This window comes from Cupriavidus sp. YAF13 (assembly GCF_052113425.1).
Lineage (GTDB): Bacteria > Pseudomonadota > Gammaproteobacteria > Burkholderiales > Burkholderiaceae > Cupriavidus.
The window spans coordinates 1-48,628 of the sequence record NZ_JBFRDD010000060.1 but is presented as its reverse complement, the minus strand read 5'-3'; the positions used below and the strand labels follow the sequence as shown (position 1 = coordinate 48,628).

Sequence of the window (48,628 nt, the reverse complement as noted above, 5' to 3'; positions counted from 1 at the left end):
GTCCAGCGCGAACCCGCTTTCTGGTCGCTTCGTCCATCTTCCTAGCCATGCAATCGACTCCCGATCAACGCCTTGATCAGATAACGCGTCAGACTCGAATCGGTTGTCATGATTTATACAAGTCTCAATAGTGCTCCGGGATCTCGCTGTGGGCTTGAATCTCCGGCCGCGTTTCCGCGACGGCTACCCGGTTGCGTCCGGATGATTTCGCCTTGTATAGCGCCTCGTCACTGGCATTGAAGAAAAACCGCAGGCTAGGGAAACGTGCACGGCCATCCGCACAAGCCACGCCCATACTGACCGTGAGTATCCGGTTAGCGCTTCCCGCATTCGGGATAACCAGATCCTGGACGGCCGACCGGATTTTCTCGGCAACCGCAATGGCTCCGTCCAAACCCGTGTTGGGTAGCAGTACAGCAAACTCCTCGCCACCGTAGCGGGCCGCATAGTCGCCCGGCCTACGGATGTTGCTGGCGATGCATCGGGCGACAGCAGCCAGCGCATCATCTCCGCCCGCGTGCCCGTAGCGGTCATTGAAGTTCTTGAAATGATCCACGTCGATCATCAGCAACGACAAGGGCTGCTGGCTGCGCCATGCCCGGCGCCATTCGATGTCCGCGGCCTCGTCCAGTGCCCGCCGGCTTCCGATGCCTGTCAGCCCGTCGGTGTTGACCATCAGCCGAAGGTGCTCTTCCATCGCTTGCCTGCGCTTGAACTGCCGGGAAATCAGGATGGAGAGGACAAGGATCACGAGGTCTAGCGTCAGGATCAGTCCGCCGAGCAGCCATGCCCTTTTTCGCCATTCCGCGTAAATATCGTCGGTCGACAGACCAATAACAACCACGAGCGGGAAACCGGCAACGTGGCGGAAATCGTATAATCGTTCGTTACCGTCCAGCGCGGCAATGCCGACAAACGATCCTTCCGGTGCCTGCACAAGCGGCGCGAAGGATGGGCTGGCGGCAATGCTGCGGCCGACAGTGGCAGGGTCATAAGGACGGCGCATCAACACGATGCCATCGTCACGCAGCAATGTGATGGAGCCCCCAGGGCCGAGCTTCGTCCCCTCGAAGAGCCTCTTGAAATAGTTGAGGCGCAGCGTGCCGACGACGATGCCGGCAAAGCTGCCGTCCGCATGCGACAACCGCCGGCTCAAGCCGATCGATTGGGCTTGCTCCGTCAAGCGAGGCTGGAACGGCTGGCTGATAAACAACCCGGCCGTTGCCGAATCGCGATGCACTTTGAAGTAGTCGCGGTCAGCGACATTGACGGGGCGGGGAGGGGTGGAGCGCGAATCGAGAACGAGATTGCCTTGCTCATCCGTCACCAACAGGGAACCCATGTCGGTCGCGTTCGTCGAGCGGTCAAACAGCACCAATTGGCGGATGGCGGGATTCAACCGGAGAATTTCCGGATCCTTGACGCCGTCGATCACGGAGTGCATCGATAGCTCAAAGATCTCCAGATTGCGGGCAATATCTCGCTCAAGGATGAGTGAGAGGTTGGAGGATGCTTCTTGCGCGCGCGCAAATGCGTCCTGGCGCATCTCAACGAGCGCTGCGGCTCCAATGGTGGCGATGGCCATGGCAAGGCCAACGCTGGCTGCCATGAAAAGGTTGGGGTACTTTAAAATCACTTATTTGTCGTAGGCCAAGGCCATCGGGATGTTTCTTGGGTCGTTGAACGGCCACCCGCGCGAGCGTAAATTGTACGCTAGCCGAAGAGGAGGCCGCGTCGGAAGGTCCGCCAAGTACGCGAGGTGCTGACTCAATAACTGGAGCCTGAAGCCCGTGGAAATGAGGGGCACTTAAGTCCTTGAAATGGAGAAACAGGTTGAGTGGTTATCACGCCGCATCAGGTACGGGCGAGCCATGGGCACGCAGGCGGTGATACCCCCACAGCGCCACCAGCGACACCAAGCCGCCCGCGCACAGCGCGACCGTGAATCCGGYCCGTGCGCCACCGTCATCCACTACATGGCCGGATGCCGCTGCGCCCAGCGCCACGCCGACATTGAGCCCCGCCAGCAGCCAGGTCATGCCTTCCGTCAGGCGGCGCTCGGGCACTAGGCGCTCGACCAGCGACATCGCCACGATCATGGTGGGCGCGAAGAACAGCCCCGCCACCAGCACGGCGGTCGCCAGCGCAGGAATGCTGCCGACCAGCCGCAGCGGCAGCGTGGTAGCGGCCGTCGCCAGCCCGCCCAGTAACAGCAAGCGGTGCAAGGGGGTTTGCAGCTTGAGTGCGCCAAACAGCAGTCCGGCCAAGCAGGAGCCCACGGCATAGGCCGACAGCACCAGGCTAGCCGCAGTCGGCCGGCCAAGTTGCTCGGCAAAGGCCACGCTGACGATATCCACGGTGCCGACGATGACGCCCATCGCCACCATCAGCAGCGTCAGCAAGCGCACGTTTGCCAGGTGGATCACCGATCCCGAGCGATCCATGGCAGCGTCCTGCGCCTCGACCGGTGGTTCGCTACCGCGCTGTGCGACCAGGGCGAACACACCCAGCATCAGCAACAGCGCCGCTGCCAACGGTCCGGCCTGGGGGAACACCGCTACGGACAGCCCGACCGACAGCGGAGGCCCAGCGATGAAGCTGACTTCATCGAGCACCGTTTCCAACGAATAGGCCGTCTGCAAGCATGGCTGGCCCCGGTAGATCGCTGTCCAGCGCGCGCGCACCATCGCTGACATGCTGGGCATGAAGCCGGCCAGTAAAGCGCCTACAAACAAAGTCCAGTCGGGTGCCAGCCACCAGGAACTGGCGAGCAAGAGCAGCACGCCGATGACGCTGATGGCCGTTGCCGCTGGCAGCACCCGGCTCTGCCCATGGCGATCCACCAGGCGAGATATCTGCGGCGACAGCAGCGCGTAGGTCAGCACGAAGGTGGCGGATATGGCTCCGGCCAGCGCGTAGCTGCCGCGCAGTTGCGACATCATGGTGATGATGCCAATGCCGGTCATCGGCAGCGGCATCCGCGCCAACAGGCCAGCCAAGGCAAAGCCCTTGGTGGCGGGCGCAGCAAAAAGTTCTCGGTAAGGGTTGTCCATCTCGTTCTCCAGGGTGCCTCCGCTTGCCAGCGTATGACGGTGCGGCGACAATACATACGCAGCGTATGAATAAGATCGTATATTCATACGCAATGTATGTAAACAATCATGCAGATCGTATGTAAGGAGAAGACGGATGGTTCGTCGCACCCGCGTCGAGATGGAGGAAACCCGCGCCACGTTGTTGGCGACCGCCCGCAAGGTCTTCAGCGAGCACGGCTACGCCGACACCTCAATGGATGACCTCACCGCGCAGGCGGGCTTGACCCGTGGCGCGCTCTATCACCACTTCGGCGACAAGAAGGGATTGCTGGCCGCTGTGGTGGAGCAGATCGACGCCGAGATGGATGCGCGTCTGCAAGTCATCTCCGACGCCGCCGAGAATGCTTGGGAAGGTTTCCGTAGCCGCTGCCGCGCCTATCTGGAAATGGCGCTGGAACCAGAAATCCAGCGCATCGTGCTGCGCGACGCCAGGGCGGTGCTGGGCGGCACGTCGCCCGAATCGCAACGCCATTGCGTCGAGTCAATGCAACGGCTGATCGACAACCTCATGCGGCAAGGCGTCGTGGACGAAGCCGACCCGCAGGCACTGGCATCGCTGATTTACGGCAGCTTGGCCGAAGCGGCGTTCTGGATCGCAGACGGCGAGGACGGCAGTGCGCGACTGGCGCGAGGTATGGTGGCTCTGGATTTGCTGCTGCGTGGGTTGTTAGCCGAGTAATAGCCTTACGAGACGCCGAGGCCACGTCGTCGCTCATTGGACAAGCGTGGCCGGCTAGAAATTCTGCTAAATATTCCGCATGGTACTAATCCGACATACCGATACCATGCCAGCATTCTCTAGCTGCAGTTCTCGCCGAAGCTTCTCGCACTCGTGCTGGCTAGTAAAGGAAAAATATTCACGCGCTGCCGGGTCACTCGACTCTGCCTTCGTGACGGTCAGATGCCAGAGGTCGGCAATGGAGCTTGATTGTTCATCGTCGGAGCTACCTGCGTGAATATCGACAGCATTTCGGTCATTGATAACGACCACGACAACAATCGCGATGCTCGCCGCAACCCACTGTGCAATGCGTCGCAATCTGAAAGAGATCCTTGTCATGCCGGCATGCAAGATGATGTTGGCGTTGTTGTGATCCTCATATGGTAGCGTTTTATCGTCGGCAAACAATCCCCTCGATCGGGGAGGCGGGTGACAGGAGGGGATAGGTTTGCCGAGGCTTGCCACATGCGATCGGCAAGACACTGGATGTGGTTGTGCAGATACCGCGCGTGGCGCGTATTTAGAGGCTGCGCCTAAACGCATTGACCCATCAACGTGAAGCGACCAATGCGACGGGGCACGGAGGAACTTTTATTCAGTCTTCGCGAGATAAACGCAATTTCGCCCAGCGCCTTTCGCTCTGTACAGCGCTGCATCGGCCGCCTCAACAAGCTCGTCCGGAAAGCGTTCTTGCCGAAGGGTTGCGCAGCCGGCGCTGACTGTGACATAGCCAACGGGAGTCGGAGCGTCGAGCTTTAACTGCGTCACCATCTGGAGCGCTTGCGCCGCGACTTCGGAAGCGCCACGACGGTCTGTATCCGGGAGAACTATTACAAATTCCTCTCCGCCGTAACGGCAGACAAGGTCCGACGGCCGGCGAACGACCCCGGCAAGCGCGGTCGCCACTGCGACAAGGCAAGCATCCCCTTTTAGGTGGCCCAGGGTGTCGTTGTACAGCTTGAAATGATCGACATCGATCATGATTAGCGACAGTGGCAAATTCTTACGCTTCGCACGGTCGAATTCCTTGCTGAAGTGCTCTTTGAAATAGCTCCGGTTATAGATCCCCGTCAACGCGTCATGGACAGATGTTTGCAGCAGGCTGGCATGGGCCGCAAATAGGCGCTGGTACAGAACGGTGACCTCCCACACTAGAACGCACACCAGGACACCCGGGGCAAACATGCTGAATATCCTGGCGAGATACCAGCCCACGCTGAACCTGGCGGCACTCAGCAGGTTCAAGCTGGTATCGATGAGGCAAGCGAGCAAGGCAATCGATAGCCATATGTCAAGTACGGCCCGCAAGCGGCCGCTCAGCAGCACGAAAGCAATGGCAACGACATTGAGCGACCATATCGCCAGCGCGGTTGCATTTTTCTCGTAGGCTCCGGAATCTCCCGCAGCGTTCAGGGCGGATGGCAGATCACCGTAGATGGCGAACCCACAGAGCACCACGCCAATCGCGGCGGGCCCACCGACCAGCCCCCATGCCCATAGGCTGACATGCTTGGGGCGGATCAGATCTTTCATGGACAAACTGCGCGCCGCCACTGCGAGAATCACAAAAAACGGAAAGCCGCCATGCCAGAAGACCCACATCCACGTGGCGCTATTTGGACCGGCGCCAAAGAGGCCCCCAGGGGTGAAAACGCCGGGAAACGTTAGCAGCTGCAAAGCCACCGCCAATGCGGTAAACGCGTATGCCCCACCCAGTGCGCCAAGGATAGGCTGCCGGGTCACCGTGAATTGTGCGCCGAGCAAAAAGCTGGCGATACAGGCGGTGGTGAATACCGTCAGCGCGCACATCGGCATGAAGGGGGGGACCGCTGGTAGCACCTGGGTTGCCCGCGGGACTGCGATCGCGAAGACGCAGAGGATAAGCAGCGCCGTGATACCGGCGAGCATTGCTTGTTTGCGCGTGGCCTGCCGTACCAGGAAGCTTTCCATCGTGTTCACCAGTCCTTAGCCGTCTTCCACAGCCCGCAGGGTCCCGGCATCGCGAAGCTACATGCCGTTGAGGCACTATCAACCTCGTACAAGCCCGTCATGCCGTGATATGGGTATTGCAGGGAGGATTCTGCGCCACTCTGCTGTCCTCCGGCAAGGGGGGAGTGGGATTCGCTCATTCGTCATTGTCGAGCGCCATTTTTGGCCCGAAAACAGGGAGACGACGCAATGCAGTCGCGGATGGTGGCGATTTCGCGGTCGAGCGTCACGGCATTATTCCGTCAACGTGCAACGATCGTCGGTCCATATCGCAATGGGCGGGATGCTGCTATGCGGAGTCGCCCATTCTTGAATGATCAACCGGCTGATCAACCGGGCTCTTAGAACCGATAACCCAGGCCGAGCACCATCACATCGGAATCGCGGCTATTGGTCGTGACGGTGCGGTGCCAGGAGAAGCGGGTAGTCCAGGACCGCCCGATGCGATAGCTCGCCGACATGGTGAATAGGCCGAGCGTGTGCGTGATGCCACCGCCCTCGTCCCGGTCGCGCGCCACATAGGGTCCCAGTCCGATCCCCAGCGTCAGATGGTCATTGAAGAACGGCCGCACCAGCCACGCCTGCGCTGCGACACCCTGCCGGCGTACAACCCGGGCATCGCCCTCGTTCAGATAGGTGGCAGTGAGGTCTATATAGGGCAGGATGCCGCGGCGGTATTCCACCGCGAAAGCGGTACCGCTGGGTGAATCGAAGTTGTTGATAATGGTGGTGCCGCCGAAGACCGTGAGCTCGTTGTTGGTGTTGCGGGTGTACGAAGGCGGTGGCACCACCGGACCATCCCTGCTCCCGCGATCGAGCTGATAGCCCACGCCGAACCCAAGGTGATGTCGCATGAACGGTACTCCGTGGTTGGGCGTGCCAGGCGGGTCTTGCCGCGGCGCAGCGGACGCTACACGTTCGCTTCACAAGTCTGTCTCCGGTGACGGCAGGAGCGGCATTTTCTCGCCAGCAGGCGAACATCATCCAAGTGGTTCACTTTCGCTTACATGGAATCGGAGAGTGAGGGCGCACGAGTTCACTTCCGCATCGAGGGCGTATGGGTGATGCCCACCAGCAGACCTTCCGGTCCCAGCAGCCGCGTGACGGTCTGACCCCAGGGTTCCGTTCGCATCGCAACCAGCAGTCTGTAGCCCTGCGACTTCAGTTCCGCGGTGCCTTTTTCGATATCCGCCACGTCAAATTCGATCCACGCTTGTGGCACGGGAAGATCGCCAGGCCATTGATCCGTGCCAAAACAGGACTCAGCCGCCTGCGCCAACGGCCACAGGGCAAAATGCTTCACCCCATCCAGCGCACCCGTATGCAGATAGCCGTTGGCCTCTTCTTGGAACGACAGTCCCAATGCCTCGGAATAGAGTTTCCGGCTTGCGGCCGGGTCGCGAACGATCGGGCCAAAACCGGCGACGAAGAGCACGTCGATGTTTTGTGGCGTTTTCATTGGCATATCTCCTATGTCTTATCTTAGCAGCCCGTGGCAAAAGGCCCGCGCCGTGTTGTCCGAAGAACTTGGAGGCCTGCCTAGGCGATGGTCCAGATAGGTTTCCGTTTACGTGCCGAACGGAGTGCGCTATTGTGCCCAAGAATTCCCTGCAGTGAATTCCCTTCATCCTTGAAGGGATGGCGACCTTGGTCATTGCGACTTATGTCATGTTCTGCCCGGCTGGTATCGTGAAGGCGGCCGGGAATAGGCTATGGAGGCCGCGATGGTCCGACTGTTAATGCTCCTGTTGGGGGTTGACTACCTGCGCAAGCGCTCTCGCGCTATTTTTTGCATAGGAGTGCTCTGGGTGGTCGCGGGCTCGGTGGTCTTCATCGACGCGTTAGACAATGCCGCGTACTTTCCGATCACCTTCTTTGCCTGGCTGTTCCTGGCTGAAGGCCTTGCAACGCTCGCGGTTGCGTGGACGGGTGTTGGCGGGCAGCGCTTGCTGCGGTACGTGAAGGGTTTCGCCGTGGTGGGCGCATCGATCCTGATTTTCGCGGGACATCATCATGGCAACTTGATCCTGTCGATGATCTTCGGCACGTTGTTCCTTGCCGATGGGCTACTGCAGTGCGTGTCCGCATGGGTGGTCCGTTACCGGCGCTGGAAGGCCGCCTTCGCGTGGGGCATTGCCGAGATGCTCGTCGCCGCCTTCTTTTATCAGCCGTTTCCGACCCACTACGCCGGGACGCTGCCGTACTGCCTCGGCCTGTTTCTGATCATCAGCGGCATGAACATGCTCTCGCTTTCTGCGCGTGCGCGGCGCCTTGCGCGCAACCCGGCGCTGCGCAGCTCGCGCAAGTCAGCGCTGCTGCCGGACGAGGACGCGCGCGGCGGCGCGCAGGTATCCGCGCAGGTATTCGATAAGACCGAGTGGGACGGTCCGCCGGCCGACGACGAACACGCGTTGACGATACACGTATGGACGCCTACCGGATCGTCGAAGGCGCCCGTGCAGTCTCGTCCGATCGTGGACCGATACATAGCCGCCATGGACGTCAACGGCGTGATCTCCACCGGCCATGCGGCGCTCGAATCGGCCGAGGGCATCTACATCAGTCTGTATCCGAGCGTCGAGATCGATCGATCGCCGGACGAGTTCGGACGCATCCTGCGTGCGACGCGCGATAACGATGTGCCCGGCGTGTTCCAGCCGGACTACGCGACCGAATCGAAGGCATGGTGCCCATCGACCGTGCGGGTGCGGATCCGGAACTACGATCCCGCGAAACTGCAGCAGTTCTGGAACCGCTACCGCCAGGACATCACCTACAACCTGACGCACCGGAACTGCTCAAGTTCAGTGTCGAACGCGCTCGAGGCGGCGATCGACGGCGCGAGCAGTCGCCTGCACGGCGATCGCGTCGGCTGGGGCAGCCTTCTGCGCGTGCTTGTCACCCCGGAACTGTGGGTCGCAGCGCAAATCAGAAAGCGCGCCGTCACGATGGCATGGACGCCGGGCTTGACGCTCGACTATGCGCGCGCGCTCAGCATGCTTGCCGATCCGCGGCCATTCGCCTGGAGGAGAGTCGCGCGCACCGCCATCGATACACTCTTCCAGCAGCGCAAGACATGGCGCGAACAGGATGCTCAAGCAACACGCTCCCGGAGGTGATGCCTGACTGTAGAGCAATGGCACTGGCTGTTTGCTGGCATAGACATTGACGGCATCGACATTGGCGCGGTGCGGCAGCATCCGGCACGGTAAGACTCGATTCTTGTCAGGCCAGATGGGTTTACTAAAATAGCTCATACAGAGGGCATGAGGCACCCGTTCCGTCGAGGATGGGACTCGTCAGCATCGTTAGTTGTGTTGGAGAACACAACAAGATCTGGAGTCATTTATGTACCAGCAAGCACATTCACTGGCGGTAATTTACCCGCTGGAGACGGGCGAGTGGTTGTTCGCAGCAATCACCGGGCATCAAGTTGTTCACTTCGGACCATTTGAGTCCAGAGATGAGGCAGATGAAATTCTCTCGGCAATGTATCCGGATATGCCAGCGGTAGAGTTGCCTGAACAGGCTAGGAAGCTCGACAGCGATGGCGTGACGATCTTAGGGTATGCCGCAGTGCAGCAGGTAGCGTTTCAAGAGGAAACCGGCAGATAGCCGGAGTGGCACAGTCCGCCAGCCACATCCGGGTGGCTTCTTCATTTGTGGCCGAATGGCAATACCTATTTCCATGTGTAACGTAGCCACGTCACTGCGGAACTCACTGTTTTTCTGGATGGTCCCTTCTGTAAAGGAGTAAAGGAGCAATTGCAGGGGCGCGTTGCCCGGGGGATATGTGTCGCGGCCTGCGCGAATACCAGCAGGAGACAGTGATGAAATCAATCCAAAGGATATGCCTTGCTAGTGTTGTCGGCTTGCTTGCCGCTTCGGCGGTTGGTGCTAGTTTGGCGGATGCAGGAACACTAGCAGCAACGGATGGTGCTCTGCCCATGAACAGCCCGCCCGGAATGCCGGGGCGTCCCGAATCCGGCAGCTTGGCGCCGCCTACCGAATTAGCGGCGAAGCTCAGTGACAACGCGATCACGACGAAAGTCAAAGCCGAGCTCCTTGCCACGAAGGGACTCCGATCCGCCGGGATTCGAGTGAGAACAGAAAACGGTGTTGTGCATCTCGATGGCAAAGTTCAAAACGATTCGGAGAAGCTGACAGCTTTGAACGCTATCCGTGCAGTGGAGGGCGTGCAATCCGTGGTGGACGGCCTGGAGGTCGAGAAATAGCCATCGCTGGCATCACGGCACATCTCGGCGCGCACGGGAAAAGCCATAGTGTCTCTTCGCGTCCGAGCTCCTCTGGAGACGGTAATTGTAGCGTAGGAGAGGTGGTTAGAATTCGCCATCGGACACTGTCCCACAGTTATCAGTACTCGCCTGGTTATTAATCACTTTTTGATGTATTCTGGGTGCGTGGATAAAGATAATTATTGTCTATAAGTTTGTGGCTGAAATAGAATTAAATAATTTAAAATAAAAAAGAACAATTTCAATGTTAGGTCGTCGAATTTGTATGGACAGAGTTGGAGATGTTCCATGCAAGCAATTCGTCATATATGGCGCCGCATGTTCCCTATGTGCAGTCCTACGCTCAAGCACAACGGCCTCTGCGCGCTTACGGCCGGCGCACTTGTTGCATTACTGGCGAGCCCTGGCGCACACGCAACCGATCTTGCGCGCCAGACCATAGGCCCGGTCAGCTACGTTTGCGGAGGTGTTGGCGAGGACGAGCAGCAGGCAATCAAGTCGGAGTCGAAGGATTTTGATATGGGACTGTTATTCACCGAGGGCGCACGCGGTGAGTATCTATCCGATGTGGCAATCACCCTTTCGCGTAACGGAGTCGAGGTTGCATCCTTCCGCTCGAGCGGGCCGCGTTGCCTCATCAAAGCGCCGAGGGCGACTTATCAGGTCGTGGCAACCTACAATGGTGTAGAAAAGCACACCCAATTGCGGATGGGCGATCGGAACGTGCATTTGAATTGGTAGCCGACCGGCGTCGCAATGGCCATTAGGCATTTTCCCAATGCCGCAGATTAGATGCGCGTCACCGTGTGCGCAACAGTAGCGTCACTGGCAGCATCTCCAGCGCCTCGGCCAAGGCCAGGCGGCGGGCGGCTGGAGCCGGGTTCCGGTCCGCGTACCAGGCCTGCGGCGCTCGGCGCCTGYCACAGCGCGGCGCGCAGCGCGACCAGGTCGTCACGCAGCACTTTGCGAGCGCGCGTACGACGCACCGAAGCAAGTCTCGCCGTGAGACGTTGATCTGGTGTTAACGGAATGCACGGCGCGCCATTGGAAGGCGGTGGTGGCGTGGCCCGCATAGGCCACGCGTCAACGCATTCTGGCGACCGTGTCCAGATAGTCGCGCCCCTCGTTCGTGAGGCGGACTTGTTTCGGGTCTTGTGCGGCTCGATGCCGTTTCTATCGAGAAGCACAAGCTCGCAACGCTGAATACACTTCCTTACGCCCCTGTGGGGACTGGGATCGTTGGGAGCGACGTTTGTGGCGTTTGGGGGATTTGCCGCGGAATGTGAGCAAAAAGGCGAGGCCGATGCACCGAAAATCATGCTGTCGACTGCAGGCCACCACCAATAGTCGTCGTGCCTCTTCCTCTCGATGCGCACATCTCCTATCCCTTCGTGAAGATCTCCAGAAGATGCCTGCTCGGATCCTCGAAATAGATTCTGCGGCAGCCATCGTCCGTGCTGACCTCGCCGGGGTGGCGGCGGTATGGGTCCGACCAGTACATCAGATTGCGCGCGCGGATTCGGGCGAGGCTTTGCTCGAATTCGGCGTCGCTGATCAGAAAGGCATAGTGCTGCGGAGCAACATCGCCTTTCGCGTCCATGAAGTCCAGGGTGATCTCGTTGTCCAGCCGTACGGCAAGAAACGGCCCGAACGGCACGGCCGCGGGACGTCCGAGGATCTCGCAGAGGAAGTCTGCGGACGCCTTCTTGTCATGAGAAAAGACGATGGTGTGGTTGAGCTGGATGGCCATGTCGCAATCTCCGGGAAGGGGTACGTGCGTCACGCAGCGGCTGACGCGTGCCACCTTAGCAGGGTACATGGATTTGGGCACGCCGGGCGGGCGTCACGGCCAGCCTCGATGCGGTCGAAGCCTGCGCGCAGATACCCCAGCTAACCGCCAAAGGCCAGGTGCCGGCATAGCCCATTGACCGTTGCCACGAGCGCTCCCATTGTCGGATTACATGCGGTAAATCACGCCGATCCAGGCGCTGCGCGGTGCGCCGGGCGCGACGAACCGCGCGCTGGCGTTGTCTTCCGGCGTCACGTGCGGACGCAGCAGGTTGCCGTTGGGAAACAGGTCGCTGGAGATCTGGCCATAGGTCTCGTAGCGGCGGTCGAACAGGTTAGCCACGCGCGCATAGATCTCGAAATGCTTGTTGACGCGGTAGGACGCCCGCAGGTTCACGGTGGCGTATCCGGGCGTGCTCCAGTCCGCGTACTTGGGTGCCTTGCCGGGCTGCGGGTCGGCGCGCAGGCCGTCTTCGTTGCCGCTGGTCACGCTGCTTGACACGCCAACCAGGTCGGCGCCCAGGGTCAGTTCGGGCAGCGCCTGCCAGTCCACGCCCAGCTTGATGGTGTGGCGCGGCAGGCCGGCCATGCGCATGCCCGGCTTGATATCGATGGTCCGTTCTCCCACCGCGAGCTGCCCGGTGGCCTGATAGGTGGCTTCGAGATAGCTGTAGCCGAGGCGCAGCGTGACATTGCCAAGACGCTGCCGGGCGGACAGGTCGAAGCCCTGGTTACGGGTCCGGTCGAAGTTGGCGAAGTATCCCTGCTGCGTGTTGGGGGCGCGCAAGAAGAGGATGTCATCGTGGTTGTCGATGCGGTAGAACGAGCCGGATACTTCCGTGTCCTTCGAGGGCCGCCAGCGCGCGCCCACTTCATAGGAGTGCGAGACGACCTGCTTGAGGTAAGGGTCGGCCTGCAGGCCGGCGGGCAGGCGGCAGGGCTGGGCGGGATCGGCGCAACCCAGCTCCAGCACTGTCGGCACGCGGTTGTTCTGGGCATAGCCGCCAAATACCGAGACCCCGGCGCCCAGCTTCTGCGTCAGGCCAAGCGCGGGGTTGAGCCGGCGGTAGGTGAAGCTCTCGCTCGGCTGCTCGCTGCCGTCGCTGTTGCGCAGCGTATTGTTCACGGCCACGTGGTTCCAGCGGGCCGAACCCGTCACGAAGGTGCTGGGCGTCACGGCCCAGGTGTCCGACAGGTACAGGCCAATTGCGCGCGAGGTGCCGCTGACGCCGGAGAATAGCGCGTTCGGTGCATTCGGGTCCGCGATCACGCCGCGGTCGTCGGTAAAGGTGCCTAGCTGCTCATACTGCGAGTAAGTCAGGCGGCTGCGGTCGAACGTCAGCCCGGCGTTGAGCAGGTGCTTTTCCGTCTCCCTGGCGAAACTGAACGCCATGCCGACGGACTGCTGCCACATGTGCGTGGTGTTGCGCACCGCCGGATCCAGCGCCGCGCCTTCGCTCCGGGTGAAGCCGCAGCGGGACTTGCGCGGGCTGCCGTCGGCCTTGAAGCCATCTTCGCAGTCTTCCGCGTAGGCGTCGTAGACCGGGTTCACGTCCCCGTTGGTGGTATCGCGGCGGCTGGTGCGCACATAGGCGAGCACGGCGGCGCTGGTCTTGTCGTCGAACCAGTGGCGGCCGTTGAAGGCAGCCTGGGTGACCATGTTCTCGGTTTTGTCGGGATAGGTATAGACGGCACCGCGATTGCTCTCGTAGAGCCCGGGCAGCAGGGCATTGCCGCTCGCGCGGTAGCTCGGCACCAGGCCGTTGCCGATCAGGGTGCTGCGCCCGTGCAGCAAGGAGACGTCCCAGCTGTTGGTCTCGCCCTCAAACCCGGCTTTGAGGAACAGGTTGCCGAGCCGGCCCTCCGAATGATCGCGCCAGCCGTGCTCCTGGAACAGGGTGCCGGCGGCAAAGGCGTGCCAGCCGCTGTCGCTGCGGATGCCGCCCGACAGGTCGGCGCGCTTGCGGTTGCCGCTGCCATAGGAAAGGTCGGCGGTGAGGCCCGGTGAAGTCAGGCCCGAGCGGGTGGTCATGGCCAGCGCGCCGCCAAGCGTGTTGAGGCCGTAAGCGGGGTTGGCGCTGGAGACCAGCGAGACGCTTTCCAGCGCGGCTTCGGGAATCATGTCCCAGCTCACCACATCGCCGAAGGGCTCGTTGACGCGGATCCCGTCCAGGTAGATGGACAGCCCTTGCGGCACACCCGGGATCGACGAGGCGCGAAAGCCGCGGTAGGTGAGGTCGGTCTGGAAGGGGCTGCCCTGGATGTCGTTGACGTTGACGCCGGTGAAGTTACGCGCCAGGTATTCGCCGAGGGTGCCGGTGCGCGTGCCGTTCAGGTCGTCGCCGCTGACTGTCTGCACCGTGTACGGCACCAGATTGCGGTCCACGCCAATGCCCGGCAGCGGTGCGGTGGCTACCACCATGACTTCGGGCAGCGTGGCACTGTCCCCGGATTGCACACCACTGTCCTGTTGTGCAACAGTGGGCATGGCGGCCAGCAATGCCACGGCCAGCGCGATGGCGGTGGCCGCGCTGCGCCGTGGCGCGCCGCGGCGCAGGGTTGCGCCTCCCGGCGAGGCCCTGCGCCTGGGTGGGGGTGGGTTGGCTGGCATCTTGCATCTCCTCGGAACGATCGGCCGGGGCACCTGCGTTGGGTGCCGGCTTGGTGGAAACAACTTGAGGGACGGGGAGCAGGTTCCGTACCTCGGGCTTCGGGAAAACCTCCCGATCCGCGGGCCATCTCTACCGTCCACTGCAATCTCCCGGGGGCGTCATTGCCATGACGATGTCTCGCTATCTGTTAAGCCGCGCCATCTGGATCTGCGCGGCCTGCCTGTGCTGCGCGCTGGTGGCCGCGCTATGGCTCGCGGTGCGCGCCATCGGCGACGAGCGGCGTGGCGCGGACGCCATGGCGCAGCTGATACCGCGCTTGTCGGCCTTGCAGACGGCGGCCCCGGCCGAACGCGAAGCGCATCTCGCCGCCCTGCGCGCCATCAACGCCTCGGCGCAAATGCGCCACCTGTGGCTGCATCTGGAGGATGCAACGGGCCAGGTGCTGGTGAGCGCGCCGCAGCCGCGGGATAGTGCCGCCTGGGGCGGCTTGCTTGCCCTTCCGGGCCTGGGTGCGGATGCGGCGCGGCTGGAAAGCAGCTGGGAGATCCACACCCGCGACGGCGCCACCTACCGCGCCGCCTTGCGCTGGAGTCCGGAGAGCGAAATCCGGGAAGCCAGCGGCGACATGGCCGGCTACCTCGCCATGCTGGCGGTCTATGGCGCGCTGCTGCTGCTTGGCATCCACTGGGCCCTGGGACGGGCCGTTGCCCCTCTGCAACAGATCCTGGAGGCTATCCGGCGCTACGAAGACAAGGACTACAGTGCGCGCCTGCCGCCCATGCGCACGCGCGAGATGGACCAGCTCCGCCGTGCGCTCAACCATCTGGCCGGCGCGCTGGACGAAACCCAGGCGGAGCGCCGCGCCCTGAGCCGCAAGCTGCTGACCGCCCAGGAAAGCGAACGGGCGCGCCTGGCGCGAGAACTGCACGACGAGTTCGGCCAGGTGCTCACCGCGATGCGTGCCGATGCCGCCTACCTGGTGCGCAAGAGCGTCCACGAGCCGGTGCTGCAACTCGTGGCCAACGACCTGGCCGGGCATTGCGCCAGGATCCAGCACGAGGTACGCCATCTGCTGCACCGGCTGCGGCCGCACGGCGTGCGGCCCGACGGCCGGCTGGCTTCGGTGGAGCGCCTGCTGCAGGACCTGGTGCAGGCCTGGCGCGACCAGCCCGGCCAGCACGTGGAGGTGGACTATGCGGTGGCGCTTGGCGGCGTGGCGCCGGGCCCCGAGCTGATCCTGACGCTGTACCGCATGACGCAGGAAGCGCTGACCAACGTGATGCGCCATGCCGGCGCACGCCGCGTGGCGATCCACATTGCTGCCACGGGCGCCGGGGAAGCGGTGCGCTGGAGCGTGGAGGACGACGGCCAGGGCATTGCCGACGTCGCCGCGGCGCTGCAGCGCAGTCATGGCCTGCGGGGCATGCAGGAGCGTGCGTGGGCCCATCTTGGCACGCTGCACATCGAACCTGCCTGCGCCGCGGCCCTCGCCACACCCGGCTGCCGCCTGAGTGCAAGCTTTCCGCTTGCGCAGCAGGCCTTCGCCAAGCCGGTTCAACCACATGGGAGCCAGAGCGAATGAAAACGATCGACGTAGTCCTTGCCGACGATCACGCGGTAGTGCGCACCGGATACCGGCGGCTGCTCGAACTGGAGGAGGGGGTGCGCGTGGTGGCCGAGTTCGGCGATAGCGATGCCGCCTACGCCTGGCTGACGCAGCATCCCGCCGACGTGCTGATCCTGGACCTGTCGATGCCCGGACGCGGCGGCATGGAAGTGCTGCAGCGGCTGGGCGCGCGGGTGCCCGCATTGCGGATCCTGGTGTTCAGCATGCACGACAGCGCTGCCATCGTCAGCCAGGCCATGCGGGCCGGCGCCGCCGGCTACCTGACCAAGAGCAGCGCGCCGGAGGCCCTGGTGGACGCGGTACGCAAGGTGGCCAACGGGCGGCAGGCGCTGTCCGACGATGTCGCCGGCCTGGCCGCCGCCGGCAGCCAGCTTCCGCCCCACCTGGCCTTGTCGCCGCGCGAGTTCGACCTGTTCCGCCTGTTTGCGCGCGGCACGGCGATCGAGGAAGTGGCCGCGCAGCTCTACCTCAGCACCAAGACGGTGGCGAACTACCAGACGCTGATCCGCAAGAAGATGGGCCTGGCCAACCGGGTCGAAATGCATCGCTATGCGATGGAGCACGGCTTCGGCTGAGCCTCTGTTGCAAAACGGGACAGCGTTGCCCCGCGGGCAGGAGCCGTGTTCCGCGGCGGTACAACGCCCGCCAGCGCACTGCACAACGCGCGTCGCTGCCTGATGGCCGGGCGCCCTCCGGGGCGATGCGGGAGAAGGCCCGGCGGCGCACGGTGCACATGCTGCACCGCACATGGCATCGGCCTTGCTCCACTAACCGGCATGAACGCCTCCACCTCAACCTCCACCTCCTGCCGGGCCATGCTTAGTCGTCTTGCTTGCGCGCTGCTGCTCTGCTTTGGCCTGGCCCATGCGCTGGCCAATGCGCTGGCCGCGCCGGCGGAGGCGGCGCAACGCTTTCCGGTGCGCCCGATCACGTTGATCGTGCCGTGGCCGGCGGGCGGTGCCACCGATATCTCGATGCGCGTGCTGGCGGAGCTGGCCGGGCGCGAACTCGGCCAGCCCATCGTGGTGGAAAACAAACCGGGCGCCGGCGGCACGCTGGTGGGCGGCGTGCTTGCCGCCGCGCGGCCGGATGGCTACACCATCGGCCAGTTGCCGCTGACGGTCTATCGCTTCCCGCATCAGCAGAAAACCGCGTGGCAGCCGCTGCGCGACATCCAGCCGGTGCTGATGGTCTCCGGCTACACCTTCGGCATCGTGGTGCCCGTGGACAGCCCCTTCCACACGCTGGACGACCTGATCGGCTGGGGCCGTGCCCATCCGGGGGAGCTGACGGTGGGTTCCACCGGCATCGGCACCACCGCGCACCTGGCCATGGAGGATGTGCTCGGGCGCAGCGGCGTGCGCTACGTGCACGTGCCTTACCGCGGCACCGCGGACCAGATGCTGGCGGTGGCCAATGGCTCGCTGATGGCGGGCGTGAATTCGACCGGCTTCGCGCCCTTCGTGGACAGCGGGCGGATGCGCCTGCTGGCGGTGTTCAGCGCGCAGCGCTCGGCGCGCTGGCCAGAGGTGCCGACCGTCAGCGAGCTGGGCTTCGACCACGCGATCCACAACTCGCCCTATGGCATCGGCGTGCCGCGCGGCACCGACCCGCTGATCGTCAGCCGCCTGCAAGACGCGTTCCGCATCGCCATGTACCAGCCTCGCCACGTGGCCGAGCTGGCCAGGTACGACCAGGAACTGACCTACCTGAACACCGCCCGGTACGAAGCCTACCTGCAGCGCGCCTGGGACGTGGAGCGGCGCTTCGCCGAGCGGGTGGGCACGGCGCTGCCGAAGGAGCACCTGTGATGGCCCCGGAATCCCCGCTGGCGCTGCGCTGTGAGGCCGTGCGCAAGCGCTTTGGCAACCAGCACGCGCTGGACGGCGTTTCGCTCGACGTGCGGCGCGGCGAATTCGTTGCGCTGCTGGGCCCCAACGGCGCAGGCAAGACCACGCTGTTCCAGATCCTCAGTGGCTTGTTCGTGGCCGACGCGGGGCGGGTCACGGTCATGGGGACGGATATGCGGCGCCACCCGGTGCGCGCGCTGGCCCGGCTCGGCATCGTGTTCCAGCAGCCGGCCATCGACCTGGACTTGTCGGTCTTGTCCAACCTGCATTTCCATGCCGGCCTGCACGGGATGGCGCGCCGCGTTGCCGCCGGGCGGATTGCCCGGCTACTGGAGGATTTCGGCCTGGCCGGGCGGGCCGGGGCGGCCGTGCGCGAGCTCTCGGGCGGCAACCGGCGCAAGGTGGAGCTGGCGCGCGCGCTGTTGCACGAGCCCGCCGTGCTGCTGATGGACGAGCCCACTGTCGGGCTCGATCCGGCCTCGCGCGCGCAGCTCGTTGCCGATGCGCGCCGGCTTGCCGCGCAGGCGCAGGCCGGCGTGCTGTGGGCCACGCACCTGGTGCAGGAGGTGGAGCAGGCGGATCGCGTGATCGTGCTGCATCGCGGGGCGGTGCGCTTCGATGGCACCCCGGCCGCGCTGCGCGGCGCGGCCGAGCGTGACAGCTTGGAGCAGGCCTTCCTGGCCCTGACTACCTTCCCAGCATCGCCGACCCGAGCCACCGAGCGAGCCACCGAGCGCGTCCCCGCATGAACAAGCCGCCCACCCTTGGCTTGATCGCCTGCGCCACCGTGGCCGCCACGCTGCTGCTGATTGCCGCCGGCGTGGCCGGTGCCGCCGAAAGCCGCAACGCCAGCGGGCAGGTCTTCGTCTCCAGCGAAAAAGACGACGCCGTGGCCGCCTATAGCGCCACCAGCAGGCAACTGATCGCCGTCTGGCGGCAATGCAAGCGCCCGCGCCACCTGCAGCTGTCGCCGGACCGGCGGCGCCTTTACGTGGCCTGCAGCGACGATAACCGGGTGGACGTGGTCGACGTGGCGAGCCGCAAGACCGTGGCCTCGCTGCCGGTCGGCGACGATCCGGAACTGTTCGACCTCAGTCCCGACGGCCGCACGCTCTACGTCTCCCACGAGGAGGACGGACTGCTGTCGGCCTACGACACCGCGTCCGGCAAGAAGGTGTTTGCCATCAAGGTGGGCGAAGAGCCCGAGGGCGTGAAGGCCAGCCCGGACGGCAAGCGGGTGTACGTCACCTCGGAAGTGGCCAATCTGGTCCATGTGATCGACGTGGCTTCGCGCAAGCTGGTCAAGAATATCCAGGTCGGCAACCGCCCGCGCCGCCTGCTGCTCGCCATGGACGGCAAGGAGCTGTGGGTGACCAACGAACTGGCCGCCAGCGTGAGCGTGATCCGCACCGATACGCTGGAAGTGGTGCAGACCATCGCTTTCACGCCCAAGGGTTTCCGTGCCGAGGACGTGACCCCGGTCGGGCTGGTCGCCAGCAGCGATGGCAAGCGCGCCTATATCGGGCTGGGCCGCGCCAATCACGTGGCCGTGGTCGACGTGGCTTCGCGCCGGGTGCTGGACTACGTGCTGGTGGGGCACCGCGCCTGGGGCCTGGCGCTGACGCGTGACAACGCCTGGCTCTATGTGGCCAACGGGCTGTCGGATGACGTCAGCGTGGTCGACACCGCAAGCAACAAGGCCGTGGCCACGCTCAAGGCGGGCAGGGTGCCGCATTCGGTGGCGATCGATGACTAGCCCGGCGGCCAGGCTGCGCTGGCTGGCCGTGTTCGCGTGGCTTGCGGCCACCGCGCACGCGGCTGACGTACGGGTGGCCGTGGTTTCCATGGCCGGCGATGCGCGCTACGCACCCAGGCGGATGGAGCAACGTTATCCCGGCCAGCCGCAAGGCCGTCCCGTGGACGGCGCGCGCGTGGCAGCGGCGGAATCGCGCTTTGCGCTGGAAGCCGCCGGGCAGGTCCTGCGGCTCGATGCGCAGGAGGCCAGCAGCGAAGCCGAGGTGGGGCCGATGGTAGCCGCGCTGGCGCGCCAGGGCACGCGCTTTATCCTGCTCGACCTGCCGGCTCCGGCGGTCAGGCTGGCGGCGCGCGCGGTCAAGCCCGGCGAAGCGCTGCTGTTCAACGTTTCCGCCGCCGACGATGAACTGCGCGGCGCTGGCTGCGCGCCGCACCTGCTCCACACGCTGCCCAGCCAGCGCATGCAGGCGGATGCGCTGATGCAATACCTGGCGCTGCGCAAGTGGCGCCGTGCGCTGTTGCTGAGCGGGCCGTCGCCGGAAGATGCGGCGCAGCGCGCCGTGCTCACGCAGGCCGCCCGCCGCTTCGGTATTGCGTGGTCGGCGCAGCGCGCGTTCAAGCTGTCGAACGATCCGCGCGAGCGCGAGCTGGGCAATCTCAGCCTGCTGACCACCGGCGTGGACTACGACGTGGTGGTGGTGGCCGATGCCGACGGCGAGTTCGCGCGCAGCGTGCCCTATGCGACCCAGTTGCCGCGCCCGGTGGTGGGTGCCAGCGGGCTGGCCGCCCAGGCCTGGCACTGGGCCTGGGAGCGCAACGGCGGGCCGCAGCTGAACCGGCGTTTCATCAAGGCGGCGGGCCGCCCCATGACCGGCTACGACTGGGCCGCGTGGGTGGCCGTGAAGGCGATCGCCGAAAGCGTGGCGCGTCAGCCCAAGGGCGGCTTTGCCGGYCAGGCCGAGGCCCTGGTCTCCGAAGCGGTGGTGGTGGATGGCTTCAAGGGGCCGCCGCTGTCCTTCCGGCGCTGGGACCGCCAGCTGCGCCAGCCGGTCCTGCTGGCGCATCCCGACGGCGTGGCCGGCGTGGCCCCGGTGGAGGGCGTGCTGCATCCGAAGAACAATCTCGACACGCTGGGCGCCGACGCCGCCGACACCGCGTGCCGGCCAGGCAAATAAGGAGGCGACGCCCGAGCCATGACTACCACCCTGATCCACGCCTGGCGCGCCTTGCGCGCGGTGGCCGGGCGCGAACTGCACAAGTTCTTCCGGCAACCCGGGCGGTTGTTCTCGTCGCTGGTGCGGCCGCTGCTGTGGCTGTTGGTCTTCGCGGCCGGCTTCCAGAACGCGCTCGGTGTTGCCATCGTGCCGCCCTATGACACCTATGTCGAATACAAGGTCTTTGTCACGCCCGGCCTGCTCGGCATGATCGCGCTGTTCAACGGCATGCAGTCCTCGCTGGCGATGGTGTACGACCGCGAGATGGGCGTGATGCGCTTGCTGCTGACCGCGCCGCTGCCCAGGGCCTGGCTGCTCGCCTGCAAGCTGGCTGCCGGCACGTTGCTTTCGTTGCTGCAGATGGTCGCCTTCCTGCTTGTCGCCATGGCCTTCGATGTGACCTTCGCGCCGGCATGCCTGCCCGGCGCGCTGGCCGTGATGGTGCTGGCCGCGCTGATGCTGGGGGCGTTGGGTTTGCTGCTGTCGGTGCATGTGCGGCAACTGGAGAACTTCGCCGGCACCATGAATTTCGTGATCTTCCCGATGTTCTTCATCAGCTCGGCGCTGTATCCGCTCTGGAAGCTGGAGGAGTCCGGCGCCACCGTGGTCTACCAGCTCGCGCGTTTCAATCCCTTCACCCATGCCGTGGAAGCGATCCGCTTTGCCTTGTACGGGCAGGCCGCACCAGTCAGTCTCGCGGTGGTGGCCGCTTGCACGGCTGTGTTTTTCGCCTTGGCGCTGCTGGGCTACGACCCGCAGCGCGGGATGGTGCGCCGCGTGCGCCAGGCCGGGGGGCCGGCATGAGGCATGCCGCTGCGCTGGCAGCTTGCTTGGCGTTCGCCGCGGCGGGCGCGTGGGCATCGGAGAGCCGCGATCCGTTGCAGTCGCCGCAATGGCCGCTGGTGCACAAGGAAGCGCTGCAGCAAGCGCCGTTCGTGTTCGACAGCCGCGTCAAGGTCACCGGGCCGGCCTTTGCCGAAGATCCGATGCGGGTGCCGATCGCCTTCGATGCATCGGCGCTCGGCGAGGTGGATCGCATCGTGGTGGTGGTGGACCGCAACCCGATCCGCAAGGTGCTGGAGTTCGAGCCGCGCAAGGTGCGCCCCTCGCTGTCGTTCCGCTTCAAGCTGGAGCAGGCCTCGCCGGTGCGCGTGGCGGCCCGCACGCCGGACGGCGTGTGGCATGTGGGCGGGGTGATGGTGGATGCCAGCGGCGGCGGCTGCACGGTGCCGGGCGCGACCCGCCGCGATGGCTCATGGAGCACCACGCTGAACCGGGTCGAATCGCGCGTGTTTCCCGGCCTCGGCGGCGCGGGTGGCCGGGTGCGGCTGCGCGTGATGCACCCGATGGACACCGGGCTGGTGGCCGGTATCCCAGCCTTCCATGTGGAGTCGCTGAACCTGCTCGATGCCACCCGGGAAGCGATGCTGCGCCTGACGCTATATGAACCGGTCGCCGAGAACCCGATCTTCTCCTTCGACCTGCGCGGGGCCATCGAGCGCGGCATGACGGTGAGCGGACGCGATAACAACGGCAACCGGTTCGCGGCGCAGGTGACGCCATGAAACGCGTGCTCGGGATCCTGCTATGGCTGGCAGCGCAGGCGGCGCTGGCGCAGGAAGGGGACTACCGCCTGGCGCCACGCCAGGTCGCCGCCGACGTGTGGCTGCTGGAAGGGGCGAACGCGGATTTCACGCCAGACAACGGCTGCAACATCATCAACACCGCCTTTATCGACACGGGTGATGGCGTGGTGGTGATCAATACCGGGCCGTCGCGCCAGTACGGCGAGCAGCAGCGCCGTGCCATTGCTTCGGTCACGGCGGCGCCGGTACGGCTGGTGCTCAATCTCAACCTGCATCCGGACTACTTCTTCGGCAACCAGGCCTATGCCGACGTGGGCGGCAGCGCGCTGGCCGGCACCATCGACGGCGCCCGGCGTGAAGGGCCCGCTTATGCCGACAACCTCTATCGCCTGTGCGGCAACTGGATGCGCGACACCGAACCGGCGCCGCCGCGCCACGTGCTGGCCCCAGGCCGGCGCACGATCGGCAGGCACACCTTCGATCTGATCCGGATGGACGGCCACACCGCCGACGACCTGGTGATCGTGGACCGCAGCGCCGGCATTGTGTTCGCGGGCGGCGTGGCGTTCCGCGAGCGCGTTCCGACCACACCGCACGCGGATCTCAAGCGCTGGCTGGCCAGCCTGGACCATTTGCAGGCGCTGCTGCGCGACAGCGGCGCGCGGCTGCTGATCCCCAGCCACGGACCGGCGCTCGGCAGCGCGGACGCCATTGCGCAGACACGCGGCTACCTGCAGTGGCTGGATGCCCGCATGACCCAGGCGGCATCCGAGGGGCGCGACCTGGCCGAGGTGATCGCCATGCCGGTGCCGGACGCATACGCACGCTGGGGCGCCATGCCGGCGGAGTACCTGCGCAATGTGACGCACCTCTACCCGGCGTATGAGGACGCCGCGTTGAGACGCTGAATCAGGGCAGGCGTGCTGTTCAAATCCGCAACAACGGCAACGGAGTGTTCCGCGCTGGTACGCCATCAAGGCATCGGCAGGCCGCTATTGGGCCGCTATGGGACCGGATACGGGTGTTTTCCATTGGCATGGGAATTGCCAAGAGTCTGTCTGGTGTGTGTGGCACACCGGCGAAGATCGACAACAAGAGAGAGGAGCAGACAATGAGGACGTTACGCGTGATGATGGTGCTCGCGGCAACTACTGCGAGCCTGGTGGCGCAGGCCGCGGTGACCGATGCCATGATCGAGAACGACGCGAAGTCGCCGGGCGACGTGCTGTCGTGGGGGATGGGCCCGCAAGGCCAGCGCTTTTCCACGCTGAACCGCATCAACACAAAGAACATCAGCCAGCTGGTGCCGGCCTGGTCGTTCTCGTTTGGCGGCGAGAAGCAGCGCGGGCAGGAAGCGCAGCCCTTGATCCACGACGGCAAGATGTTCGTGACCGCCTCCTATTCGCGCATCTACGCGCTCGACCTGAAGACAGGCGCCAAGCTGTGGAAATATGAGCACCGCCTGCCCGAAGGCATCATGCCCTGCTGCGACGTGGTCAACCGTGGCGCGGCCCTGTACGACAACCTGGTGATCTTCGGCACGCTCGACGCGCAACTGGTAGCGCTGGACCAGAAGACCGGCAAGGTGGTGTGGAAGGAGAAGATCGAAGACTATGCTGCCGGATACTCCTACACGGCGGCCCCCCTGATCGTCAAAGGCATGGTGCTGACCGGCGTCTCGGGCGGCGAGTTCGGCGTGGTGGGGCGGGTCGAGGCACGCGACGCCAAGACCGGGCAGATGGTGTGGTCCAGGCCCGTGGTGGAAGGCCATATGGGCTACAAGTATGACAAGGACGGCAACAAGACCGAGAACGGCGTGACCGGCACCCAGAACGCCAGCTGGCCGGGCGAGACCTGGAAGACGGGCGGCGCGGCCACCTGGCTCGGCGGCACCTACGATCCGCAGACCGGCCTTGCCTACTTCGGCACCGGCAACCCGGGGCCGTGGAACAGCCACATGCGCAAGGGCGACAATCTGTATTCGGCCTCCACCGTTGCGCTCGATCCCGCCACCGGCAAGATTGTCTGGCACTACCAGAACACCCCGAACGATGGCTGGGACTTTGACGGCGTCAACGAGTTCGTGACCTTCGACCAGGACGGCAAGCGCCTGGGCGGCAAGGCCGACCGCAATGGCTTCTTCTACGTCAACGACGCCACCAGCGGCAAGCTGGTGAACGCTTTCCCCTTCGTCAAGAAGATCACCTGGGCCAGCAGCATCGACCTCAAGACCGGACGACCCAACATGATCGCGGAAAGCCGGCCGGGCGACCCGGCGGCGGGCAGCGATCCGAAGAAGGGCCAGTCCGTGTTCGCCGCGCCGGGCTTCCTCGGCGGCAAGAACCAGCAGCCGATGGCCTACAGCCCGCAGACCGGCCTGTTCTATGTGCCGGCCAATGAATGGGGCATGGATATCTGGAACGAACCCGTGGGCTACAAGAAGGGCGCTGCCTTCCTCGGCGCCGGCTTCACCATCCATCCGCTCAACGAGGACTACATCGGCTCGCTGCGCGCGATCAACCCCAAGACCGGCAAGATCGAGTGGGAAGTCAGGAACTACGCGCCGCTGTGGGGCGGGGTGATGACCACTGCCGGCGGGCTGGTGTTCTGGGGCACGCCGGAGGGCTACCTGAAGGCCGCGGATGCCAAGACCGGCAAGGAACTGTGGAAGTTCCAGACGGGCAGCGGCGTGGTGGCGCCGCCGGTTACCTGGGAGGAGGGCGGCGAGCAGTATGTGGCGGTGGTGTCGGGCTGGGGCGGCGCCGTGCCGCTGTGGGGCGGGGAAGTCGCCAAGCGCGTGAATTTCCTGGAGCAGGGCGGATCGGTGTGGGTGTTCAAGCTGCACAAGAGCTGAATGCTGCCGGACACCATGTAGCGTAGCTGTCCTGCGCGTGCCGGCATCGCACACCGACGCCGGCACGCGCAAGGGCGGGTCGATGATCAGAGCATTGGGATGTAGATATGCAGAAGGCGAAAGGATTCCTGCCGTTGACGGCCACGGTCGCGATGGTGGCGATGGTGCTGTGTGCCGCCCGGGTCGAAGCGGCGCCCGACATGCAGGCGCTGGCTGACAAGAGCGGCTGTTTTTCTTGTCACGGCATGAAGACCAAGGTAGTCGGGCCAGGCTTTGCCGAGGTGGCGGGCAAGTACAAGGGCGACGGGGAAGCACCCGATCGGCTCGCGAAAAAGATCCGCGAGGGCGGGAAGGGCGTTTGGGGACGGATTCCCATGCCGCCGCACGACAATCTCAGCGAGGCGGATGCCAGGAAGCTGGCAGATTGGGTCTTGAGTATCGGATGAGTATCGGATGAGTACCGGATGAACATTGGAAGAGACCGGTGTCAGACCTGACAGTCGGAGAAAAACCGGATACGAAGGAAGGATTCGCAAAGACGTTTCACATCGGCCCGCATGGCTGCCCAGGCACGGTGTGAAACGTCTTTGATTTTTCTGTTCTTGATTTTCTATTTAGCGCTTTCACTACCAGCGCAGTCCGCTTCGCTGCTTAGCCTGAGCGAATTCCCATCGCTGCGGAAGACCATCCCGTGCTCCCGCCCGCGCGCCTGCACCTCGGCCAGCCTGCCCTGTAGCACGATCTCCATGACCTTCCCATGTTCTCCGGACCGATCGCAAACCGGATCCGTGGCGGCGGCATCGCCGGTCAGCAGGAACGCCTGGCAGCGGCACCCGCCATGGTCTTGCGCCTGAGAATCGCAGGATCGGCAAGGCTCCGGCAGCCAGTGCGTGCCGCGAAAACGCTGGAAGGCGTCGCTGTCGCGCCATATTTCGCGCAGCGATTGCGTGGTGACATTCGGCAGGTCGAGCCCGGGCAGCATGCGGGCCGCGTGGCAGGGCAGCGCGACGCCGTCGGGCGCCACACCAAGGAAGGTGGTGCCCCAGCCGTTCATGCATTTCTTGGGCCGTTGCTCGAAGTAATCGGGCACCACGAACAGGATCTTGCACCGGTTGCCGATGCGTGCGCGGTATGCATTCACGATCGCTTCGGCTTCGCGCAGCTGCTCATGCGTGGGCATCAGCGCCTGCCGGTTTTCCCAGGCCCATCCGTAGTATTGGGTGTTGGCCAGTTCCAGGTACTCGGCGCCCATCTCCAGCGCCATCTCGATGATGGCGCCGACATGGGGCAGGTTATGCCGGTGCAGCACGCAGTTCATCACCATCGGATAACCGTGCGCCTTGATCAGGCGCGCCACGCGTTGCTTCAGATTGAAGGTGCGGGTACTGGAGAGAAAATCGTTGAGCTCGCGCGTGGAGTCCTGGAACGATAGCTGGATATGGTCGAGCCCGGCGACGCGCAAGGCGGCCAGCCGCGCATCCGTGAGGCCGATGCCGGAGGTGATGAGGTTGGTGTAGAAGCCCAGCCCGTGGGCATGCTCGACCAGTGTTTCCAGGTCTTTGCGCAGCAGGGGTTCGCCGCCCGACAGGCCCAGTTGCACGGCGCCCAGCGCGCGCGCCTGGGTGAAAACGTCGCACCACTGGGCGGTGTCGAGCTCGGCATCATGCCGCGCATAGTCCACCGGGTTGGAGCAGAAGGCGCAATGGAGCGGGCAGCGGTAGGTCAGTTCCGCCAGCAGCCATAGCGGCGGCCCGGGCGGCGCCATGGCTGCTGGCGGCTCAGACCAGCCAGCCGCGTTCGATGGCATGTTTGACAAAGGCGTGTACCTCCGGTGCGATGCCCTGCACGCCGAAGGCGGACTGCAGGTCGTCGATCAGCATGTCGAGGGTGTGGCTGCCGTCGCAGCGCTGCAAGATGGCAGCCGCGCTGTCGTTGAGCGTGACCATGCCTTCCGGATAGAGCAGGATCCAGCTCTGCTGGGCGTCTTCCCACTGCAGGCGAAAGGTCCGGTGCAGCGTCGGCTTGGTCAGGTCGGCTTCGGTCGGGGTCATGGGTGGGCAAGTTGGATGGCGTCGAGCATCGACCACAGGATGTCGAGCTTGAATTGAAGTATGTCCAGCGCGCGCTGCTGCTGCTCCGGCGTGCGGAAGTAGCCAAGCGTCACGCGCAGGCCGTGATCGACGTCGCGCTGCGCAAGCGGAATGCGTGAGCGGAAATAATCCAGGCCTTGCGCTTCGATCCACGGATAGTGCCCGGGCCAGCCGGCCAGGCGCTCCTTGTGGATTTCCGGGGCGAACATCTCGGTCAGCGAGGAACACACGGCCTCCTGCCAGGGCGCGCGTCGCGCGAAGTTCACATAGGCGTCAACGGCGAAGCGCACGCCGGGCAGCACGTGCCGGTGCGACCACAGCGCGTCCCGCGTGAGTCCCACCGCCTGGCCCAGCCGCAGCCAGGCTTCGATGCCGCCTTCCTGCGTGTCTGTGCCGTCATGGTCCAGGATGCGCACGACCCACTCGCGGCGCGTGGCGCGGTCGGTGCAGTTGGAGAGGACGGCAGCGTCCTTGAGCGGGATGCTGGTCTGGTAGTAGAAGCGGTTGGCCACCCACGCGCGAATCTGCGCCGGCGTGCATTGCCCGGCCGCCATGCGCAGGTTGAACGGGTGGTGGATGTGATAGCCGGTCTCTTTCGCGCGCAGGCGCGCTTCGAATTCGGCGGGGCTCCAGGCCGTGGCTTGTGTCATAGCGTGATTTCCATGCCGTCGTAGGCCACCTCGATGCCGTGGTCCGCCAGCAGGCCGCGCTGCGGCGAGTCGTCCACCAGGATCGGGTTGGTATTGTTGATGTGGATCAGGATCTTGCGTGCCGCGGGCAGGCGGTCGAGCGTCTCGATCATGCCGCCTGGGCCGGACAGCGCGAGATGCCCCATGTCCGCGGCGGTCTTGGCGGAGAAGCCAAGCTGCTGCATCTCGTCGTCGCGCCAGCAGGTGCCGTCCACCAGCACCACGTCGGCGCGCTGCAGTTCGTCGAGCACGCGCGGCTCGATGCGGCCCAGCCCGGGCGCATAGAAGGCGCGCCGGCCGGTGGCGGCATCGACGATGCGAAGGCCGATATTGTCGCCACGCTGCGGCGCGTTGCGGTTGGGGGAGTAGGGCGGCGCCTTGCTCTCCAGCGGCACCGCCGTCAGCATCACGCCATGGAGCGGTGGCACCGTGAAGGGCGCGTCGTCCAGGGCCAGCGTGTGCGTGTCCAGCCCGCAGTAGTGCGACAGCATGCGTGTCAGCGGGAACGCCGTGCCGAGATCCTGCAGTACCGCCGCGGTGGCGTAGACCGGCAGCGCTTGCCGATGCTCGCGCAACATCAGGAGGCCGGTCACGTGATCGATCTGGGCGTCCATCAGCACCACCCCGGCAATCCCAGTGTCGCGCGGCTGGCGCGCCGGCTGCAGCGCTGGCGCCTGGCGCAGCTGCTCGAGGATGTCGGGGGAGGCGTTGACCAGCACCCAGTCCTGTCCTGCGTCGCTCAAGGCGATCGACGACTGCGTACGTGGCGTGGCGCGCAGCGTGCCGTTGCGTACGCCATCGCATTGGCGGCAGTTGCAGTTCCACTGGGGAAAGCCACCGCCTGCGGCCGATCCCAGGACCCGGAGTATTGTCATGGCGCGTATCGATAGGGTTCGTGACGGAGTCGAAGAGCAAAAAGCCCGCCAGCGAGAAAAAAGGCCCGCGGGGAGCGGGCCTTGCCAGGTTGGCGCGTTCAGGCAAAGGGGCTCAGCGGTTGGCGATGTACATCGTGATCTCGAAACCCAGGCGCAGTTCTTTGTAGGCGGGGGTGGTCCAGTTCATGTCTCCTCCTCGGGGGTGGCATAGTTAGTGAATGCATTGCGTTGTCTTGCGGCGGACATCGCCGCGTTCTTTCCGAGGCAACATCCATGCCCGCAGCGCCGCCGCCGTCCCATTGTTCTTTTCTCCGTATGCGGGATGGCCACCGCATGCATGTGCGACAGGCTGGCCCGGCCTCGGGTGATCCATGGCTGGTGCTGCACGGCGGGCCGGGCAGCGGCTGCAGCCCGTCGATGGGGGCGTGGTTCGATCCGTTGCGGCACCGCGTGGTGATGCCCGACCAGCGTGGCGCGGGCCGTTCGCGGCCCGCCGGCACGCTGCGCCGCAATACGGTGGGCGCGCTGCTGGCAGACCTGGAGCAGCTGCGCGAAGCGCTTGGCATCCAGCGCTGGAGCGTGGTGGGCGGGTCCTGGGGAGCCGCGCTGGCGCTGGCCTATGCCGCGCGCTATCCCGACGCGGTGGCGGCCCTGGTGCTGCGGGGCGCTTTCCTGACTGGCCGCGACGATATCCATCGGCTTTTTTCTCTGCGCGGCGGCGCGGTGTTGCGGCGCGTCATGGCTAGGGGCGAGCGGTCGTCCGATGCCCGGGCCCGCCTGCTCACTGTGTCACAAGTGTTGCAAAGTGGTACGCCTGTTCAAAAACTGGACACTGCCGGACAGTGGCAGCGCGCCGAACGGCGGATGCTGGGTCTTGGCCGGATGCAGCCGGTGCGCAAGCCGTGGCGCGAGCGCATGGCGGCGGTGGACAAGTACCGGGTTCAGGCGCATTACCTGCGCCGCCGTGCCGGGCTGGGCAAGCCGGCGCTGCTGAAGGCGGCGGCGCGGATCGGCGCGCGGGACGTGCCGGTGACGTTGCTGCATGGCCGTGCCGATGCGGTCTGCCGGCCGGCCAATGCCCTGCGCTTGCAGGCGGTCATGCCCCAGGCGCGGCTGGTCTGGGTGCCAGGCGGACACTTGCCTGCCGGTGCCATGGCCGAGGCCCTGCGGACAGCCATCCGCGCGGCGGGCGGGCAGCGGTGACAGATCCCACCCGGCGCGGATTCATGGGCGCCCTGCTGGTGATGGCGCTCGGCGGCGCCGGACCGGTCGCTGCACTGGGCCGCGTGGTGCTGGCGAGGTTGCAGCCTGGTGTGTATGTGGCCAGCGCAGCCAATGCCGAGGTGGCGCGGGCCAATGCCGGGGAGGTGGTGCCGACCCTGGTCCATGTGACCGGAGCCGGGGTGCTGGTGGTCGACCCGGGTCCGCATCTGGCCTGGGGGAAGGGGCTGCTGGCGGCGATCCGGGCAGTGACGCCCGAGCCGGTGCGCTGGGTGGTCAACACCCATGCGCATCCCGAGAACGTGCTGGCCAACGCGGCGTTCGCGCGCTTGCGGCCGCGCCCCGCGTTCCTGGCCTCTGCCGCCACCGCTAGCCTGATGCGCCAGCGCTGCGAGGCGTGCCTGGCCCGGCTGGCCGCGCAACTGGGGCCAGCCGCGATGCGCGGCACGCAGATCGTGTTGCCTGAACCCGGCTTGCGCCATGGCGATCGCCTGCAGACCGGCGCCACCGCATGGGAGGTGCAGGTCCACGCTGGGGCCCATAGCGCTTCGGATACTGTGCTGTATGCGCCGCGGCGGCGGCTATTATGCGTGGGCGGCCTGGCCTACCGCGACCGCGTTCCGGAGATGCAGGAGGCGTCCCTGCAAGGCTGGCGGCGCGCGCTGCGCGCCGTGTCCGCGCTACCCGCCGATATCGTGGTGGGCACCGCGCTGGGCACGCCGGCGCAAACGCTGGCGCCCACGCTGGCCTACCTGGACGCGTTGGCCGGCGGCGTCGCCGCCGCACTGGAAGCGGGCGGCGATGCGGCGCGCGTGCTCAGCCCGGCCGCCGCCGAGCCGTACCGCCATTGGCGCTATTTCGCTGCGCGCCATCCCTTGAATGTGCAGCACGCCTGGCGCGAACTGGAAGACCTGTGGATGAACGGCGAGCCGCTGGCCTGAGCGCCGGCCGGCGCGCACGGCTGCCGTCTCAGCCACCTTGCTGCGGCAGCGCGTTGGCCTCGTCCAGCTTCCGGTAGACCGTGTTGCGCGAGATGCCGAGCGCCTTGGCCGCCGCGGAAATATTGCCGTGGTGCGCCTTGACCGCGGCGACGATGGCCAGCGCCTCGACGTCGGCCAGGCGGGTGGGCTGGGCGCGGGGCGCGGCCTGCGCGGCGCGCTCGCCGTCCGGCGCGGCGTCTGCCGCCACCGTGGCGCCATGCGCGGGATGGGTGGTGGCCTGGCGTGCCAGCCGGTCTTCCAGGAAATCGTCGGGCAGGTGGTCCTCGGTGATCTCCGCCTCGCCTTCGGCCATCAGGCGCGCGGTGCGCAGCAGGTTGCCGAGCTGGCGGATATTACCCGGCCAGTGATAGCTGCGGAACATCTCCATGACCGAATCCTTGATGCGCGGTCCCCCGCTGGCCTGGCCCTCGCGCAACAGCTTGTTGGCCACCACATCGAGGTCGCTGCGCTCGCGCAATGCCGGCAGCCGCACCACGAGGCCGTTCAGGCGGTAGTAAAGGTCTTCCCGGAACATGCCATTGGCCACCTGCTCCCGCATATTGCGATTGGTGGCGCAGATCACGGACACGTCGACGTGGATCACCTTGCTGCTGCCCAGCGGCGTGACCGCGCGCTCCTGCAGCGCCCGCAGCATGCGCGCCTGCAGGTGCAAGGGCATATCGCCGATTTCGTCGAGGAAGAGGGTGCCGCCATTGGCCAGCAGCATCTTGCCGATGCCGCCCTTCTTGCGGGCGCCGGTGAAGGCGCCTTCTTCGTAGCCGAACAGCTCGGATTCGATCAGCGTCTCGGGTATCGAGGCGCAGTTGACAGCGATGAAGGGCCCGGCATGGCGCGGGCTGTCGGCGTGGATGGCACGGGCCAGCAGTTCCTTGCCGGTGCCGGTTTCCCCCAGCACCATGACGGGAATATCCTTGCCGATCACCTTGCGCAGCTTGGTGATGACGCTTTTGATCTGCGCATCGCCGGTGTCCAGGTCGTCCAGCCCGGGCTGGGCCGGCTGCGTGGCCGCGCGGTGGGGCAGGGAGGTGGCTTCAGGCCTGCAGTCCGTTTGCGCGCCGCCACGGTCGATGGCCACCGCCGGAACGGAAGCGGCGGGCGCTTTCCACTCGATGCGGGCGCTGACCTTGACGCCGCTTGGCAGCGGCAAGTGCACGACGCCCCCCTGGGCCTTGCGCTCGGCGTCGAACAGCTGCGACAGCGACAGGCCGAACAGTGAGGAGAAGGTGTGCGCGTGCAAGGCGCCGACCGACATCCCAAGCTGGAACTGCGCGCTGCGGTTGGCCGACAGGAAGCGTCCGCCCGGCGTAAAGGAGGCGATGCCCTCGACCAGGGTGCCGATAAACTCCGCGCGCGAGTGGAAGCGGACACACACCATGTCCTGGAAGGCATTGGCGAACAGCTGGTTCTCGATCATTTGCGCCGACATCCGCACCAGCGCCATGGTGTGCTTGTGGAACCCGCGCTGGTCACCCGTTACGTCGAGCGCGCCGACGGTCTTGCCGTAGGCATCGAGGATGGGCATGCACGAGCACGTGAGAAAGCGGTTGGCCTCCAGGAAATGCTCCGCGCCGTGGACCAGCGTGGCCTTGTTCTCGGCCAGCGCGGTGCCGATGGCGTTGGTGCCCCGGCTTTCCTCGGACCACAGGGCGCCGGGCTGCAAGGCCACCTTGCTGGCCTTGGCCAGGAAATCGTCATCGCCCAGCGAGTGCAGGATCAGGCCGGCAGCGTCCGTCAGGATCACCATGCTCTGCGTGTTGACGATCTGGTCATAGAGTGTCTCCATGACCGGCAGCGCGTAGGTAAACAGCGACTGGCTGCGCTCGATCTGGGTATTCAGCTCGTTCTGGAGCACCGGGCAGAAGTCCGGCGATTCATAGGGCCGCAAGCCATAGGATTCGGAGCGCTGGTGGGCCTGGGCGATCAGGCCGGGCCGGTCGCCCTCCGCCGGGTTGCCCTCCGCCGGGTTGCCCGTTACCGCCGGCGAGGCGCCGGGCACATGCGGGCCAGCGGCCGCTTGGAAAGTCATTTTTCTGTCTCCTGTGGAAGTCGCCCGCGATCTGTGCGCGGGTCGTTCCGAGTCCTGGCGTGATCGACATGGCCCGGAAGTGTTGCGTCATGAAGCAAAACGCTTGCCAGGGTGTTGCATTCCAGGGCACTGGTATTGGCCGGCTGTGTCACACGCTAACCATTTGCCGGGGGCCGGCCCGGTTTTTGGCCCACTTTGCGCTTGGTACGGCTTTTGCGGAAGTCACCTTCAAAACGCGTTCAACAACTGGAGGTGACACTGATGAAAACACCACGCCGCACACTTGCCCTGATTGCCATCTGCACGCTCCTGGCCGCAGCGCTGCCCCAAGCCGCATCGGCTCATGGCGACGTCACGCCGCAAGCCGTGGACACCAAGACACTACCGCAACTCGGCGAAGAATGGCGTCCGGATAATCCATACAGGAGCGGCGATGCGCAGCAGGAAGCACTGCGTATCGGCTCCTCGGCCTACAACCAGAACTGCGCGCGCTGCCATGGCCTGGAAGCGGTGTCCGGTGGCATCGCGCCGGATCTGCGCAAGCTGGATGGCGATTGCACGGCGCTGGCCAACGCGAAGAAAAAGCAGGAATGCATGGGCGAGGTCTCGCAATACTTCACCGCCACCGTGCGCAAGGGGCGTACGCGCGACGGCCGGGTCTACATGCCGCCGTTCGACGGCGTGCTGAGCCAGGAAGCCGTCTGGTCCATCAAGACTTACCTCGAATCGCGCCACGAGTAAGGGGGAGGCGGGGGCTGCCCGCGCATCCCCGGATTCCCGTACCCCCCGGATTCACAACCACAACGATCAAAAAAACAGGAGACCTCCCATGCGCGCCAGCTCTTTTCGCGGCCTCGCACCCTCCATGCCAGTCCAGGCTGGCCTGCGTCGCCTGGCCGGCGCACTGCTGGCGGTTGCCGCGCTCGCCTGCGCCCAGCCGTCGCTGGCCGATATGGCCAAGATCCGCCAGAGCGGGACCTTGAAGGTGGCCGTCTATAAGAGCCTGCCGCCATTCTCCACGGCAGCGGGCAACCTGTTGCCGGGCATCGACGTGGCGCTGGCGAAGGCCCTGAGCAAGCAGATGGGGCTGGCGGTGTCGCTGCTGCCGTTCGATGGCGACGAGAACATGTCCGACGACCTGCGCAACATGGTCTGGCGTGGCCATTACCTGGGCTATGGCCCGGCGGATGTGATGCTGCATGTGCCGGTGGACCGTGCGTTCATGCGTGCGAACGACAAGGCGCTGATCTTTGCGCCCTATCACCGCGAGATGTTCGTGCTGGTACACGACCGTGAGCGCGTCTCCGAGGTCCGGCAGCTAGGGGATCTGGCCGGGCAGCCTACCGGCGCGGAAGCCGGCTCCGCCGGTGCCAATGCCCTGTTGTCCGGGGCGCAGGGCGCGCTGCGCGACAAGGTGAAGATCTATCCCGGGCCAGACGAAACGCTGCGCGCGCTGTTTGCCGGCGAGATTGCCGCGGCAATGGTCACGCGCTCGCAATACGAAAGCGCGCTCAAGGTGGCCGGCCAGTCCGCCGCGCGTTTCGCCGCCGTGGACGTTGCCTCGCCGCTGCTGCCCGCGCGCGGCTGGGCCATCGGCATGGCGGTCAAGGCCGACGAGAGCGAGCTCGCCGAGTCACTGCAGAACGCGCTGGACGCGATCCGCCGCAGCGGCGAGCTGCAGCAGATCTTCGCGCAGTACGGGGTGTCGCTGCAAACGCCGTGAGGTTCTCCAGCCGTAGCATCGGCATTGACCGCGATCTGCATGGTGGCGCCAGGCCACCCTCGCCATACGCAATAGGGGGCCAGTGCATTGGCAAGTGGCGTCACTCGAGCTGAATCTCTGCGTCGAACCGGACCTTGACCTGCAAGGCGGCCAGCTCCAGCGTGACCACGACCGGGAAGCGTTCGGTTCCGGTGATGGTGCCGGCGGCGATCGCCTTGGACACCGCCAGCTCGATTTCCCGCTGCGAGCTCACGCCGACGACCTTGAGGAACTTGCGGATGCTGAGGTTGAAGGTTTCTTCGTTCATTGCGCTCTCCTGGCTGCTACCACAAGGAAAGACTAGGCGCTGGGCTGCGTTTTTGCTGCCTGAAGTGGATCCGGCCCGCGTGGCCAACCGCGTGGCCAACCAGGAGGCCACGTCAAAACGGGGACTACATGGCGCAACGGCGGCTGGCAAAGCGGGTCTGGTGGCACCGGCTGTGCCTCTTGCGTTCCTGGCGGCATTGCCTGCCATTGGCCGCCATTGGCCGGCACTGTCTCAAATTGAGACGGTGTGCCGCCCGCTTCGCAGCAAGGGTGCCGGCTTCGTGCTTGTCCGCTAGGTGAAAACCATGTTCCGCGCCGTCATGCGCTTGAAAACAGAGGGGGCCTCACTTACAGTTCCTCTCCAGCGCGCGCGCCCCCGCCGCGGCAGCAGCGGCAGTTGCCGCCATGAGAACAGGACCGTACGGAGACGACTGAATGAGGCATGCATCGATTGGGCCGGCAACGGACGTGCAGCTCGCGAGACGGAATTTTTTCGACGGGAAGCGCATTCCTCCCGGGACCGTACCTGACCTGATTGCCAGAAGCTGGCAGCGCGCCTCCAGCGCCGGCATGCGGCCCGAGGATCAGGCGCTGTTCAGCACGGCTGTCTCGCGCACGCAGCTGCAATGGATCGAGGATGAACATCGGGTGCTGATCGATGCCTCCGGCGAGGACATGGAGATTCTGGCGCGCGCGTTTCCCGCACAGCACTGGCTTGTGTTTTGCACCAACGCCGACGGCATGATCGTCAGCTCCAACGCGGGCACCCGCGCCGGGATTGGCCCGGCTGCCGCGGCMGTGCTCCGGGGCGGCAAGCGCGTATGCGAGAGCTCGCTCGGCACCAACGCGCCGGCCTGCGTGCTGATCGAAGGCGGCGGGGCGGTGGAGATACGGCGCGGCGAGCATTATCTCAATGAGCTTGTCGACGTGGTATGCGCGGCGGCGCCGATCTACGACTGCCACGACCAGCTGATCGGCGTGATCGACATCACCGGTTTCGGCGTGGACCTGCCCAGCTACGCGCTTGGCCTCGTGCAGTCGGCCGCCATGTCGATCGAGAACCGGCTGTACGCCAGGCTGCATGGCTGCCGCATCTTGCATCTGCATCATGACCATCGCATGCTGCATACGCCGGCCGAGGGCATTGTCGCGATCTCGGGCGATGACGTGATCGTGGCCGCCAACCGTGCCGCTCGGCAGATGCTGAAACTGCGCGGCGCTGGCGGTGCCGGTACCGAGCTGCGCCAGGTCTTCGCCAGCGGTCTGCATGGCACGGCGGCCTCCCGCCATGCCTCGCTGAGGGCGCTTGGCGGCGAGCGCTTCTTTGTTTCGCTCGACCAGACCATGGCGCCGATGCGCGCGCGCCGGCAGCATGGCAGCGATGGCGGCGACGGCGCCAAGCTGGCCGACGGCGGGTCATGCGTGATTGCCGATGCGGCGCTGTCGCGCACCGTCGAGAAGGCCGTGACCGTGATCCGCGAGCAGGTGCCGGTGATCGTGCTGGGTGAGACAGGTACCGGCAAGAGCATGCTGGCGCGTGCCCTGCACGAGGCCAGCCGGCCGGGCGAAGCCTTCGTCTCGCTCAACTGCTCGGCGATTCCCGAAAGCCTGGCCGAAGCCGAACTGTTCGGCTATGCCGACGGTGCATTTACCGGCAGCCGCAAGGGCGGCAGCGCAGGCAAGATAGAACAGGCCAATCATGGCACGCTCTTCCTGGATGAGATCGGCGATATGCCGCTGGCGCTGCAGACCCGGCTGCTGAGCGTGCTGCAGGAGCGCAGCCTGACCCGCATCGGCAGCAGCAAGCCGGTGCCGGTCGATATCTCCGTGATCTGCGCGACCCACCGTCATCTTCCCGACCTGGTGCGCGAGGGCACCTTCCGGGAGGACTTGTTCTACCGCCTGAATGGCATGTCGGTGCGCATGCCTGCCCTGCGCGAGCGCACGGACATGCCCGAGCTGGTGGCGGCCGTCCTGCAGTCGCTCGCGCGCGGGCGGTCCAAGCGGCTCGACGCCGATGCCATGGCCCTGGTCATGTCGCACCACTGGCCCGGCAATGTCCGCGAGCTCCACCAGGTGCTGCGCGCAGCCATTGCCTTGTCCGGCGATAGCGAAATCGTGGGGCGCGAGCATTTCGACGACTGCTGGGTGGCGGCCGCGGCCAGCACACCGGCGCTGGAGGCGCGGCCCGCCCTTGGCCACTCCACCGTCATGGCGGATGTGCAGAACGAACTGATCCACAGGACCCTGGCTCAGCTCAGTGGCAATCGCTCGCAGGCTGCGCGCGCACTGGGCATCTCGCGCGCCACCCTGTATCGCAAGCTGGCGCGCCACAACCCCGGCTGAGCGCAGCCGGACTAGCGCCCTCAGGGCCCCCGATGATCGCGTGCGCGGTTATCGGGGGCCTTTTCTTTTTCCCGGCATGTCTCAGTTGTGTCGAGACACCGGCGCAGTTTGAGACAGCAATACGGCGCCGCTTGCACGCACGGCTGCATCCATCAGGCTTGGGGAGCGGCTGCAACGAGCTGCAACGGGCTGCAACGCGCGGGATGACGTGGATTCGGCGGCGGGCGAGCGCGCGCACGGTGTGCTGGGCACGGCCTTTGCAGTAAGCAGTACGAGCGCATGAGCGCTACCTGCACAGACAAAGGAGACAGACAATATGCCAAGCAATGCAGCACTGGTGATCGGCGGCAAGCTGGTCGAGGGCGGGGCCCTGCTGGACGTGATCAATCCCGCCACGGGCAAGGTGTTCAATACGGTATCCCGCGCGACCGAGCGCGATGCGCACGCGGCCGTGGCGGCGGCCAAGGCGGCCCAGCCGGGCTGGGCGGCGCTCGGGCTGCCAGCGCGCCGCGCCTTGCTGCTGCGCTTGGCCGACGAAATGGCGGCCAACGCGGAAGACCTCGCCGCGTCGCTGGTGCTGGAGCAGGGCAAGCCGCTGGCCGAGGCGCGCCAGGAGCTGCAGTTCGCGCTGGCGTTCGTGCGCCATATCGCCGGCATGGAACTGCCGGTATCGGTGGTGCAGGACGATGCCACCCATCGCATCGAAGTCCATCACAAGCCGCTGGGCGTGGTCGCCGCCATTGCCGCGTGGAATTTCCCGGTGCTGATCGCCGCCTACAAGATCGCGCCCGCGCTGCTGATGGGCAATACCGTGGTGCTCAAGCCCGCGCCGACCACGCCGCTGGCTTCGCTGCAGCTCGGCGCCATCGCCAACGGCATCTTCCCTGCAGGCGTGCTCAACGTGATCACCGATCTCAACGATCTGGGCGGCTTGCTGACGTCGCATCCCGATGTGGCCAAGGTCTCGTTTACCGGCTCCACCGCGACGGGCAAGAAGGTGATGGAAAGCGCCGGGCCCCGCCTCAAGCGCATCACGCTGGAGCTTGGCGGCAACGACGGGGCCATCGTGCTCGACGACGCCAACGTAGCGCAGATCGCGCCCAGGATCTTCGGCAGCGCCTTCTACAACTGCGGGCAGGTATGCCTGGCGCTCAAGCGCCTGTACGTGCATGCCGCGATCCATGACGAGCTTTGCGATGCGCTGGCCGAACTGGCCAGGCAGGCCGTGGTTGGCAACGGCGCCGAGTCCGGCGTGACTCTCGGGCCGCTGCAGAACGCCATGCAGTTCGACAAGGCCGGCCGCTTCCTGGCCGCGGCCCGGCGCGACGGCAAGGTGCTGGCCGGTGGCGCCGCGCTCAAGGGCGATGGCTACTTTATCGCGCCCACCATCGTGCGCGACCTGCCCGACACCAATGCGCTGGTTGCCGAGGAACAGTTCGCGCCGATCCTGCCGGTGCTCCGGTACGAAGACCTGGACGATGCCGTGGCGCGCGTAAACGGCTCGCCCTACGGCCTGGGCGGCTCGGTGTGGTCGTCCGACCAGGCGCGTGCCTACGCCGTGGCGCAGCGGCTCGACGTGGGCACGGCCTGGGTCAACCATCACCTGCATTTCGGCCCGCACATCCCCCTGGTGGGCGCCAAGGAGTCCGGCGTGGGCGTGGAGTTCGCCGCCGAAGGCCTGGCCGAGTATGCGCAACTGAGCGTGATCAATATCGCGCGCCAGCAGGCAGCCTGAGCACCTGCGGCATCCCGCCCGTCAGACCCGGCACGGCCCTCTGGCTGTGCCGCGGCATGGGCACACAACAAAAAATGGAGGAGACATGCAACAACAAGGACCGGCCATGCGCCGGAGGATGCGTTCGTCCCTGCGCTATGGCGGCGCCATCGCGGCCCTGCTGCTGGCGGCAGCGCCCGCGCACGCCATCGACGTGGACGCCGGCGACTATACGGCGCTGCCGGCAGGCACCAACCTGGCCATGCTTTACTACCAGCACGCGGAGCGCGACAAGGTCTACGCCAGCGGCAGGCAGGTGGCCGGCGGCAACCTGAACTCGGATATCGGCATCGCGCGCTATGTGCATTTCGTGGACATCGCCGGCTTCACCGTCGACCCGCAGATCCTGCTGCCGTTCGGCAACCTGCGCGGGCGCGACCAGCTGAGCGGGCTCGGCAGCAGCGGCGGCATGGGCGATCCGATCCTGGCCGCGACCGTATGGCTGGTCAACCAGCCGCAGCAGAAACGGTACTTCGGCATTACACCGTTCCTCTACGTGCCGGTTGGCAGCTACGACAAGGAGCGGGCACTCAACCTTGGCGAGAACCGCTGGAAGTTTGCCTTGCAGGCGGGCTACATCACGCCACTGGCCGGCAAGTTCACCCTCGACCTGATTGCCGACGTGACCTTCTATGGCGACAACAACAAGTTTGGTGCGGCCTCGGCCACCCTGAAGCAAGCCCCGCTGTTCCAGGGCCAGGGCTGGCTGCGCTACAACGTCACCGACACCTTCGACATCCGTGGCGGGCTGTCCTACACGGCCGGCGGCGAAAGCAAGGTGAACGGCGTCTCCCGCAACGACAACACCAATACTTCCAAGTTTTTACTGGGGATGGCGTGGTTCCCGACCCCGGCCGTGCAGGTGCTGGGCATCTATGGGCAGGACATCTCGGTGCGCAACGGGCCGATGGAAGGCAGCCGTTTCAATCTTCGCGTGCTCAAAGCATTTTGACCGGACCGGACAAGGAAAGCAGACCATGATGAGAACAAGCAGGAGCAAGCAGGACAGGGCAGCCGCGCTGTGGCTGGGGACGGCCGCGGCGCTTGCGCTGGCATCGGCGGCGGGCGCGGCGCTCGGCGCCGACGCCGCGCCCGCCAGGGCGCTCACCGTGCAAAAGGTGCGTGCCATCACCGCCGCTATCGACGGCGCGGCGATCCGCGCCAATGAGCGTGGTACCGCCAACTGGCCTTCCTACGGGCTGGACTACGCGGAAACGCGTTTCAGCCAGCTCGACCAGGTCAACACCGGCAACGCCGCGCAGCTGGGCCTGGCCTGGTCCTATGACCTGGAATCGACGCGCGGGGTCGAGGCCACGCCGCTGGTGGTCGACGGCGTGATGTATGTGACGGCGCCGTGGAGCGTGGTCCACGCCATCGACGCGCGCACCGGCAAGCGGCTCTGGACCTACGATCCCAAGGTGCCGCGCAATCTCGGCTACAAGGGTTGCTGCGACGTGGTGAACCGCGGCGTGGCGGTCTACAAGGGCAAGGTTTTCGTGGGTGCCTTCGACGGCCGGCTGGTGGCCATCGACGCCGCGACCGGCAAGAAGGCGTGGGAGCAGGACACCGTGGTGGATCACAAGTTCTCCTACACCATCACCGGCGCACCGCGCGTGTACAAGGGCAAGGTCATCATCGGCAACGGTGGGGCAGAGTACGGCGCGCGCGGCTACATCACTGCCTACGACGCCGAGACCGGCGCGCAGCGGTGGCGCTGGTTCACGGTGCCGGGAGACCCCGCCAAGCCGTTCGAGAACGAGGCCATGGCCCGCGCGGCCGGCACCTGGGACCCGAGCGGCAAATACTGGCTCAATGGCGGCGGCGGCACCGTGTGGAACACCATGGCCTTCGACCCCGAGCTGAACCTGATGTATATCGGCACGGGTAACGGCGCGCCCTGGAGCCGCAAGCTGCGCAGCCCCGGCGGCGGCGACAATCTCTACCTGGCCTCGGTGGTGGCGCTCAATCCCGATACCGGCGAATACGTCTGGCACTACCAGGAAACGCCGGGCGACAATTCCGACTACACCTCGACGCAGGACATCATCCTGGCCGACCTCAAGATCGACGGCCAGCCGCGCAAGGTGATCCTGCACGCGCCGAAGAACGGCTTCTTCTTCGTGATCGACCGCACCAACGGCAAGTTCATCTCGGCCAAGAACTTCGTCGACGTGAACTGGGCCACGGGCTACGACAAGGATGGGCGGCCGGTCGAGAATCCGCTTGCCAGTACCAGCCTCAAGCCGGTCGATATGGTGCCCGGCCCGTTCGGCGCGCATAACTGGCATGCCATGTCGTTCAACCCGCGCACCGGCCTGGCCTATATTCCGGCGCAGCACGTGCCCCTGACCCTGGCGGACGACAAGGCCTGGGCGCGCAACCAGAAGGATTCCCAGGAGGCGCACAGCGGGGTGGGGTGGAACCTCGGCATGCTGGTCAATGCCGAGCCGCCGACAAGCAAGCCGTTCGGCAGGCTGATCGCATGGGACCCGATCGCGCAGAAGGCCGTCTGGCACCAGGACTATGCGGGACCGTGGAACGGCGGCACGCTGACCACGGCCGGCAACCTGGTGTTCCAGGGCACTGCGGACGGCCGCTTCATCGCCTATCACGCGGCTAGCGGCGAAAAGCTATGGGAGGCGCCGGTCGGCACCGGGGTCGTGGCCCCGCCGGTCACCTACCTTGTCGACGGCAAGCAGTATGTCTCGATTGCGGTAGGGTGGGGTGGCGTGTTCGGCCTGAGCGCACGCGCCACCGACCGCAAGGCGCCCGGCACGGTCTACACGTTTGCCGTGGGCGGCAAGGCCAAGGCCGCCGAAGCGGCAGCGTATCCGATGGCCGAGTTGTTGTCCGGCGTCAAGTACAACCCCGCCCATGTGCAGGAAGGGCAGAAGCTGTACGTCAACAACTGCGTGTTCTGCCATGGCGTGCCGGGGGTGGACAAGGGCGGCAATATCCCCAATCTGGCCTACGTCGGGTCCGGCCTGATCGAGAACCTGGGCAAGATCGTGTTCAACGGTCCCTTCGTGCAGCAGGGCATGCCGGATTTCACCGGCAAGCTGACGGCGCAGGACGTGGTGAAGATCCAGGCTTTCATCCAGGATACGGCAGACGCAGTGCGGCCAAAGAAGCCCTGAGCTGTATCGGGGCGCGAACGCATCAGGGAAGGCCGCCGGCGCAACACCGGCGGCTGCCTCCGGGCCCAGCCTGTGCGCGGCGTCACAGCGGCTCAACCAGCCGCTTGTTGCTGTTGCGGCAGTATTCCGCACAGGCCGCGCGTGCCGAGTTGGCGGCGCCATGCACGAACAGCGGCGCGTCGGCACGCCGCGACATCGACACCACGATCGACGGAGGCGCGGGCTGCAGCGGTAGCTCCACGACTTCGCCGCTCTCGATCAGCTTGTCGACAAACAGGCGCGGAATCGCGGCCACGCCGAAACCATCGCGCACGAGCTGCACGATCACGGCAATCGACGGCGACCCGGTAATGCGGGTTTCCGAAAGCGGCACGCCGAGGGCGCCCGCGAGTTTGGCCACGATGTCCTCCAGCGCGCGATGCGGCGCGGTCCCCCGGCCGAACGTCAGGATGGGATGTTGCAGCACCTGGCTGGCGAGCGAGCCGCGCGTGTGCGACAGCAAGCCTGCGCGCGCTACCCAGTGCACGGGATAGTTGGCGAGTGCATTGCACACCACGTTGCTTTCATCGCTGCCTTCGACGCGAATGATGAGATCGAGCTCGTCGGCAATCAGCTTGCGCTGCAGCACCACGCTCACATCGGCGGTCAGTTCGACTTCCAGCTGCGGGTAGTCCGCGGCGATCCGTCGCATGTAGTTCGGCAGCCAGCTGTGCACCACGGTCTCGATCACGCCCAGGCGCAGGCGCCCGCGGATCTTGCTGTCGCCAGAGGCGGCGGCCTGCAGCCGCCGTGCGGCCTCTACCACTCCCTTTGCGTACCCGAGCAGGTACTCGCCATTGGGCGTCAATCGAAATTCGCGGCTCTCCCGGTCGACCAGCGCGGTTTGCAGCTCATCTTCCAGTGCCTTTATCCGTTGGGAAATGGCAGCGGGCGTCGCATGCAGCGCGGCTGCCGTCGCACGAAAGCTGTGCAGTTTGGCCAGCGTGACGAAGGTTTCGAGGAATCGCGTATTCATCAGGCTGTAGCGTGGATCGCTGGAGAAAGCGCTAAGTTGCCAGGGACATCCCGACAGTTGGTGCTAATTCCGGTTTGGCACCAGCTCGGTGCGGCTAGGGGAAACCCGTAAGGTTGTTAAGAAAATCTATACAGAGGTGCCAACAAAAAGTCGTTGGCGATAAAAAATTTTACTCTCTATCGTTCAAGGCAACCACGACGACGTCATCACGACATGAGAACGCAGATGCCCGAAGACCTGATGCCTTTCGACTTTCGCCGGACCGTGCGCAGCGGGCAGTTCCGTGGCCCCACCGCAGGCTATTGCGGCGACTACGCCCAGGCCAACCTGGCCATCCTGCCGTCGGCGCACGCTAGCGATTTCCTGCGCTTTTGCCAGGCCAATCCGAAGCCGTGTCCGTTGCTGGGCGTCGGTGAGCCTGGACAATGGCATGTGCCGGTACTCGGGCGCGAGGTGGACATCCGCAATGATGTGCCGGCTTACAACGTTTATCGCGACGGGCGGCTGGCCGAAGAGGCCGAATCGCTGGCCGACCTGTGGCAGAACGATTTCGTGGTGTTCGCCATCGGCTGCTCGTTCTCGTTCGAGCACATGCTGGCGCAGGAAGGCATCCCCTTGCGGCATGTCGAGGAAGGCCGCAACGTGCCGATGTACCGCACCAGGATCGCGAACCGGCGCGCGGGCGTTTTCGGTGGCGAGCTGGTGGTGTCGATGCGGCCCATGCGCGGTGCCGAGGCGATTCGCGCCGTGCAGATCACCAGCCGTTTCCCCGCCGTCCATGGTGCGCCAATCCACATCGGCGACCCGGCCGAGCTGGGCATCGAAGACCTGGCCAAGCCTGAGTTCGGCGATCCCGTCACGATCAAGCCAGGAGAGCTGCCGGTCTACTGGGCCTGCGGCGTCACACCCCAGACCGCGATCATGGCCGCGAAGTTGCCGCTGGCGATCGCGCACAAGCCCGGCCACATGTTGGTGACCGATATCAAGAACGCCTCGCTTGCCGTGTTCTAGTCCACCGGGGCAACGCAGTCCGCTTTGTCGTTTTTCGCTTTCCCCGGAAGCCGTCACCGTAACAAGCCAGGACGCCGGAGACCGCCGGCGGCCAACGAAAGATCCGCGCGAACGACCGTTCAACTCACGCGCCCAGGAGCGTTTCATGGACAACAAGACCCCCGCGGCGGCAGCCGCCGCCAATCCCGCGATGGTTTCCTCCGTTGCAGCAACGGCGCCTGTCGACGCCGGCGGCAACCTGTTCTCCTGGTACGGCGATGCATCGCCCCGCCAGAAGCGCGCTTTCTGGAGCTGCAAGGTGGGCTACATGCTCGACGGCATGGATACGCAGATGCTCTCCTTCGTCATTCCGACGCTGATCGCTACCTGGGGTATCAGCCTGGCCGACGCCGGCTTCATCGGTACGCTCACATTGCTGGCTTCGGCACTGGGCGGCTGGGCCGCCGGCATCCTGTCGGACCGCATCGGCCGAGTCCGGACGCTGCAATTGACCGTGGTGTGGTTCGCGGTCTTTACCGGCCTGTGCGGGCTGGCGCAGAACTACGAGCAACTGCTGGCCGCGCGTGCGCTGATGGGTTTCGGTTTCGGCGGCGAATGGACCGCCGGCGCCGTGCTGATCGGGGAGGTGATCCGCGCCAAGGATCGCGGCAAGGCCGTCGGCCTGGTGCAGTCGGGCTGGGCGATTGGCTGGGGGCTGACGGCCATCCTGTATTCCGTGCTGTTCTCGGTCCTGCCGCCCGAACTGGCGTGGCGCGCGCTGTTCCTCGTCGGCCTGCTCCCGGCGCTGCTGGTGGTGGTCATCCGCCGCTACGTGAAGGAGCCGGACGTCTACGAAAAAGAGAAGGCGGCGCAAGGCAAGGCGAGCGATCGTCCCCGTTTCACGGAGATCTTCAGCCCGAAGCTGCTGTCGACGACGGTGCGCGCGGCGCTGCTGGCGACCGGCGCACAAGGCGGGTACTACGCGATCACGACCTGGCTGCCGACGTACCTGAAGACCGAGCGTCACCTGACGGTGATGGGGACGGGGGGATACCTGGCCATGATCATCTTCGGCTCGTGGATCGGCTACCTCGTCAGTTCCTATCTGACCGACAGGCTTGGCCGCAAGCCGAACTTCATTCTCTTCGCGGTGGGTTCGATGACGGTTGCCTTTGGCTACACGATGCTGCCGTTGAGCAACGGCGCCATGTTCTGGCTGGGCTTCCCGCTCGGCTTCTTCGCTTCGGGCATTTTCAGCGGCATGGGCGCGTTCCTGACCGAACTGTTCCCGACGCGGGTACGCGGATCCGGCCAAGGCTTTTGCTACAACTTCGGCCGGGCTGTCGGCGCACTCTTTCCCTTCCTGATCGGCGCGCTGTCCAAGCAATATGGTCTCGGCGCCAGCATCGGCATCTTCGCCGCGGCGGCCTATGGCGTGCTCATCATTGCCGCGCTGACGCTGCCGGAAACCCGTGGCCGCGAACTCGAAGCCGCTGGCATGTGAGTCCTCGGCAACTGGCGCGGTGGCGCTCGGGCGCACTGGTGCTGGCACGCGGTGTCGCCGCCGATGAAGCGGGTCTCCGCCGGCGACACGACCGTCGCGTACATCCCTCGGGTTGGCGCCAGAGCCGCTTTGGCAACGGTTGCACTTGCGCGCTCAGCGTGTGAACAGGCGCCCGGCGCGCGCCTCGATCGCCTATCGCGCCCTGGGTTTGTAGGCGCGCTTGCGGACTTCGCCTCGCGCAGACAGCGCTTCGCTTGAGGGCAAGGTATCCGGGAAGGCAGCGTCCAGGCTGCCGATCATGCCCAGCGCTCGCATCACCTTTGCCAGCGTGGATACGCGCACATCCCGTCCGGCCTCCAGGTCGCCCAGAGCGGTCCGGCCGATCCCGGCGCGTTTGGCCAGGTCCTCGATCGTGATGTTGCGTTCTATGCGCTTGGAGCGCAGGCGGGCACCGATTTCAGCTGCGATTTCATCGCCTGTCGATGTGCTTCGAATAGCAGGCATAACGTATGATTTTGTGTCATTGCGCCCGGAAAGGCGATCATATCGTAGGGTCCGGCATCCAGGGGCATGTCAAGATACACGTCGATAAGCTTGCTATAGCAGTCGTAATGTGCCTGTAAACATCTCCCGCGCGCGCTTCGATCTCCACCGTCTGCTGGGCCGCCTCGGACAATTGCTCAGGGTCTGGTTGATCTGTTGCGCGCCGCGGGCCAGGGCTTGCATGCCCTCGTTGACCATCTGCACACGCGGCGCCAGCGTCAGGCTGCATTTCGGAATGCTGACAACGGCTTCGACAAATGATTATCATGCTTCTTGCTGCACAGTGAGAAGCAACGGGATAAGGACGTGTCATCGAAGTTCCGGCGAGGAGGTCCCGAATGACAAATGCAGACTCCGGACGGTTTCAGATCCTGGCGCTGTCAGGCGGAGGCTTCCGAGGCCTTTATACGGCCAAATTGCTAGCTGACTTCGAAGACGAGATTGGCGCGCCAATCGCCACTCGGTTCGATCTTGTGACGGGCACATCGATCGGTGGCATCCTGGCATTGGCCATTGCGATGGAAATCCCTGCCCAGCGCATTGTTGAGCTTCTCGCCAGTCATGGGGGCTTGATCTTCAAGCGGCGCTGGTCTCTGGCGGGAATCTGGCGCGCACCATTTTCTTCAGCGCCATTGCAGTCGCTGCTTCGTGACAAGAAGATCTTTGGCGATCAAGTCCTCGGCGCATGCCGGCATCCGGTGATCATACCGGTGATCAATTACTCGACGGGCAGGCCGCAGATCTTCAAGACGCCTCATCATCCGGATTTCAAGCGAGATCATAAATGCCGGCTGGTGGATGTCGCCATGGCGACTAGCGCGGCGCCCGCATACTTTCCACGATATACGTTCAACAACAATCAATATGTTGACGGCGGCCTGTACGCCAATGCGCCGGGCATGCTCGCGGTCCACGAAGCGCAGTCGTCCATGGGGCAGCCGACAGACCGTATTCATGTGATGGCGGTGGGTACCATGTCATCCAAATTCACCGTCAACCCACGTCGAAACCGCGAGGGTGGGACCTATGACTGGGGAGGCGTCAATCCGGCAAACATGCCGAAGAGAGTGTTTGGCTTGTCGATATCGGTGCAGGAGGCATTGAGCGATTTCATGCTTTCACATCTGCTCTCAAAGCGCTATTTCCTTGTCGATGACGATCTCACCGACCAGCGCGCACGCGCCGTCGCCCTTGATCGGGCCGACAGCGCGGCGAAGGAGGTTTTGCTTGGCGCCGCGACGGAACGCTCCAAGATCTGCATCGGAAACGAAGACTGCCGATCCTTCCTGACTCACACAGCCCGCTCGGCAATGTTCTACTACGGCGAACACACCAATCCGAAAAGCTAGGCCGGCAAAACGCATGCGCCGCGCAAGCAGGTCGCGCTGGCGCGGGAGCGGGCCAGCGCAATGTGGAAGAATGGAATAATGGAATAATCCAACGATCCAATATTCTCAACCACGAACGGGTCCATATGAAACTCACGATCACCCTTGAGTTCACCCCAGCCGCTCAAGCCGCAGCAAGAGACATCGACTTGGATCTGACACCCCACACCGGCGCGATAACGCCGGTGATCGGCGACCTGATTCAGTTCCCTGGGCAACCAATCATCTTTATGGTCATCGGTCGCGTTTGGCAGCCGCGCAATCCGGACAACGTCGAACTGCGTATCATGCTCGATCTGTCGCCTGCGCCGTTGTCTGTCGTCTGAGGGCATTCCGAGCCGCGACAGGCGTTTGTGCGATGGTCATGCCATGGCGATTCTGGATGGTCGCGCAGACGCAGGGAGATCGCTGCTCCGGTTCTGCCGGGTTTCACAGCAGCCCGTCGAACAGCATGATGTCCACCTCGCTGCCGGCGGCGACCGTGGCCTGCTCCGGCCCCAGCACGATGAAGCAATTGGCCTCGCTCATCGAGCGCAGCACGCCCGAGCCCTGCTGCCCGGTGATGCTCACCTGCCAGCCGCCCTCCGGGGCCGGCGCCAGGATGCCGCGCTGGTATTCGGTGCGGCCAGGTTTCTTGCGGATCGCCTGGGCGC

At 65.1% G+C, this 48,628-nt stretch carries 45 protein-coding genes and 1 pseudogene; 28 read left to right on the top strand and 18 right to left on the bottom strand.

The window, feature by feature from the left end:
* Positions 1-124: 124 nt before the first annotated feature.
* Both AB4061_RS33725 and AB4061_RS33720 read right to left on the bottom strand, forming a co-directional pair.
* On the bottom strand, positions 125-1,609 hold the full coding sequence (locus AB4061_RS33725) for a sensor domain-containing diguanylate cyclase (protein WP_441640517.1): 1,485 nt from the start codon (positions 1,607-1,609) through the stop codon (positions 125-127).
* A gap of 235 nt (positions 1,610-1,844) precedes the next feature.
* A complete protein-coding gene (locus tag AB4061_RS33720; protein ID WP_441640516.1) occupies positions 1,845-3,053 on the bottom strand; it encodes an MFS transporter in 1,209 nt (402 codons plus the stop codon).
* Between the two features lie 136 nt (positions 3,054-3,189).
* On the opposite strand from AB4061_RS33720, the gene AB4061_RS33715 reads away from it, so the two are divergent.
* Complete coding sequence (locus tag AB4061_RS33715; protein ID WP_441640515.1) at positions 3,190-3,774, top strand: TetR/AcrR family transcriptional regulator; 585 nt, start codon at positions 3,190-3,192, stop codon at positions 3,772-3,774.
* A 66-nt stretch (positions 3,775-3,840) separates the two neighbouring features.
* On the opposite strand, the gene AB4061_RS33710 is transcribed toward AB4061_RS33715, so the two are convergent.
* The 4 genes from AB4061_RS33710 to AB4061_RS33695 form a co-directional block, all read right to left on the bottom strand.
* A complete protein-coding gene (locus AB4061_RS33710; RefSeq protein WP_441640514.1) occupies positions 3,841-4,224 on the bottom strand; it encodes a hypothetical protein in 384 nt (127 codons plus the stop codon).
* Between the two features lie 183 nt (positions 4,225-4,407).
* Complete coding sequence (locus AB4061_RS33705) at positions 4,408-5,766, bottom strand: sensor domain-containing diguanylate cyclase (RefSeq protein WP_441640513.1); 1,359 nt, start codon at positions 5,764-5,766, stop codon at positions 4,408-4,410.
* Between the two features lie 380 nt (positions 5,767-6,146).
* A complete protein-coding gene (locus AB4061_RS33700; protein ID WP_441640512.1) occupies positions 6,147-6,659 on the bottom strand; it encodes a hypothetical protein in 513 nt (170 codons plus the stop codon).
* Positions 6,660-6,841: 182 nt separating this feature from the next.
* Positions 6,842-7,264, bottom strand: coding sequence for a VOC family protein (locus AB4061_RS33695; RefSeq protein ID WP_441640511.1), 423 nt, complete (start codon positions 7,262-7,264; stop codon positions 6,842-6,844).
* 265 nt (positions 7,265-7,529) lie between these two features.
* Between AB4061_RS33695 and AB4061_RS33690 the strand changes: the two genes are divergently transcribed.
* From AB4061_RS33690 to AB4061_RS33675, 4 genes are all read left to right on the top strand, one after another.
* A complete protein-coding gene (locus tag AB4061_RS33690; protein WP_441640510.1) occupies positions 7,530-8,924 on the top strand; it encodes an HdeD family acid-resistance protein in 1,395 nt (464 codons plus the stop codon).
* Between the two features lie 229 nt (positions 8,925-9,153).
* Positions 9,154-9,420, top strand: a complete 267-nt coding sequence (locus AB4061_RS33685; protein WP_441640509.1) for a hypothetical protein — start codon at positions 9,154-9,156, stop codon at positions 9,418-9,420.
* 215 nt (positions 9,421-9,635) lie between these two features.
* Positions 9,636-10,040 (top strand): BON domain-containing protein, encoded by a 405-nt coding sequence (locus AB4061_RS33680; RefSeq protein WP_441640508.1) that lies wholly within the window; start codon positions 9,636-9,638, stop codon positions 10,038-10,040.
* A 309-nt stretch (positions 10,041-10,349) separates the two neighbouring features.
* Positions 10,350-10,802: a hypothetical protein gene (locus tag AB4061_RS33675; protein WP_441640507.1), complete on the top strand. Its 453-nt coding sequence runs from the start codon at positions 10,350-10,352 to the stop codon at positions 10,800-10,802.
* A 640-nt stretch (positions 10,803-11,442) separates the two neighbouring features.
* On the opposite strand, the gene AB4061_RS33670 is transcribed toward AB4061_RS33675, so the two are convergent.
* Complete coding sequence (locus tag AB4061_RS33670; RefSeq protein WP_441640506.1) at positions 11,443-11,811, bottom strand: VOC family protein; 369 nt, start codon at positions 11,809-11,811, stop codon at positions 11,443-11,445.
* 207 nt (positions 11,812-12,018) lie between these two features.
* The gene (locus tag AB4061_RS33665) at positions 12,019-14,460 is read right to left on the bottom strand and encodes a TonB-dependent receptor (RefSeq protein ID WP_441640505.1); all 2,442 of its coding nucleotides are present in this window, start codon (positions 14,458-14,460) and stop codon (positions 12,019-12,021) included.
* 167 nt (positions 14,461-14,627) lie between these two features.
* On the opposite strand from AB4061_RS33665, the gene AB4061_RS33660 reads away from it, so the two are divergent.
* From AB4061_RS33660 to AB4061_RS33610, 11 genes are all read left to right on the top strand, one after another.
* Positions 14,628-16,043, top strand: a complete 1,416-nt coding sequence (locus AB4061_RS33660) for a histidine kinase (protein WP_441640504.1) — start codon at positions 14,628-14,630, stop codon at positions 16,041-16,043.
* Positions 16,040-16,663 (top strand): response regulator, encoded by a 624-nt coding sequence (locus AB4061_RS33655; RefSeq protein ID WP_441640503.1) that lies wholly within the window; start codon positions 16,040-16,042, stop codon positions 16,661-16,663. The genes AB4061_RS33660 and AB4061_RS33655 overlap by 4 nt, the downstream gene beginning before the upstream one ends.
* Positions 16,664-16,903: 240 nt before the next feature.
* Entirely contained in the window at positions 16,904-17,899 is a 996-nt protein-coding gene (locus AB4061_RS33650) for a tripartite tricarboxylate transporter substrate binding protein (protein ID WP_441640502.1), read from the top strand.
* Positions 17,899-18,687, top strand: coding sequence for an ABC transporter ATP-binding protein (locus tag AB4061_RS33645; RefSeq protein ID WP_441640501.1), 789 nt, complete (start codon positions 17,899-17,901; stop codon positions 18,685-18,687). The genes AB4061_RS33650 and AB4061_RS33645 overlap by 1 nt, the downstream gene beginning before the upstream one ends.
* Positions 18,684-19,694 (top strand): PQQ-dependent catabolism-associated beta-propeller protein, encoded by a 1,011-nt coding sequence (locus tag AB4061_RS33640; protein WP_441640500.1) that lies wholly within the window; start codon positions 18,684-18,686, stop codon positions 19,692-19,694. The genes AB4061_RS33645 and AB4061_RS33640 overlap by 4 nt, the downstream gene beginning before the upstream one ends.
* Positions 19,687-20,868 (top strand): ABC transporter substrate-binding protein, encoded by a 1,182-nt coding sequence (locus tag AB4061_RS33635; protein WP_441640499.1) that lies wholly within the window; start codon positions 19,687-19,689, stop codon positions 20,866-20,868. The genes AB4061_RS33640 and AB4061_RS33635 overlap by 8 nt, the downstream gene beginning before the upstream one ends.
* 18 nt (positions 20,869-20,886) lie before the next feature.
* On the top strand, positions 20,887-21,711 hold the full coding sequence (locus tag AB4061_RS33630; protein WP_441640498.1) for an ABC transporter permease: 825 nt from the start codon (positions 20,887-20,889) through the stop codon (positions 21,709-21,711).
* The gene (locus AB4061_RS33625; protein WP_441640497.1) at positions 21,708-22,472 is read left to right on the top strand and encodes a quinoprotein dehydrogenase-associated SoxYZ-like carrier; all 765 of its coding nucleotides are present in this window, start codon (positions 21,708-21,710) and stop codon (positions 22,470-22,472) included. The genes AB4061_RS33630 and AB4061_RS33625 overlap by 4 nt, the downstream gene beginning before the upstream one ends.
* Entirely contained in the window at positions 22,469-23,401 is a 933-nt protein-coding gene (locus tag AB4061_RS33620; RefSeq protein ID WP_441640496.1) for a quinoprotein relay system zinc metallohydrolase 1, read from the top strand. Before AB4061_RS33625 ends, AB4061_RS33620 begins: the two co-directional genes overlap by 4 nt.
* Positions 23,402-23,604: 203 nt before the next feature.
* The gene (locus AB4061_RS33615) at positions 23,605-25,347 is read left to right on the top strand and encodes a PQQ-dependent methanol/ethanol family dehydrogenase (RefSeq protein WP_441640495.1); all 1,743 of its coding nucleotides are present in this window, start codon (positions 23,605-23,607) and stop codon (positions 25,345-25,347) included.
* Between the two features lie 152 nt (positions 25,348-25,499).
* The gene (locus tag AB4061_RS33610) at positions 25,500-25,793 is read left to right on the top strand and encodes a c-type cytochrome (protein ID WP_441640520.1); all 294 of its coding nucleotides are present in this window, start codon (positions 25,500-25,502) and stop codon (positions 25,791-25,793) included.
* 164 nt (positions 25,794-25,957) lie between these two features.
* On the opposite strand, the gene pqqE is transcribed toward AB4061_RS33610, so the two are convergent.
* The 5 genes from pqqE to pqqA all read right to left on the bottom strand — a co-directional run bounded on the left by pqqE (position 25,958) and on the right by pqqA (position 29,188).
* Entirely contained in the window at positions 25,958-27,154 is a 1,197-nt protein-coding gene (gene pqqE / locus AB4061_RS33605) for a pyrroloquinoline quinone biosynthesis protein PqqE (RefSeq protein WP_441640494.1), read from the bottom strand.
* The gene (gene pqqD, locus AB4061_RS33600) at positions 27,126-27,398 is read right to left on the bottom strand and encodes a pyrroloquinoline quinone biosynthesis peptide chaperone PqqD (protein WP_035862268.1); all 273 of its coding nucleotides are present in this window, start codon (positions 27,396-27,398) and stop codon (positions 27,126-27,128) included. The genes pqqE and pqqD overlap by 29 nt, the downstream gene beginning before the upstream one ends.
* The gene (pqqC, locus tag AB4061_RS33595) at positions 27,395-28,087 is read right to left on the bottom strand and encodes a pyrroloquinoline-quinone synthase PqqC (protein ID WP_441640493.1); all 693 of its coding nucleotides are present in this window, start codon (positions 28,085-28,087) and stop codon (positions 27,395-27,397) included. Before pqqC ends, pqqD begins: the two co-directional genes overlap by 4 nt.
* Positions 28,084-29,001 carry a pyrroloquinoline quinone biosynthesis protein PqqB gene (pqqB, locus tag AB4061_RS33590; protein WP_441640492.1) on the bottom strand — a complete coding sequence of 306 codons (918 nt, stop codon included), beginning with the start codon at positions 28,999-29,001 and terminating at the stop codon, positions 28,084-28,086. The genes pqqC and pqqB overlap by 4 nt, the downstream gene beginning before the upstream one ends.
* Positions 29,002-29,113: 112 nt before the next feature.
* Positions 29,114-29,188 (bottom strand): pyrroloquinoline quinone precursor peptide PqqA, encoded by a 75-nt coding sequence (gene pqqA / locus AB4061_RS33585; protein WP_006161450.1) that lies wholly within the window; start codon positions 29,186-29,188, stop codon positions 29,114-29,116.
* Positions 29,189-29,274: 86 nt separating this feature from the next.
* Here pqqA and AB4061_RS33580 point away from each other — a divergent pair, with 86 nt between their 5' ends.
* Together AB4061_RS33580 and AB4061_RS33575 are read left to right on the top strand one after the other, a co-directional pair.
* Positions 29,275-30,204, top strand: a complete 930-nt coding sequence (locus AB4061_RS33580; RefSeq protein WP_441640491.1) for an alpha/beta fold hydrolase — start codon at positions 29,275-29,277, stop codon at positions 30,202-30,204.
* A gap of 23 nt (positions 30,205-30,227) precedes the next feature.
* Positions 30,228-31,163, top strand: coding sequence for an MBL fold metallo-hydrolase (locus AB4061_RS33575; RefSeq protein WP_441640490.1), 936 nt, complete (start codon positions 30,228-30,230; stop codon positions 31,161-31,163).
* Between the two features lie 28 nt (positions 31,164-31,191).
* Here the strand turns inward: AB4061_RS33575 and AB4061_RS33570 are convergent, their stop codons facing one another.
* Positions 31,192-33,249: a sigma-54-dependent Fis family transcriptional regulator gene (locus AB4061_RS33570; RefSeq protein WP_441640489.1), complete on the bottom strand. Its 2,058-nt coding sequence runs from the start codon at positions 33,247-33,249 to the stop codon at positions 31,192-31,194.
* A 261-nt stretch (positions 33,250-33,510) separates the two neighbouring features.
* Here AB4061_RS33570 and pedF point away from each other — a divergent pair, with 261 nt between their 5' ends.
* Together pedF and AB4061_RS33560 are read left to right on the top strand one after the other, a co-directional pair.
* Positions 33,511-33,990, top strand: a complete 480-nt coding sequence (pedF, locus tag AB4061_RS33565) for a cytochrome c-550 PedF (protein ID WP_441640488.1) — start codon at positions 33,511-33,513, stop codon at positions 33,988-33,990.
* Between the two features lie 88 nt (positions 33,991-34,078).
* Entirely contained in the window at positions 34,079-34,972 is an 894-nt protein-coding gene (locus tag AB4061_RS33560; RefSeq protein ID WP_441640487.1) for a substrate-binding periplasmic protein, read from the top strand.
* Between the two features lie 100 nt (positions 34,973-35,072).
* On the opposite strand, the gene AB4061_RS33555 is transcribed toward AB4061_RS33560, so the two are convergent.
* Positions 35,073-35,279, bottom strand: coding sequence for a DUF6494 family protein (locus AB4061_RS33555; protein WP_441640486.1), 207 nt, complete (start codon positions 35,277-35,279; stop codon positions 35,073-35,075).
* A 434-nt stretch (positions 35,280-35,713) separates the two neighbouring features.
* Between AB4061_RS33555 and AB4061_RS33550 the strand changes: the two genes are divergently transcribed.
* The 4 genes from AB4061_RS33550 (at position 35,714) to AB4061_RS33535 (ending at position 42,535) form a co-directional block, all read left to right on the top strand.
* Positions 35,714-37,624, top strand: a complete 1,911-nt coding sequence (locus tag AB4061_RS33550) for a sigma-54-dependent Fis family transcriptional regulator (protein WP_441640485.1) — start codon at positions 35,714-35,716, stop codon at positions 37,622-37,624.
* 316 nt (positions 37,625-37,940) lie between these two features.
* On the top strand, positions 37,941-39,359 hold the full coding sequence (locus tag AB4061_RS33545) for an aldehyde dehydrogenase family protein (RefSeq protein ID WP_441640484.1): 1,419 nt from the start codon (positions 37,941-37,943) through the stop codon (positions 39,357-39,359).
* A 106-nt stretch (positions 39,360-39,465) separates the two neighbouring features.
* Positions 39,466-40,350 (top strand): transporter, encoded by an 885-nt coding sequence (locus AB4061_RS33540; protein ID WP_441640519.1) that lies wholly within the window; start codon positions 39,466-39,468, stop codon positions 40,348-40,350.
* 25 nt (positions 40,351-40,375) lie between these two features.
* Positions 40,376-42,535: a PQQ-dependent dehydrogenase, methanol/ethanol family gene (locus AB4061_RS33535; RefSeq protein ID WP_441640483.1), complete on the top strand. Its 2,160-nt coding sequence runs from the start codon at positions 40,376-40,378 to the stop codon at positions 42,533-42,535.
* Between the two features lie 82 nt (positions 42,536-42,617).
* Here the strand turns inward: AB4061_RS33535 and AB4061_RS33530 are convergent, their stop codons facing one another.
* Positions 42,618-43,550, bottom strand: coding sequence for a LysR family transcriptional regulator (locus AB4061_RS33530; protein WP_441640482.1), 933 nt, complete (start codon positions 43,548-43,550; stop codon positions 42,618-42,620).
* Positions 43,551-43,787: 237 nt separating this feature from the next.
* On the opposite strand from AB4061_RS33530, the gene AB4061_RS33525 reads away from it, so the two are divergent.
* Both AB4061_RS33525 and AB4061_RS33520 read left to right on the top strand, forming a co-directional pair.
* Positions 43,788-44,561 carry a putative hydro-lyase gene (locus AB4061_RS33525; RefSeq protein WP_441640518.1) on the top strand — a complete coding sequence of 258 codons (774 nt, stop codon included), beginning with the start codon at positions 43,788-43,790 and terminating at the stop codon, positions 44,559-44,561.
* Positions 44,562-44,706: 145 nt separating this feature from the next.
* Positions 44,707-46,044, top strand: coding sequence for an MFS transporter (locus AB4061_RS33520; RefSeq protein ID WP_441640481.1), 1,338 nt, complete (start codon positions 44,707-44,709; stop codon positions 46,042-46,044).
* A 192-nt stretch (positions 46,045-46,236) separates the two neighbouring features.
* Here AB4061_RS33520 and AB4061_RS33515 read toward each other — a convergent pair whose 3' ends face one another.
* Positions 46,237-46,548: a helix-turn-helix domain-containing protein gene (locus AB4061_RS33515; RefSeq protein WP_441640480.1), complete on the bottom strand. Its 312-nt coding sequence runs from the start codon at positions 46,546-46,548 to the stop codon at positions 46,237-46,239.
* A 377-nt stretch (positions 46,549-46,925) separates the two neighbouring features.
* On the opposite strand from AB4061_RS33515, the gene AB4061_RS33510 reads away from it, so the two are divergent.
* Both AB4061_RS33510 and AB4061_RS33505 read left to right on the top strand, forming a co-directional pair.
* On the top strand, positions 46,926-47,936 hold the full coding sequence (locus tag AB4061_RS33510; RefSeq protein ID WP_441640479.1) for a CBASS cGAMP-activated phospholipase: 1,011 nt from the start codon (positions 46,926-46,928) through the stop codon (positions 47,934-47,936).
* 125 nt (positions 47,937-48,061) lie between these two features.
* Positions 48,062-48,301, top strand: coding sequence for a hypothetical protein (locus tag AB4061_RS33505; protein ID WP_441640478.1), 240 nt, complete (start codon positions 48,062-48,064; stop codon positions 48,299-48,301).
* 103 nt (positions 48,302-48,404) lie between these two features.
* Here the strand turns inward: AB4061_RS33505 and AB4061_RS33500 are convergent.
* Positions 48,405-48,628: pseudogene (locus tag AB4061_RS33500) on the bottom strand (molybdopterin molybdenumtransferase MoeA); the annotation flags it as partial.

Excerpts from the sequence above, each read along its gene's own strand:
- AB4061_RS33725 (WP_441640517.1), bottom strand. The coding sequence starts at position 1,609 with ATGGCAGCCAGCGTTGGCCTTGCCATGGCCATCGCCACCATTGGAGCC.
- AB4061_RS33715 (WP_441640515.1), top strand. The coding sequence starts at position 3,190 with ATGGTTCGTCGCACCCGCGTCGAGATGGAGGAAACCCGCGCCACGTTG.
- AB4061_RS33705 (WP_441640513.1), bottom strand. The coding sequence starts at position 5,766 with ATGGAAAGCTTCCTGGTACGGCAGGCCACGCGCAAACAAGCAATGCTC.
- AB4061_RS33700 (WP_441640512.1), bottom strand. The coding sequence starts at position 6,659 with ATGCGACATCACCTTGGGTTCGGCGTGGGCTATCAGCTCGATCGCGGG.
- AB4061_RS33695 (WP_441640511.1), bottom strand. The coding sequence starts at position 7,264 with ATGAAAACGCCACAAAACATCGACGTGCTCTTCGTCGCCGGTTTTGGC.
- AB4061_RS33690 (WP_441640510.1), top strand. The coding sequence starts at position 7,530 with ATGGTCCGACTGTTAATGCTCCTGTTGGGGGTTGACTACCTGCGCAAG.
- AB4061_RS33685 (WP_441640509.1), top strand. The coding sequence starts at position 9,154 with ATGTACCAGCAAGCACATTCACTGGCGGTAATTTACCCGCTGGAGACG.
- AB4061_RS33680 (WP_441640508.1), top strand. The coding sequence starts at position 9,636 with ATGAAATCAATCCAAAGGATATGCCTTGCTAGTGTTGTCGGCTTGCTT.
- AB4061_RS33675 (WP_441640507.1), top strand. The coding sequence starts at position 10,350 with ATGCAAGCAATTCGTCATATATGGCGCCGCATGTTCCCTATGTGCAGT.
- AB4061_RS33670 (WP_441640506.1), bottom strand. The coding sequence starts at position 11,811 with ATGGCCATCCAGCTCAACCACACCATCGTCTTTTCTCATGACAAGAAG.
- AB4061_RS33665 (WP_441640505.1), bottom strand. The coding sequence starts at position 14,460 with ATGCCAGCCAACCCACCCCCACCCAGGCGCAGGGCCTCGCCGGGAGGC.
- AB4061_RS33660 (WP_441640504.1), top strand. The coding sequence starts at position 14,628 with ATGACGATGTCTCGCTATCTGTTAAGCCGCGCCATCTGGATCTGCGCG.
- AB4061_RS33655 (WP_441640503.1), top strand. The coding sequence starts at position 16,040 with ATGAAAACGATCGACGTAGTCCTTGCCGACGATCACGCGGTAGTGCGC.
- AB4061_RS33650 (WP_441640502.1), top strand. The coding sequence starts at position 16,904 with ATGCTTAGTCGTCTTGCTTGCGCGCTGCTGCTCTGCTTTGGCCTGGCC.
- AB4061_RS33645 (WP_441640501.1), top strand. The coding sequence starts at position 17,899 with ATGGCCCCGGAATCCCCGCTGGCGCTGCGCTGTGAGGCCGTGCGCAAG.
- AB4061_RS33640 (WP_441640500.1), top strand. The coding sequence starts at position 18,684 with ATGAACAAGCCGCCCACCCTTGGCTTGATCGCCTGCGCCACCGTGGCC.
- AB4061_RS33630 (WP_441640498.1), top strand. The coding sequence starts at position 20,887 with ATGACTACCACCCTGATCCACGCCTGGCGCGCCTTGCGCGCGGTGGCC.
- AB4061_RS33625 (WP_441640497.1), top strand. The coding sequence starts at position 21,708 with ATGAGGCATGCCGCTGCGCTGGCAGCTTGCTTGGCGTTCGCCGCGGCG.
- AB4061_RS33620 (WP_441640496.1), top strand. The coding sequence starts at position 22,469 with ATGAAACGCGTGCTCGGGATCCTGCTATGGCTGGCAGCGCAGGCGGCG.
- AB4061_RS33615 (WP_441640495.1), top strand. The coding sequence starts at position 23,605 with ATGAGGACGTTACGCGTGATGATGGTGCTCGCGGCAACTACTGCGAGC.
- AB4061_RS33610 (WP_441640520.1), top strand. The coding sequence starts at position 25,500 with ATGGTGGCGATGGTGCTGTGTGCCGCCCGGGTCGAAGCGGCGCCCGAC.
- pqqE (WP_441640494.1), bottom strand. The coding sequence starts at position 27,154 with ATGCCATCGAACGCGGCTGGCTGGTCTGAGCCGCCAGCAGCCATGGCG.
- pqqD (WP_035862268.1), bottom strand. The coding sequence starts at position 27,398 with ATGACCCCGACCGAAGCCGACCTGACCAAGCCGACGCTGCACCGGACC.
- pqqC (WP_441640493.1), bottom strand. The coding sequence starts at position 28,087 with ATGACACAAGCCACGGCCTGGAGCCCCGCCGAATTCGAAGCGCGCCTG.
- pqqB (WP_441640492.1), bottom strand. The coding sequence starts at position 29,001 with ATGACAATACTCCGGGTCCTGGGATCGGCCGCAGGCGGTGGCTTTCCC.
- AB4061_RS33580 (WP_441640491.1), top strand. The coding sequence starts at position 29,275 with ATGCCCGCAGCGCCGCCGCCGTCCCATTGTTCTTTTCTCCGTATGCGG.
- AB4061_RS33575 (WP_441640490.1), top strand. The coding sequence starts at position 30,228 with ATGGGCGCCCTGCTGGTGATGGCGCTCGGCGGCGCCGGACCGGTCGCT.
- AB4061_RS33570 (WP_441640489.1), bottom strand. The coding sequence starts at position 33,249 with ATGACTTTCCAAGCGGCCGCTGGCCCGCATGTGCCCGGCGCCTCGCCG.
- pedF (WP_441640488.1), top strand. The coding sequence starts at position 33,511 with ATGAAAACACCACGCCGCACACTTGCCCTGATTGCCATCTGCACGCTC.
- AB4061_RS33560 (WP_441640487.1), top strand. The coding sequence starts at position 34,079 with ATGCGCGCCAGCTCTTTTCGCGGCCTCGCACCCTCCATGCCAGTCCAG.
- AB4061_RS33555 (WP_441640486.1), bottom strand. The coding sequence starts at position 35,279 with ATGAACGAAGAAACCTTCAACCTCAGCATCCGCAAGTTCCTCAAGGTC.
- AB4061_RS33545 (WP_441640484.1), top strand. The coding sequence starts at position 37,941 with ATGCCAAGCAATGCAGCACTGGTGATCGGCGGCAAGCTGGTCGAGGGC.
- AB4061_RS33540 (WP_441640519.1), top strand. The coding sequence starts at position 39,466 with ATGCGCCGGAGGATGCGTTCGTCCCTGCGCTATGGCGGCGCCATCGCG.
- AB4061_RS33535 (WP_441640483.1), top strand. The coding sequence starts at position 40,376 with ATGATGAGAACAAGCAGGAGCAAGCAGGACAGGGCAGCCGCGCTGTGG.
- AB4061_RS33530 (WP_441640482.1), bottom strand. The coding sequence starts at position 43,550 with ATGAATACGCGATTCCTCGAAACCTTCGTCACGCTGGCCAAACTGCAC.
- AB4061_RS33520 (WP_441640481.1), top strand. The coding sequence starts at position 44,707 with ATGGACAACAAGACCCCCGCGGCGGCAGCCGCCGCCAATCCCGCGATG.
- AB4061_RS33515 (WP_441640480.1), bottom strand. The coding sequence starts at position 46,548 with ATGCCTGCTATTCGAAGCACATCGACAGGCGATGAAATCGCAGCTGAA.
- AB4061_RS33510 (WP_441640479.1), top strand. The coding sequence starts at position 46,926 with ATGACAAATGCAGACTCCGGACGGTTTCAGATCCTGGCGCTGTCAGGC.
- AB4061_RS33505 (WP_441640478.1), top strand. The coding sequence starts at position 48,062 with ATGAAACTCACGATCACCCTTGAGTTCACCCCAGCCGCTCAAGCCGCA.